Origin of the sequence: Bradyrhizobium sp. ISRA436, from assembly GCF_029910015.1 — a bacterium.
GTDB lineage: Bacteria > Pseudomonadota > Alphaproteobacteria > Rhizobiales > Xanthobacteraceae > Bradyrhizobium.
This window is the reverse complement of record NZ_CP094519.1, coordinates 1,465,663-1,521,480: the sequence shown is the minus strand read 5'-3', so window position 1 is coordinate 1,521,480 and position 55,818 is coordinate 1,465,663. Positions and strand designations below refer to the sequence as shown.

At 63.7% G+C, this 55,818-nt stretch carries 53 protein-coding genes, 1 tRNA gene and 3 pseudogenes (1 of these 57 only partly in view); 28 read left to right on the top strand and 29 right to left on the bottom strand.

Features of this window, described 5'->3' with window-relative positions; translation table 11 throughout:
- Window positions 1-94 precede the first annotated feature (94 nt).
- Window positions 95-817 carry a hypothetical protein gene (locus MTX23_RS07310; protein WP_280975943.1) on the bottom strand — a complete coding sequence of 241 codons (723 nt, stop codon included), beginning with the start codon at window positions 815-817 and terminating at the stop codon, window positions 95-97.
- A gap of 296 nt (window positions 818-1,113) precedes the next feature.
- On the opposite strand from MTX23_RS07310, the gene MTX23_RS07305 reads away from it, so the two are divergent.
- Window positions 1,114-1,317 (top strand): hypothetical protein, encoded by a 204-nt coding sequence (locus MTX23_RS07305; RefSeq protein WP_280975942.1) that lies wholly within the window; start codon window positions 1,114-1,116, stop codon window positions 1,315-1,317.
- Window positions 1,318-1,497: 180 nt separating this feature from the next.
- On the opposite strand, the gene MTX23_RS07300 is transcribed toward MTX23_RS07305, so the two are convergent.
- On the bottom strand, window positions 1,498-2,094 hold the full coding sequence (locus MTX23_RS07300; protein ID WP_280975941.1) for a TetR/AcrR family transcriptional regulator: 597 nt from the start codon (window positions 2,092-2,094) through the stop codon (window positions 1,498-1,500).
- 89 nt (window positions 2,095-2,183) lie between these two features.
- Between MTX23_RS07300 and MTX23_RS07295 the strand changes: the two genes are divergently transcribed.
- A complete protein-coding gene (locus MTX23_RS07295) occupies window positions 2,184-3,494 on the top strand; it encodes an MFS transporter (protein WP_280975940.1) in 1,311 nt (436 codons plus the stop codon).
- Between the two features lie 45 nt (window positions 3,495-3,539).
- Here the strand turns inward: MTX23_RS07295 and MTX23_RS07290 are convergent.
- Window positions 3,540-3,614: transfer RNA gene (locus tag MTX23_RS07290), tRNA-Glu, on the bottom strand.
- A gap of 490 nt (window positions 3,615-4,104) precedes the next feature.
- Between MTX23_RS07290 and MTX23_RS07285 the strand changes: the two genes are divergently transcribed.
- Both MTX23_RS07285 and MTX23_RS07280 read left to right on the top strand, forming a co-directional pair.
- Window positions 4,105-4,557: a (2Fe-2S)-binding protein gene (locus MTX23_RS07285; protein ID WP_280975939.1), complete on the top strand. Its 453-nt coding sequence runs from the start codon at window positions 4,105-4,107 to the stop codon at window positions 4,555-4,557.
- A 1-nt stretch (window position 4,558) separates the two neighbouring features.
- Window positions 4,559-6,874, top strand: coding sequence for a molybdopterin cofactor-binding domain-containing protein (locus MTX23_RS07280; RefSeq protein WP_280975938.1), 2,316 nt, complete (start codon window positions 4,559-4,561; stop codon window positions 6,872-6,874).
- A 309-nt stretch (window positions 6,875-7,183) separates the two neighbouring features.
- Here MTX23_RS07280 and MTX23_RS07275 read toward each other — a convergent pair whose 3' ends face one another.
- From MTX23_RS07275 to MTX23_RS07265, 3 genes are all read right to left on the bottom strand, one after another.
- Window positions 7,184-8,914, bottom strand: a complete 1,731-nt coding sequence (locus tag MTX23_RS07275) for a methanol/ethanol family PQQ-dependent dehydrogenase (protein WP_280975937.1) — start codon at window positions 8,912-8,914, stop codon at window positions 7,184-7,186.
- Between the two features lie 67 nt (window positions 8,915-8,981).
- On the bottom strand, window positions 8,982-9,629 hold the full coding sequence (locus MTX23_RS07270) for a Rieske 2Fe-2S domain-containing protein (RefSeq protein ID WP_280975936.1): 648 nt from the start codon (window positions 9,627-9,629) through the stop codon (window positions 8,982-8,984).
- Window positions 9,630-9,755: 126 nt separating this feature from the next.
- Window positions 9,756-10,091 (bottom strand): hypothetical protein, encoded by a 336-nt coding sequence (locus MTX23_RS07265; protein ID WP_280975935.1) that lies wholly within the window; start codon window positions 10,089-10,091, stop codon window positions 9,756-9,758.
- Between the two features lie 47 nt (window positions 10,092-10,138).
- On the opposite strand from MTX23_RS07265, the gene MTX23_RS07260 reads away from it, so the two are divergent.
- Together MTX23_RS07260 and rpoH are read left to right on the top strand one after the other, a co-directional pair.
- Entirely contained in the window at window positions 10,139-11,119 is a 981-nt protein-coding gene (locus MTX23_RS07260) for an RluA family pseudouridine synthase (protein WP_280977994.1), read from the top strand.
- A 217-nt stretch (window positions 11,120-11,336) separates the two neighbouring features.
- Window positions 11,337-12,233 (top strand): RNA polymerase sigma factor RpoH, encoded by an 897-nt coding sequence (rpoH, locus tag MTX23_RS07255; protein ID WP_280975934.1) that lies wholly within the window; start codon window positions 11,337-11,339, stop codon window positions 12,231-12,233.
- A gap of 415 nt (window positions 12,234-12,648) precedes the next feature.
- On the opposite strand, the gene MTX23_RS07250 is transcribed toward rpoH, so the two are convergent.
- From MTX23_RS07250 to MTX23_RS07230, 5 genes are all read right to left on the bottom strand, one after another.
- The gene (locus MTX23_RS07250) at window positions 12,649-13,509 is read right to left on the bottom strand and encodes a L,D-transpeptidase (RefSeq protein WP_280975933.1); all 861 of its coding nucleotides are present in this window, start codon (window positions 13,507-13,509) and stop codon (window positions 12,649-12,651) included.
- 786 nt (window positions 13,510-14,295) lie between these two features.
- Complete coding sequence (locus MTX23_RS07245) at window positions 14,296-14,949, bottom strand: peptidoglycan recognition family protein (protein WP_280990730.1); 654 nt, start codon at window positions 14,947-14,949, stop codon at window positions 14,296-14,298.
- 2 nt (window positions 14,950-14,951) lie between these two features.
- A complete protein-coding gene (locus MTX23_RS07240; protein ID WP_280975931.1) occupies window positions 14,952-16,172 on the bottom strand; it encodes a GGDEF domain-containing protein in 1,221 nt (406 codons plus the stop codon).
- A gap of 627 nt (window positions 16,173-16,799) precedes the next feature.
- Window positions 16,800-17,411, bottom strand: a complete 612-nt coding sequence (locus tag MTX23_RS07235) for a LysE family translocator (RefSeq protein ID WP_280977993.1) — start codon at window positions 17,409-17,411, stop codon at window positions 16,800-16,802.
- Between the two features lie 100 nt (window positions 17,412-17,511).
- Window positions 17,512-17,913 (bottom strand): response regulator, encoded by a 402-nt coding sequence (locus tag MTX23_RS07230; protein ID WP_280975930.1) that lies wholly within the window; start codon window positions 17,911-17,913, stop codon window positions 17,512-17,514.
- Between the two features lie 92 nt (window positions 17,914-18,005).
- Between MTX23_RS07230 and MTX23_RS07225 the strand changes: the two are divergent.
- Window positions 18,006-18,329: pseudogene (locus MTX23_RS07225) on the top strand (SDR family NAD(P)-dependent oxidoreductase); the annotation flags it as partial.
- 126 nt (window positions 18,330-18,455) lie between these two features.
- Here the strand turns inward: MTX23_RS07225 and MTX23_RS07220 are convergent.
- Together MTX23_RS07220 and MTX23_RS07215 are read right to left on the bottom strand one after the other, a co-directional pair.
- On the bottom strand, window positions 18,456-19,262 hold the full coding sequence (locus MTX23_RS07220) for a lytic murein transglycosylase (RefSeq protein WP_280975929.1): 807 nt from the start codon (window positions 19,260-19,262) through the stop codon (window positions 18,456-18,458).
- Between the two features lie 69 nt (window positions 19,263-19,331).
- Window positions 19,332-19,742, bottom strand: a complete 411-nt coding sequence (locus tag MTX23_RS07215) for an ester cyclase (protein ID WP_280975928.1) — start codon at window positions 19,740-19,742, stop codon at window positions 19,332-19,334.
- Window positions 19,743-20,010: 268 nt separating this feature from the next.
- Between MTX23_RS07215 and MTX23_RS07210 the strand changes: the two genes are divergently transcribed.
- The gene (locus MTX23_RS07210) at window positions 20,011-20,247 is read left to right on the top strand and encodes a hypothetical protein (protein WP_280975927.1); all 237 of its coding nucleotides are present in this window, start codon (window positions 20,011-20,013) and stop codon (window positions 20,245-20,247) included.
- 62 nt (window positions 20,248-20,309) lie between these two features.
- Here MTX23_RS07210 and MTX23_RS07205 read toward each other — a convergent pair.
- The 3 genes from MTX23_RS07205 to dnaG all read right to left on the bottom strand — a co-directional run bounded on the left by MTX23_RS07205 (window position 20,310) and on the right by dnaG (window position 26,074).
- Window positions 20,310-21,376 (bottom strand): IS630 family transposase gene (locus MTX23_RS07205; RefSeq protein WP_280971795.1). Its coding sequence is split into 2 segments (ribosomal slippage): window positions 20,310-20,890 and window positions 20,890-21,376, totalling 1,068 coding nucleotides; the frame shifts between segments, so codons are not numbered across the junction.
- Between the two features lie 210 nt (window positions 21,377-21,586).
- Window positions 21,587-23,716: an RNA polymerase sigma factor RpoD gene (rpoD, locus tag MTX23_RS07200; RefSeq protein ID WP_280975926.1), complete on the bottom strand. Its 2,130-nt coding sequence runs from the start codon at window positions 23,714-23,716 to the stop codon at window positions 21,587-21,589.
- A 366-nt stretch (window positions 23,717-24,082) separates the two neighbouring features.
- On the bottom strand, window positions 24,083-26,074 hold the full coding sequence (gene dnaG / locus MTX23_RS07195) for a DNA primase (RefSeq protein WP_280975925.1): 1,992 nt from the start codon (window positions 26,072-26,074) through the stop codon (window positions 24,083-24,085).
- Between the two features lie 204 nt (window positions 26,075-26,278).
- Here dnaG and MTX23_RS07190 point away from each other — a divergent pair, with 204 nt between their 5' ends.
- Window positions 26,279-26,833, top strand: coding sequence for a chlorite dismutase family protein (locus MTX23_RS07190; protein ID WP_280975924.1), 555 nt, complete (start codon window positions 26,279-26,281; stop codon window positions 26,831-26,833).
- 108 nt (window positions 26,834-26,941) lie between these two features.
- Here MTX23_RS07190 and MTX23_RS07185 read toward each other — a convergent pair whose 3' ends face one another.
- Entirely contained in the window at window positions 26,942-27,340 is a 399-nt protein-coding gene (locus tag MTX23_RS07185; protein WP_280975923.1) for a gamma-glutamylcyclotransferase family protein, read from the bottom strand.
- On the opposite strand from MTX23_RS07185, the gene MTX23_RS07180 reads away from it, so the two are divergent.
- Entirely contained in the window at window positions 27,339-27,464 is a 126-nt protein-coding gene (locus tag MTX23_RS07180) for a hypothetical protein (protein ID WP_280975922.1), read from the top strand. The two genes, MTX23_RS07185 and MTX23_RS07180, sit on opposite strands and share 2 nt — an antisense overlap.
- 212 nt (window positions 27,465-27,676) lie before the next feature.
- Complete coding sequence (locus tag MTX23_RS07175) at window positions 27,677-28,477, top strand: N-formylglutamate amidohydrolase (protein ID WP_280975921.1); 801 nt, start codon at window positions 27,677-27,679, stop codon at window positions 28,475-28,477.
- Window positions 28,478-28,479: 2 nt separating this feature from the next.
- Here MTX23_RS07175 and MTX23_RS07170 read toward each other — a convergent pair whose 3' ends face one another.
- Complete coding sequence (locus tag MTX23_RS07170) at window positions 28,480-29,484, bottom strand: helix-turn-helix domain-containing protein (protein WP_280975920.1); 1,005 nt, start codon at window positions 29,482-29,484, stop codon at window positions 28,480-28,482.
- 258 nt (window positions 29,485-29,742) lie between these two features.
- Here MTX23_RS07170 and MTX23_RS07165 point away from each other — a divergent pair, with 258 nt between their 5' ends.
- From MTX23_RS07165 to MTX23_RS07155, 3 genes are all read left to right on the top strand, one after another.
- Window positions 29,743-29,907: a hypothetical protein gene (locus tag MTX23_RS07165; protein ID WP_280975919.1), complete on the top strand. Its 165-nt coding sequence runs from the start codon at window positions 29,743-29,745 to the stop codon at window positions 29,905-29,907.
- Between the two features lie 143 nt (window positions 29,908-30,050).
- The gene (locus tag MTX23_RS07160; protein ID WP_280975918.1) at window positions 30,051-30,248 is read left to right on the top strand and encodes a hypothetical protein; all 198 of its coding nucleotides are present in this window, start codon (window positions 30,051-30,053) and stop codon (window positions 30,246-30,248) included.
- 108 nt (window positions 30,249-30,356) lie between these two features.
- Window positions 30,357-31,520: an OpgC domain-containing protein gene (locus MTX23_RS07155; protein ID WP_280975917.1), complete on the top strand. Its 1,164-nt coding sequence runs from the start codon at window positions 30,357-30,359 to the stop codon at window positions 31,518-31,520.
- Window positions 31,521-31,607: 87 nt separating this feature from the next.
- Here MTX23_RS07155 and MTX23_RS07150 read toward each other — a convergent pair.
- From MTX23_RS07150 to MTX23_RS07135, 4 genes and pseudogenes are all read right to left on the bottom strand, one after another.
- Window positions 31,608-31,709, bottom strand: a pseudogene (locus tag MTX23_RS07150) (DUF1349 domain-containing protein); the annotation flags it as partial.
- Window positions 31,710-31,803: 94 nt separating this feature from the next.
- Window positions 31,804-32,421: a LysE family translocator gene (locus MTX23_RS07145; protein ID WP_280975916.1), complete on the bottom strand. Its 618-nt coding sequence runs from the start codon at window positions 32,419-32,421 to the stop codon at window positions 31,804-31,806.
- A gap of 206 nt (window positions 32,422-32,627) precedes the next feature.
- The gene (locus tag MTX23_RS07140) at window positions 32,628-33,140 is read right to left on the bottom strand and encodes a hypothetical protein (RefSeq protein WP_280977992.1); all 513 of its coding nucleotides are present in this window, start codon (window positions 33,138-33,140) and stop codon (window positions 32,628-32,630) included.
- A 37-nt stretch (window positions 33,141-33,177) separates the two neighbouring features.
- Window positions 33,178-34,515 (bottom strand): hypothetical protein, encoded by a 1,338-nt coding sequence (locus MTX23_RS07135; protein WP_280977991.1) that lies wholly within the window; start codon window positions 34,513-34,515, stop codon window positions 33,178-33,180.
- A gap of 242 nt (window positions 34,516-34,757) precedes the next feature.
- Between MTX23_RS07135 and MTX23_RS07130 the strand changes: the two genes are divergently transcribed.
- The 3 genes from MTX23_RS07130 to MTX23_RS07120 are packed head-to-tail and all read left to right on the top strand — an operon-like array spanning window position 34,758 to window position 36,080.
- A complete protein-coding gene (locus MTX23_RS07130; protein WP_280975915.1) occupies window positions 34,758-35,072 on the top strand; it encodes a metalloregulator ArsR/SmtB family transcription factor in 315 nt (104 codons plus the stop codon).
- Window positions 35,065-35,532 carry an SRPBCC family protein gene (locus MTX23_RS07125; protein ID WP_280975914.1) on the top strand — a complete coding sequence of 156 codons (468 nt, stop codon included), beginning with the start codon at window positions 35,065-35,067 and terminating at the stop codon, window positions 35,530-35,532. Before MTX23_RS07130 ends, MTX23_RS07125 begins: the two co-directional genes overlap by 8 nt.
- Window positions 35,533-35,564: 32 nt before the next feature.
- A complete protein-coding gene (locus tag MTX23_RS07120) occupies window positions 35,565-36,080 on the top strand; it encodes an SRPBCC family protein (RefSeq protein WP_280975913.1) in 516 nt (171 codons plus the stop codon).
- A 180-nt stretch (window positions 36,081-36,260) separates the two neighbouring features.
- Here the strand turns inward: MTX23_RS07120 and MTX23_RS07115 are convergent, their stop codons facing one another.
- From MTX23_RS07115 to MTX23_RS07105, 3 genes and pseudogenes are all read right to left on the bottom strand, one after another.
- Window positions 36,261-37,871 (bottom strand): acyl-CoA synthetase, encoded by a 1,611-nt coding sequence (locus MTX23_RS07115; RefSeq protein WP_280975912.1) that lies wholly within the window; start codon window positions 37,869-37,871, stop codon window positions 36,261-36,263.
- Between the two features lie 239 nt (window positions 37,872-38,110).
- Window positions 38,111-38,566, bottom strand: a complete 456-nt coding sequence (locus tag MTX23_RS07110) for a GatB/YqeY domain-containing protein (protein ID WP_280975911.1) — start codon at window positions 38,564-38,566, stop codon at window positions 38,111-38,113.
- Between the two features lie 134 nt (window positions 38,567-38,700).
- Window positions 38,701-39,400: pseudogene (locus MTX23_RS07105) on the bottom strand (alpha/beta hydrolase).
- Window positions 39,401-39,560: 160 nt separating this feature from the next.
- Here MTX23_RS07105 and carA point away from each other — a divergent pair.
- Window positions 39,561-40,757, top strand: coding sequence for a glutamine-hydrolyzing carbamoyl-phosphate synthase small subunit (gene carA, locus MTX23_RS07100; protein ID WP_280975910.1), 1,197 nt, complete (start codon window positions 39,561-39,563; stop codon window positions 40,755-40,757).
- A 574-nt stretch (window positions 40,758-41,331) separates the two neighbouring features.
- On the top strand, window positions 41,332-41,790 hold the full coding sequence (locus MTX23_RS07095) for a host attachment family protein (RefSeq protein WP_280975909.1): 459 nt from the start codon (window positions 41,332-41,334) through the stop codon (window positions 41,788-41,790).
- Window positions 41,791-41,967: 177 nt separating this feature from the next.
- On the opposite strand, the gene MTX23_RS07090 is transcribed toward MTX23_RS07095, so the two are convergent.
- On the bottom strand, window positions 41,968-42,387 hold the full coding sequence (locus tag MTX23_RS07090; protein WP_280975908.1) for an Hsp20/alpha crystallin family protein: 420 nt from the start codon (window positions 42,385-42,387) through the stop codon (window positions 41,968-41,970).
- Between the two features lie 442 nt (window positions 42,388-42,829).
- Here MTX23_RS07090 and MTX23_RS07085 point away from each other — a divergent pair, with 442 nt between their 5' ends.
- On the top strand, window positions 42,830-43,351 hold the full coding sequence (locus MTX23_RS07085; protein WP_280975907.1) for a hypothetical protein: 522 nt from the start codon (window positions 42,830-42,832) through the stop codon (window positions 43,349-43,351).
- 61 nt (window positions 43,352-43,412) lie between these two features.
- On the opposite strand, the gene MTX23_RS07080 is transcribed toward MTX23_RS07085, so the two are convergent.
- Complete coding sequence (locus tag MTX23_RS07080; protein WP_280975906.1) at window positions 43,413-43,952, bottom strand: DNA starvation/stationary phase protection protein; 540 nt, start codon at window positions 43,950-43,952, stop codon at window positions 43,413-43,415.
- A 125-nt stretch (window positions 43,953-44,077) separates the two neighbouring features.
- Here MTX23_RS07080 and MTX23_RS07075 point away from each other — a divergent pair, with 125 nt between their 5' ends.
- From MTX23_RS07075 to MTX23_RS07055, 5 genes are all read left to right on the top strand, one after another.
- Window positions 44,078-44,773 carry a class I SAM-dependent methyltransferase gene (locus MTX23_RS07075; protein WP_280975905.1) on the top strand — a complete coding sequence of 232 codons (696 nt, stop codon included), beginning with the start codon at window positions 44,078-44,080 and terminating at the stop codon, window positions 44,771-44,773.
- 451 nt (window positions 44,774-45,224) lie between these two features.
- Window positions 45,225-48,689 (top strand): carbamoyl-phosphate synthase large subunit, encoded by a 3,465-nt coding sequence (gene carB / locus MTX23_RS07070; RefSeq protein WP_280975904.1) that lies wholly within the window; start codon window positions 45,225-45,227, stop codon window positions 48,687-48,689.
- 201 nt (window positions 48,690-48,890) lie between these two features.
- Window positions 48,891-49,364 carry a transcription elongation factor GreA gene (gene greA, locus MTX23_RS07065; RefSeq protein WP_280975903.1) on the top strand — a complete coding sequence of 158 codons (474 nt, stop codon included), beginning with the start codon at window positions 48,891-48,893 and terminating at the stop codon, window positions 49,362-49,364.
- A 400-nt stretch (window positions 49,365-49,764) separates the two neighbouring features.
- Window positions 49,765-50,169: a DoxX family protein gene (locus MTX23_RS07060; RefSeq protein WP_280975902.1), complete on the top strand. Its 405-nt coding sequence runs from the start codon at window positions 49,765-49,767 to the stop codon at window positions 50,167-50,169.
- A gap of 282 nt (window positions 50,170-50,451) precedes the next feature.
- On the top strand, window positions 50,452-50,907 hold the full coding sequence (locus MTX23_RS07055) for a DoxX family protein (RefSeq protein ID WP_280975901.1): 456 nt from the start codon (window positions 50,452-50,454) through the stop codon (window positions 50,905-50,907).
- Window positions 50,908-50,917: 10 nt separating this feature from the next.
- Here the strand turns inward: MTX23_RS07055 and MTX23_RS07050 are convergent, their stop codons facing one another.
- A complete protein-coding gene (locus MTX23_RS07050; protein WP_280975900.1) occupies window positions 50,918-51,397 on the bottom strand; it encodes an Lrp/AsnC family transcriptional regulator in 480 nt (159 codons plus the stop codon).
- A gap of 292 nt (window positions 51,398-51,689) precedes the next feature.
- Between MTX23_RS07050 and trxB the strand changes: the two genes are divergently transcribed.
- The 3 genes from trxB (at window position 51,690) to MTX23_RS07035 (ending at window position 55,060) form a co-directional block, all read left to right on the top strand.
- Window positions 51,690-52,655, top strand: coding sequence for a thioredoxin-disulfide reductase (gene trxB / locus MTX23_RS07045; RefSeq protein ID WP_280975899.1), 966 nt, complete (start codon window positions 51,690-51,692; stop codon window positions 52,653-52,655).
- A 2-nt stretch (window positions 52,656-52,657) separates the two neighbouring features.
- The gene (locus MTX23_RS07040; protein ID WP_280975898.1) at window positions 52,658-53,581 is read left to right on the top strand and encodes a LysR family transcriptional regulator; all 924 of its coding nucleotides are present in this window, start codon (window positions 52,658-52,660) and stop codon (window positions 53,579-53,581) included.
- A gap of 561 nt (window positions 53,582-54,142) precedes the next feature.
- Window positions 54,143-55,060, top strand: a complete 918-nt coding sequence (locus MTX23_RS07035) for a 4-hydroxy-tetrahydrodipicolinate synthase (protein WP_280975897.1) — start codon at window positions 54,143-54,145, stop codon at window positions 55,058-55,060.
- Window positions 55,061-55,226: 166 nt separating this feature from the next.
- On the opposite strand, the gene MTX23_RS07030 is transcribed toward MTX23_RS07035, so the two are convergent.
- Window positions 55,227-55,818, bottom strand: the 3' portion of a protein-coding gene (locus MTX23_RS07030; protein WP_280975896.1) for a heavy metal translocating P-type ATPase. Its footprint extends 1,805 nt past the window's final position; the window shows 592 of its 2,397 coding nt (coding positions 1,806-2,397); its start codon lies off the right edge, out of view; it ends in the stop codon at window positions 55,227-55,229.

Here is a 55,818-nt window from a genome sequence, read left to right as displayed (position 1 = left end):
CGAAATGGTCCGCACGCGACGTTAAATGAGTGCACTGTCACCACAATTCTGAATCATTGTAATCATTCAGTGGCACCGTACCCTCTCGCTAAATTTAGACCGTCGGCCAAAGAGCCGCGATAAATCGACACGCGTTTTCCAGATCGTTCATTCGTCGGGTATTAGCGTCTGGCGCTTGAAATAACTCGCCATGCTGAACGTCAATCGACATGCACAGGCGGTTCATAGGCTGTCGGTCGCCGACGTTGATGTTTTGATCGACATGCAGACGGGCGAGCGTGGCAACGTATAGGCCCATTTCCCGTCGCCGGGTCCTGGCAATTTCGCTCTCTCCGTCGCTCTGCGTCATCCTGAGAACTGCAGCACCTATTTGGTTCACGCCGCGCGCGGCCCCATAAACCAATAGATCAGCGCGAACGGAGACCTCTACGCTTCCTAGTTCAAGCCTGCCCTGATCGTTGGGCGGCAGCAAAAACTCAAACGGAGCAAGCTGATTGCTCATACGCTGAAGCGCGTTCAGCACCTCAATTGACTGGCGCGCGTCATCTTGCCGGAGGGGACTTTCCGCCGGGTCAGTCATGCGCTGACGAAACATTTCCTCAGCAGAAACAAGGGGATTCACGTCGCGCCGCAAATCGGATAAATAGGAGCAAATTGGTCCGCGCGCGTCCCGGTAACGGGTTATTGGTGGAACTTGTGGATTCTTGGCTCTGCGAACAATGCCGATTCGGGCGGTGTCAGACGAGACCATGTAAAGAGCGAGGTCATTCACCGAAATCCTCGGTGTGGGCCGCGCGTTCATCGGAGGTCTTGCCATGGATGACATCCTAGCGTCTGCGAATCTTGGAAATGGTCGCAGTATCCATATAGCGACCCTTGCACGTCAAACGATAGTCGATGCCGGTGCAGACCATCTGGGGTTTAGTGGATATTTCCTGTTTGAAACTGACAACCGGCCAGAGAGGAAGGGGATATCTGTGCTCGGTAAGGCCTCGTCTCTTGAAGCTGCATTCCGGCTAATTGACTTGTGGGGGCTTCGGCCTCAGGCCGCTTAATCACGCGTGTTCACATCGCTTCTGATGTGGGCCGCAACTCCTCAACGTCCCTTCACGCTTGTCGATTCGTGTCACGATGTTGCTAATGTCCATTGGGGACGAAACGAGTCCCACCGCCATCGCGGACGTCAATGAAAACGCCGATCCGGCTGCACACGGTATCGACCTGGTTGCGAAGGTTGCGCGGCCGACGGCAATCGAACACGCGATCTCGAACGGCTTTGGATTCGGCGGCGTCAACGCCAGCGTCGTCTTTCGGTGATGGGCTTGAACCGGCCGGCCGCGCGGCAGGTGATTCACCTCTCCCCGACCGGGAGAGGTCGATTTGCGAAGCAAAATCGGGTGAGAGCCACACGTCTCACGAGGGACCGTAACCCCTCACCCGGCGCTACGCGCCGACCTCTCCCAAGGGAGAGGTGGACCCTCGGCGCCGTTGCCCACCTCACCCCTTCCCCACGCTCGCATCGATCAACAACTTCGCCACCGTGACCGCGGACTGCGCCGGCCCATCCTCCGACTGCTGGCCGGTGCTGTAGATGCCTTCGATGAGCAGCAGCAGGGCGTCGCCGAGCACGGCGGGGTGACGCGCGCCCATGGCGGCGGCGAGCTCGCGCAGGCGCTTGCGGAAGACCTTCTTGTGCGCTTCGGCGACCTGCCGCGCGGGATTGTCGCGCGCCGGATATTCGACCGTCGCGTTGCTGAGGCCGCAGCCGCGATAGCCCTTGCGCACCGCGCGCGTGGACAGCACGCGGATATAGGCGAGCACGTGCTCGCGCGCATCGCTGTATGATTTGCCGCCGGGATTTTCGAACTTCTCCCAGAAGTCCAGGTCGTAGTCGCGCATGTAGGCGGCGGCGAGATCGTCCTTGGAGGCGAAGCTGCGATAGAGGCTCGGCTTGGTGACGCCGGCCCGCTCGACCACCTCATCGACGCCGACAGCGCGGATGCCCTCGCGATAGAACAGTTCGCTCGCGGAGGCGCGGATCCGGTCGGCGGCGCGGACGGGGCGCTCCGCAGATGGTTCAGCGGTCTTGGTCATGACGGTTCTTCCGGCTCCTCCACGGCGCTTGACAATGTTACTGACCGGTACGTATACACGCCGCACTTCAATACGTACCGGTAAGTAACATGACCAGCACCCCGCTTCAACCCGCCTCGCTTCAACCCGCCCCCGTGTCGCGACGGCCGTTCGGCCAGAACTACGCGTTCGTCGTCGTCGCCGTGATCTTCCTTGCGCTGCTCGCCTCGGCGGGCCTGCGCGCGACACCGGGCGTGCTGATGCTGCCGCTGCAGCAGACGTTCGGCTGGAATGTCGGCGTGATCTCGTCGTCGGCCGCGATCGGCATCTTCCTCTACGGCCTCGCGGGCCCGTTCGCCGCCGCCGTGATGCAGCGCTTCGGCATCCGCCGCACGGTGCTGGGCGCGCTCACGCTGATGGCGGCATCGACCGGCGCCAGCTTTTTCATGACCGCGCCGTGGCAACTCTTCCTGACATGGGGGCTGCTCTCCGGCATCGGCTCCGGCGCGGTCGCCAACGTGCTCGGCGCCACCATCGTCAATCGCTGGTTCACCACCAATCGCGGCCTCGTGATGGGGCTTTTGACGGCGAACACGGCGACCGGCACGCTGATCTTCATGCCCGGCCTCGCCGCGTTGGTGGCATGGGGCGGCTGGAGGCCGGTGGTGCTGACGGTGGCCGCGTGCTGCGCCGTGCTGATTCCGCTGGTCTATTTCCTGGTGCCCGAGCGGCCCGCGTCGGTCGGCCTGCGCTCGTTCGGCAGCCCGCACGACGATCATCCCGCGCCGAAGGCGCAAGGCAATCCGTTCACCGCCGCATTCTTGAACCTCGCACGCGCCGCGACGACGCGGGCGTTCTGGTTCCTGTTCGCCACCTTCTTCATCTGCGGCTTCACCACCAACGGTCTCGTCGGCACCCACCTGATCGCGTTCTGCGGCGACCATGGCATTGTCGAAGTGCAGGCGGCGAGCCTGCTCGCGCTGATGGGGTTCTTCGACCTGTTCGGCACCACGCTCTCCGGCTGGCTCACCGACCGTTTCGATCCGCGCAAGCTGCTGTTCTTCTATTACGGACTGCGCGGCCTGTCGCTGATCTACCTGCCCTACTCGGATTTCTCGCTTCTCAGCCTGTCGGTGTTCGCGGTGTTCTATGGTCTCGACTGGATCGCGACCGTGCCGCCCACGGTGCGCATCGCCAACGAAGCGTTCGGCGACAAGAACGCGCCGCTGGTGTTCGGCTGGGTGGTCGCCGGCCATCAGCTCGGCGCCGCCTGCGCGGCGTTCTTCGCCGGCTTCATGCGCTCGGCCCAGGGCAACTATCTCGAAGCCTTCATGATCGCCGGGCTGACCGGCATCATCGCGGCCGTGCTGTCGCTGCTGATCGCGCGGCGGCCGGCGCAAGGCGTGCTCGCCGCGGCGTGAGGACGCGCCGGCGGCGGTGCGGGACAGCAGCATTTTGGGGTGAAGTGGCGCTCCCTAGGGGAATCGAACCCCTGTTTCAGCCTTGAGAGGGCCGCGTCCTAACCGCTAGACGAAGGGAGCGTTGAGAGGCAAGGCAATAGCCTTGAAATCGGCCTGCCGCAAGATGCCTTGTGCATTGCGGCGGGGTTTTGTCACCATGCTTTACGGCCCGCTGGGGCCATTTCGGCGCCGAAGGCCCCTTCCCGGCCTCCATCCCCTCGCCTCTCCCCGGATACCGCCGGAATACCGCCCGGTCGATCCGAGCGTGGTTGTATCGATGAAACAACACACGTCATCTGGCGCGGCCCCGCTTTTGACAAACGGCCAATGCAAAATACCCGTCTGTGAAGTCACGCAACGTCTGATAGCATTGCCGCCTTCACCATGCTGCGCCGGGCAAGGCGCCGATCAGCAAAAGGAGTGCTTGGGACACAGCGCAGACCTTGGCGCATCACAGTTTGGCTCACCAACATCTTGGCACAACAAACATCAGCGCGGCCGCGGGCGAATGGAAGACGTTCGGCGCCTCAGGCCGCTTCGGTCAATAGCTTAAGCAGAGCGAGGACAGACCATGATCAAACTAAAAATCAATGGCCAGGAACAGAACTGGGACGGCGACCCCGATCTCCCGCTACTCTGGTATCTCCGTGACGAAGCCGGCCTGACGGGCACCAAATTCGGTTGTGGCCAGGCACTGTGCGGCGCCTGTACCGTGATCGTCGACAAGCAGGCGGTGCGCTCCTGCATCACGTCGGTCTCCGACGTGGTCGGCCGCGAGGTCACCACCATCGAAGGCCTGCATCCCACCGGCGATCATCCGGTGCAGAAGGCCTGGCGCCAGGTCAACGTCCCGCAGTGCGGCTATTGCCAGGCCGGCCAGATCATGCAGGCCGCGGCGCTGCTGAACGACAACCCGAAACCCTCGCACGACCAGATCCGCGAAGCCATGTCGGGCAACATCTGCCGCTGTGGCTGCTATCAGCGCATCGAGAATGCCGTGCACCTCGCTTCGACGGGGGTGTGACATGAATATCTTCACCAATCCCGGCAAGCTTCGTGGCTTCGAGAAGCACGTCAGGGTCGAGAACGTCTCGCGCCGCAGCATGCTGAAGGGCCTCGGCATCGCCGGCAGCTTCGTGCTCGCCGCCCCCGTGATGTCGCGCCAGGCCTTCGCCTATGAGACCGGCGCCGGCAAGATGCCGCACGGCGTCGTGGTCGACCCGCGCGTGTTCGTCGCGATCGCGCCGGACGGCGTCGTCACCATCGTGGCGCACCGCTCCGAGATGGGCACCGGCATCCGCACCAGCCTGCCCCTGATCGTCGCCGAGGAGATGGAGGCCGACTGGTCGCGCGTCCGCGTCCAGCAGGCGCATGGCGACGAGGTCAAGTTCGGCAACCAGGACACCGACGGCTCGCGCAGCACGCGGCATTATCTGATGCCGATGCGCCAGATCGGCGCCTCGGCACGCGCGATGCTGGAGGCCGCCGCCGCCAAGAAATGGGGCGTGCCGGCGAGCGAGGTGAAGGCGCAGAACCACGAGGTCGTCCACAGCGCGAGCGGGCGCAAGATCAGCTTCGGCGATCTCGCCGCCGCTGCCGCCAAGGAGCCGGTGCCTGATATCAACAGCCTCAAGCTGAAGGACCCGAAGGACTTCCGTTACCTCGGCAAGGGCAAGGTCTCGATCGTCGACCTTCACGACATCACCACCGGCAAGGCGCATTACGGCGCCGACATCCGCCTGCCCGGGATGAAATACGCCGTGATCGCGCGCCCGCCGGTGACCGGCGGCAAGGTGAAGTCGTTCGACGACAGCGCGGCGACGAAGGTGCCCGGCGTCGAGAAGGTGATGGAGGTGAAGGGCTGGCCGTGGCCGTCCAAGTTCCAGCCGCTCGGCGGCGTGGCCGTGATCGCGCGCAACACCGGTGCGGCGATCAAGGGGCGCGACGCGCTGAAGGTGGTCTGGGACGACGGCGCCAACGCCAAGTATGACTCGGTCGCCTACCGCGCCACGCTCGAGGAAGCGGCGCGCAAGCCGGGCCTCGTCGTGCGCAAGGAAGGCGATGTCGATGCGGCCCTGAAGAGCGCCGACAAGGTCGTCGTCGGCGAGTACTACCTGCCGCATCTCGCGCATGTCAGCATGGAGCCGCCGGTCGCGGTCGCCGACGTCAAGGGCGACAGGGCCGAGATCTGGGCGCCGGTGCAGAGCCCGGGCGGCACGCGCGAGGACGTCGCCAAGTCGCTCGGCATCCCCGAGGACAATGTCACCGTCAACGTGACGCTGCTCGGTGGCGGCTTCGGACGCAAATCGAAATGCGATTACGCGATCGAGGCGGCGCTGCTCTCGAAGGAGCTCGGCGCGCCCGTCAAGGTGCAGTGGACCCGTGAGGACGATGTTCATCACGACTTCCTGCACACCGTCTCGGTCGAGCGTATCGAGGCGGGTCTCGACAAGAACGGCAAGGTGATCGCGTGGCGGCACCGCAGCGTGGCGCCGACCATCGCCTCGACCTTCGCCGCCGGCGCCAATCACGAGGCACCATTCGAGCTCGGCATGGGCCTGATCGACAATCCGTTCGAGATCGCCAACCTGCAGTGCGAGAATCCGGAAGCTGCGGCGTACACCCGCATCGGCTGGTTCCGCTCGGTGTCCAACATCCCGCGGGCGTTCGCGGTGCAATCCATGGTCGGGGAGATCGCGCATGCGACGGGTCGCGACCAGAAGGACATGCTCCTGGAGCTGATCGGAAGCCCGCGGATCGTCAACCTGTCCTCGGTGAAGGATCCCTGGAACTACGGCGAGCCCTATGACAGCTACCCGATCGACACCGCGCGGCTGCGCAAGGTGGTCGAGCTGGTCGCCGAAAAGGGCGAGTGGGGGCGCAAGGTGCCGAAGGGCCACGGCCTCGGCATCGCCGCGCACCGCTCTTTCGTCAGCTACATCGCGACCATCGTCGAGGTGGCCGTGGACGAGAAGGGCAAGCTCACCGTGCCTCGGGTCGACACCGCGATCGATTGCGGCACCTACGTCAATCCGGAGCGGATCCAGTCGCAGATCGAGGGCGCCGCGATCATGGGGCTGAGCCTCGCCAAATATGGCGAGATCAGCTTCAAGGACGGCAAGGTGCAGCAGAGCAATTTCGACGATTTTCCGGTGATCCGGATCGACGAATCGCCTGTGATCACCAACGTCCACATCGTGCCGCCGGCACCGGGCACACCGCCGAGCGGCGTCGGCGAGCCCGGCGTGCCGCCGTTCGCACCGGCGCTGATCAACGCGATCTTTGCCGCCACCGGCAAGCGCATCCGCAACTTGCCGATCGGCAAGCAGCTCGAGACGTGAGGGTGGTAGCGCTGATGATGAGATGGGGTCAGTAGCGGCATCGGAGCTGCGGATCGCATCTCGCGATGCGATCCGACCTCCCCCGCAAGCGGGAGAGGTGCAGGGCGTCTGTGGCTATCGCTGGATCGACTGACCGAACATCATCGTGCAAGCAGACGCCCGCGACAGCTTCGTCGCGGGCGTCTTTCTTTGACACCAGCACACAAGCCAAATCCATCATGCTGTTGCGCACAAGCGGACCGGGAAGCGGCGGTCTCCCCATCCGCCGCTTCCCGATCGCATCGCCCCCTGTCTGTAACGCCCGCGCCTTTACTTCTTGTCGAGGGCAAAGACCCAGACCACGCCGCCTTGCGGCACGTTGTTCTCGAAGCCTGCAACCTTGCCGGCCAGTGCATCCTGGATGCGCTGTGCGTCGACGCCCCAGCCCGACTGGACCGCGATGTATTGCGTGCCGTCCACTTCATAGGAAATCGGCATGGCCATGATGCCGGAGTTGGTCTTCTGCTCCCACAACAGCTCGCCGGTCTTGGCATTGAAGATGCGGAAGAAGCGGTCGTTGGTGCCGCCGGCGAGAACGAGGTCACCGGCGGTCGCGGTCACCGCGCCGAACAGCTGCGAGGTCTTGAAGTCGTGCTGCCAGACCTTCTTGCCGGTGGCCGGATCCCACGCCTGCAGCTCGCCGAAATGATCGGCGTTGGGGGCCGGCGTCAGCCCGATGTCCTCCGGCTTGGTGCCGAGCCAGAGCTGCCCGGCAACCAGCGGCGTCTTTTCGCCGGTGAAGCCGCCGCAGAAATTCTCGTTGGCGGGAACGTAGACGAGCTTGGTGTTCTGGCTGTAGGCCGCCGACGGCCAGTCCTTCCCGCCCCACAGTGACGGACAGAACTCGACCCGCTTGCCAAGCACGGGCTTATGGTCGGGATCGAGGATCGGGCGGCCGGTCTCGGCCTCGATCCCTTTCCAGACATTGGTCTTCACGAACGGCCAGCCGGCGACATAGTTGATCTTGTCCGGCTTGCGCTCGAGCACCCAGAAGATCGCATCGCGTCCAGGATGGACCAGGCTCTTGAACGAGCGCCCGTCGCGCTGCAGGTCGATCAGCATCGGCGCGTCGACCTCGTCCCAGTCCCAGGAATCATTCTGGTGATACTGGAAGTGGGTCTTGATCTTGCCGGTCTCGGGATCAAGCCCGAGCACCGAGCTGGTGTAGAGATTGTCGCCGGGATGCATGCTGCCCGGCCAAGGCGCTGCGTTGCCGACGCCCCAGTAGATCGTCTTGTTGTCCTTGTCGTAGGTGCCGGTCATCCAGGCCGATCCGCCGCCCGACTTCCAGTCGTCGCCGCTCCAGGTGTCGTGGCCCGGCTCGCCCTCGCCGGGAATGGTGAAGGTGCGCCAGAGCTCCTTGCCGCTGTTGGCATCGTAGGCGGCGACATAGCCGCGCACGCCGAACTCGCCGCCAGAGCCGCCGACGATCACCTTGCCGTCGACCACGAGCGGCATCAGCGTCATGTACTGACCCTTCCTGTAGTCCTGCACCTTGGTGTCCCAGACCGCCTTGCCGGTCTTGGCGTCGAGCGCGACGACGTGATCGTCCGTCGTGGCGAGATAGAGCTTGTCTTGCCACAGGCCGACGCCGCGGCTGGTCGGATGCAGCTGGAACAGGTCGTCGGGAAGCTGACGCTTGTAGCGCCAGTATTCCTCTCCGGTCTTGGCGTTGAGCGCGATCACCTGCCCCATCGGGGTCGCGACGAACATCACGCCGTTGTTGACGATCGGCGGAGCCTCGTGGCCTTCGAGAACGCCGGTGGAGAAGGTCCAGACCGGCTTGAGGTTCTTGACGTTGGAGGTGTTGATCTGGTCGAGCGGACTGTAACCCTGTCCGTCATAGGTCCGGCGATAGAGCATCCAGTTGCCGGGTTCGGGATTTTCGAGACGCGCTGACGTCACCGGACTGTAGTTTTCGATCGGCCCCGCGACGGCGTAAGACGAGATGAGGCACGTGAACGCGACACAGCCCGACAGTAACCACTGCTTCCTTGTCATGAGATGCTACCTCCCTGCTCTGTTTTATTTTTTCAGCTTAGGTCGTGCAGAAATCCCGGATTCGGCCTCATCCTCCCTGTTGGACACCCACCTTTCCAATGAACGGTGCCGCGACCGTGATGGCGCCGTCGGCGACCGTCACCGGCAACGCCGCAAGGCGCCGCGGCGCCGGCCCGAACACCACCTGTGCATTCTGCCGCGGATCATATTCGGAGTTGTGACAGAGACATTTGAGGACGTTCTTGTCGCCCTGCTCTTGCTTCACCCAGGCGGTGATCGGACATCCGGCATGCGAGCAGATGATGGAGTAGCAGACGATGCCGTCGGAAGCGCGGGCGCGCGTGGCGTCGTCCAGTTCATTCGGGTCGAGCTTGACGAGCACGACCTCATTCAGCCGCGAACCGTTGCGGACGACTGAGCTTTTTGGATCCTTCGGCCAGGCGCGGACCGGCGGTCCGCCGAGCGTCAAATCATCCGCCCTGATGACTTCACCCGCCTTGTCGCCTTCGGCGCGCACCAGCACGTCGGCCTTTTGCGGTCGTTCATTGGCGCCGGGCTGCTCATCGTCGGCCGCGGCAGGTTCGATCGCCGCAAGACAGGTGCAACTCGCCAGTGCCGTCAGAAGCAGCGAGCGACGTGTCCGGTCCACGCAACAAGCGGCCGGTTCGGAAGCACCGATTTGCTCGACGGAAGCGTTGGGATTGGACTCCGACATGACACAAGCTGAACGTGCAACTCGGCCGAAAAGATGGCGACACACGTTCTAGATGTGACAACGCAGGTGCAAAAATTCTATGCAGCTTCTGGTTGATCGATTGCCGGCCGCTCGCGAACGCCTCGCTCAGGGTTCGGCGACGAAGGTCAGCCTGCCGACAGGTTTCAGCGTCTTTGCATCAAATGTGCGGATCTCGGTGGTGCCGCCTATATCAAGCGTCACGACCAACCGTTCGCCGGCGACGCCGGTGGAGACGATCCGGGCGCCTTTCGGCAGCGCAGCGGTGACATCGGATACGGATACGGGGCTTCCCTCGCCGCGATAAAGGCGGTAGCCGATGGCAGTCAACACGACGGCCACGGCCAGCGCCGAGGTCAGGCCCGCGATCAGCATCATCCGCCGCACCCGCGCGATCAGTGCGGCCTGCTCGGGGGTCGGTTCAGTCACGGCGGTGTCGGTCATCACAAGGCTCTTCTTTGCAACAGGTCTCTTCGAATAGCGGTCGGAAGCTGGAGGTCATCGTCGCGGGCGACGAGGGCTCGGCGCGGCTCGACCGCGTGCTGGCGCAGCGTACTCCCGAGCTGTCGCGGTCCCGGCTGAAGGCGCTGATCCTCGCCGGTTCTGTGACCGTCAAGGACGCCGCCGTCCGCGACCCTGCTTATCATGTCGCCAAGGGCGATACGATCATAATCGACGTGCCGGAGGCGGTCCCGGCCGAGCCTCAGGCCGAGGACATCGCGCTCGACATCGTGTTCGAGGACGACGACATCATCGTCATCGACAAGCCGAAGGGCCTCGTCGTGCACCCCGCAGCCGGCCACGCCACGGGAACGCTGGTCAATGCGCTGATCGCCCACTGCGGCACCAGCCTGTCCGGCATCGGCGGCGTCAAGCGACCGGGCATCGTGCACCGCCTCGACAAGGACACGACGGGATTGATGGTCGTCGCCAAGAACGACCAGGCGCATCAATCGCTGACCGCGCAGTTCGCCGACCACGGTCGCACCGGGCCGATGCGGCGCGGCTACATGGCGTTCGCCTGGGGCGTGCCGAGCCGGCCTCACGGCACCATCGACGCTCCGATCGACCGTCACCCGCATGCCCGCGAGAAAATGGCAGTGCGCCAAGGCGGCCGCGAGGCGATTACCCATTTCGAGCTGCAGCAGAGCTTCGCGGGGCGCGACGGCAAGCCGGTCGCTTCGCTGCTGGCCTGCCAGCTCGAGACCGGACGAACCCATCAGATCCGGGTACACCTCGCCCATATCGGGCACCCCCTGCTGGGGGACGCAGTTTACGGCCCCCATTTCAAGACGAAGGCCGGGCACCTCGGTCCCGAGGCGCGGGCGGCGCTGACCGCCCTGGACCGGCAGGCGCTGCATGCCTATCTCTTGGCTTTGGAACACCCACGAACCGGGGAATTTTTGCATTGGGAGACGCCTCTGCCGGAGGACATGCTTCTCCTGCGGCGGGCGCTGGAAGCGGCGGTATGACGCACCCTCTGCTAAAAAGTCCAGTTATGACAGCAGGTTATAGCTGGCACACGGGGACGTGACGTCAGCAATCCTTCCCTATCACGGGCAATTTGGTGTATGTTGCACCTGCGTTGAATATCCAACGCGGAACATCGCAGCATGGCCGGCTTTAACCCAGCGGCCACCTGCCGGGCTCGCCGCTATCGGGGGCCTGAACCACTGGAGGGCGCAAGTAATGGCCCGTACAGCTACGTTACCGGTTCTCAACGGAGAATCCGGTCTTTCTCGATACCTCGCCGAGATCCGCAAGTTCCCCATGCTGGAACCCCAGCAGGAGTACATGCTCGCCAAGCGTTGGCGCGAGCATGACGATCGCGACGCGGCGCATAAGCTTGTCACCAGCCACCTCAGGCTCGTGGCCAAGATCGCCATGGGCTATCGCGGCTACGGTCTGCCGATCTCCGAGGTCGTCTCGGAGGGCAATGTCGGCCTGATGCAGGCGGTGAAGCGATTCGAGCCCGAGAAGGGCTTCCGTCTCGCCACCTACGCCATGTGGTGGATCAAGGCGTCGATACAAGAGTACATCCTGCGATCCTGGTCGCTCGTGAAGATGGGCACCACCGCAAACCAGAAGAAGCTGTTCTTCAACCTGCGCAAGGCGAAGAGCAAGATCTCCGCCCTGGAAGAGGGTGACCTCCACCCCGACCAGGTGAAGCTGATCGCCAAGCGCCTCGGCGTGACTGATCAGGACGTGGTCGAGATGAACCGCCGCCTCGGCGGTGACGCCTCGCTCAACGCCCCGATCCGCGACGACGGCGAAGCCGGCGAATGGCAGGATTGGCTGGTCGACAACTCACCCAACGCCGAGGCCATGATGGCCGAGAGCGAGGAGTTCGATCATCGCCGGCAAGCCCTGAACGGTGCGATCGGCGTGCTCAACCCGCGCGAACGCCGCATCTTCGAGGCGCGGCGCCTGGCGGATGAGCCGATGACGCTGGAAGACCTTGCCGCCGAGTTCGGCGTGTCGCGCGAGCGCGTGCGGCAGATCGAGGTCCGCGCCTTTGAGAAGGTGCAGTCGGCCGTCAAGGGCACGATCGCCAAGCAGGAAGCAGCTCTGGAGGCCGCGCACTAAGCGCGTCCAACACAGCCAACAGTTTCGAAAGCCGGCGGAGACGCCGGCTTTTTTGTTTTCGGGGTAGCCTTCTCGCCAACTCCGCTGTCATCCTCCGCGAAAGCGGGGGACCCAGTACGCTGCGGCGGTCGAGAGAGGGCGCGCAATAACTGCTGCCTCTGGAATACTGGATCGCCCGGTCCCGGCTACGCTAAGGCTTCGCCGAGGCTTTCGCTGTTGGCTCGCCGTAGCTTTAGCGGAGGCGGCAAGCCGGGCGACGACGGCTGTTTGCTGGGCCGAGCGTCCTCATCCAAGCATGACGACTGCCCGTCCCTACTCGCCCCGCTGCCGCGCCTTGGTCGCGAGCGCGCAGCCTTCGCAGTAGCAGGCATCCTTGAGGTCGATCCCGTCGTCGGCGTGTAGCTGAGGAACCGATCTACTCGGCCTCGGCCATCTTCGGTGCAGATGATGGCATCTGCACGTTGGCGGCCGAGGGCCGGCTCGACGGCGATGCCGGGTCTGGCGATCGGAAGGCGGCGTCGGGTGGTGCTCCCTGGGACGGTCGATGAGCCGCGGCCGCCGGAAGCACGATCACCTTCGCTCCGACTTTCACCCGCTCATAAAGATCCAAAACGTCTTCATTGGTTAGCCGGATGCATCCGGACGAAACCCGCTTCCCGATTGTATCGGGCTTGTTGGTGCCATGAATTCTATATTCGGTCTCGCCCAGATACATCGCCCGAGCGCCAAGCGGATTGCCGGGGCCGCCTGCCATAAACCGCGGCAGATAAGGCTGACGCGAAAGCATCTCTGCAGGCGGACGCCAATCCGGCCATTCTGTTTTGCGAGCCACGGTCTGTTCACCGGACCATGTGAAGCCTTCGCGGCCAACACCGATGCCGTAGCGCATCGCTTGCCGGTCGTTCAGAACGAGATAAAGGAATGTGTTTTCAGTATCGATGACGACGGTGCCTGGCGCCTGGCGGCTGACGTAGTCAACCACCTGCCGAACGAGTCTTCCGGGAGCGTCAGCGGCTTTTGGTGTTTCGACCCGGGGCGCCGGGACCGAGATTGGAGCCGGAGCTAATGCTGATACGCGAACTGGAGTTGAGACGTGAGAGGGAATCGACGGTGCCAGGACTTGGTGCGCGGATGGCCTCCGTACCGGTTGAATGCTCGCCGAGCGAGACAGCAAACTGTACCCCAATGCGGCAGCGGCCACGGCGCCAATAGCAACTCTTCCGATCACCGGTAGTGCGAGCGTCTCTTTCTTTCCGCGTTTGGCCCGCTTACTCATTTCTTTCTCCAGATTCTTATGCCTGGAGGGGGTAACCACCAGATTTTAATAAACGTCGAAGCTATTTCACTCAGGCTGGAAATCGTTAGGCATCGTTAACGCCAACGAGCACGACCTCGCGGCAGCGCGAAGTGATCTGGCGAGACGCGCACCAGATCGTGACGAAGCCGTCGCCCGATCTTACCAAGGCATTTCGCTGAAGGGGAACGTGCGGGCCAACAGACACGAAAGCCGGCGGCAACGCCGGCTTTTTTGTTTTTGGAGTAGCCTTCTCACCAAAGCACGATGAATTTAGATCGAATCGGTTTTAGCCACGCGTTCGGTTCGGTTCACCTCTCCCCAACGGGGAGAGGTCGATTTGCGCAGCAAATCGGGTGAGGGGCCGCGGCGCTAACGAGAGACCGTAATCCCTCACCCGATGCTGCGCCATAGCCGAAGCAGCGCTTCGGCGTTCTCTTAAGGACGGCCGCCGAAGGCGGCCTATGCCTCTCCCAAGGAGAGGTGAAGCACCGCCGCCGCTCCGGCTCAACCTAATCTCATCACGCTTTAACTCCACTGTCGTCCTCAGCGAAAGCGGGGGACCCAGTACGCCGCGGCGGTCGAGAGAGGGCGCGCAATAACTGCGCCTCTGGAATACTGGATCGCCCGGTCCCGGCTACGTACGCCAAGGCTTCGCCGAGGCTTTCGCTCTTGGCTCGCCGCGGCTTTAGTGGAGGCGGCAAGCCGGGCGACGACGGCTGTTTGCTTGGCCGAGCGTCATCGTCCAAGCATGACGAGTGCCCGTCCCTACTCGCCCCACTGCCGCGCCATCGTCGCGAGCGCGCAGCCCTCGCAGTAGCGGTCATCCTTGAAGTCGATCCAGTTGTGCGCATAGACGTGGTCGAGCGCGATGCCGTAACGCGCGCGCAGCACCTTCACCAGCACCCGCCACGCCGCGATCTGCGCATCGGTCGCGCCCTTCCTGACATCGGGGTAATTGCCGGCGAACTCGACGCCGATCGAATTGCTGCCGATGACCTGATGATAGGTCGGGCCGTTGTCGATGTACTTGCTGTCGTTGCGATTGCCGCCGTCGCCGTGCGTCGGCACGAGGCTGTCCGCGACCGCCCAATAGACCGTGCCGTCGGTTTCGACCCAGACCATGACGCCGCGCCGGGTCGGATTCTTGTGCTGCTCGAGCGCGCCGAAGCGCGCCGAGCCGGCCGGGCCCTCGGTCTGGTGCACGATGATGTTGAGCCAGGGCCGGGATTTGGCGACGTCGCCCCACGGCGACAGCCAGACTATCTTGAGACCGGGAATCTCGGGCGTGCCCGCGGATCGCGCGATCGTCGCCAGGCCGGGCGTTTCGGCAAGGGCAACGGGAGGGAGCGCGAGCGCAACCAATGCGGCGAGCCAGCGAAACATCGTGCGGAGCGGTCCGGTGTCGCTGCTCGATAGCATGCTCAAGCGGACTTACGGAGGGCCGCCTCCAGCAACTCGACCTGCTCGGGCGCCGGGGCCGGCCTGGGCTCGTAGCTCGCGTAGCCGTTCTTGCCGCCATTCTTGGCATCGTAGAGCGCGTGGTCGGCGGCAGCGATCAGCCGGTCGGAATGCATGCCGATCTCGCGGGTCCATTGCGCAACCCCGATCGAGACCGCGATCGGGATCTCCTTGCCGGTGCACTGTTCGGCATCGGCGCGGCACACCTCCAGCACGCGACGCGCGATCATTTCGCCTTCGCGGAGCGTCGAGGACGGCAGCACGATGCAGAACTCGTCGCCGCCGGTACGTGCCAGCATGTCGCCCGGCCGGAGCCGGGTCTGCGCCATCAGCGTGAAGTGCTGCAGGCAGGCGTCGCCAGCCGCGTGGCCGAAAGTATCGTTGATGGCCTTGAAGCCGTCGAGGTCGATCACCAGCAGCGCGAACGGTTCGCCGCTGCGGTCGGACCGCGCGCATTCCTCGGTCAGCCGTCGCACCAGGTGACGCCGGTTGCCGACGCCGGTGAGATCGTCGAGCAGCGCGAGATCGGCGACCTCGTTGCGCAGCCGATCCATTGCCATCAGCAGGAAGCCGAAATTGAGCGCCATCGACAGGAAGACCAGCACGAGGACCAGGAGTGACTGGGGCGCGCTGAAACTGACAAAGGCAAATTCGTCAGGTTGCATCAGGGCGCGGACCAGGCGCAGCGCATAGATGGCGATGATCACGGCGGCGACAATGCCGGCGAGCCTGGCGCCAGGGCTGACGCGACCGCTCTCGGGCGACAGCAGCAGTCTCAGCGTCAGCGCGATCGGCGCGGCCTGCGCGATCGTATAGATGACGGTGCGCATCGGCATGCTGTCATGGACGAAGATGAAGACGCCGAGGCCCGCGAAGACGAGCGAAGTGGTCAACGCGGTGATACGCCAGCTCACCGGCTTGCCGTAGAACCGCTCGACACCCATTGCGGCAAGACACGCGGCGAAAACCATCACCGTGCCGGCCGCAAGCAGCGGCAGCAGCGAATCCGTCATCACCACGCGGAGCATTGCGCAGCTGGCGCCGAAGGCCGCGACGAACGAGGAGGCGGTCCAGAACCGGGCCGCGCCGAATGCCGGATAGCTGTGCGTCACATAGGCCCAGATCAGGCCGAGCGCGAGAAAATTGATGACGAACACCGTCCAAAGCGTCGGGATGCTCAGCATCACCTTGTCCGAGACCACATAAGGTCCCGCCTCCCCTCTGATCAAACCGCCCGCCCTTGAGGCGCTCCCCCGAACGACAATCCCCGTTGCCTTACGGGGAGGATGCAGCGGCGCCGCTTAACGGACTCTCACTCGCAAGCCGGCAACCGATGCTGTGGTTTTGAATTGATGAAGGCGTAGGCGGCCGGCATTTGCGCAACGTTAAGCATGATGCGGACGACGACCCCGTTGCGGGTGGCGCGAACAATGCAGTGAAAAGTTGCCGAAAACACATAACAACTGTGGATAACGTGATGACAGCGCCGTGACAGCACGCGGCAGTCGGCTGCGAATCTGCTGAGTTTGTGGCCGAGGATGTTGCGAGGCTGGCCCTCCGCCAAGCATGCCTCGGAGTCGCGTTCAATCCATGAAACCCTGAGAGGATACTATGGCTAAGAAAGCGAAGAAGGCGAAGAAGGCGAAAAAGGCCACCAAGAAGAAGGCCAAGGCCAAGAAGTAAACCGTTTCTCGCCCGGGTAGCGGCTCCTGCCCTGCCCGGGCTCCCAGAGCGGGAAACCGGTTTGAAAAACAGCGGGCGCAAGGCCCGCTTTTTTGTTTTGATACATCCGCGCTCAGATAGATGCGCGGTCAGCGATCCGCAAATGCGAGCTTCGCGCCGAGCAGGGCAAAGCCCGCGGCAAAGCTCCGCCTGAGCCAGGCCATCACCTTCGGACGGGTGACGACGCGATCGCGCACCGAGGCCGCGAACAGCCCATAGAGCGCGAACACCGCAAAGGTCATCGCCATGAACACACCGGAAAGCTCGACCATCCGCGCCAGCGGATGCGGCTCGTCGATCGCGATGAATTGCGGCAGGAAGGCGAGGAAGAAGATCGACAGCTTCGGATTGAGGATGTTGATCAGGATGGCGGTCACGATCACCCGCCCGCGCGAGCGCGGCTTGAGCTCAGTGTCGACGGAAAGCGCACTATGCTCGCGCAGCGCCTGCCAAGCCATGTAGAGCAGGTAGACGACGCCGCACCATTTCAGCACCGCGAACGCCGCCGCGCTGGCGTGCAGGATCGCGGCCAGCCCGAGCATCGCCGCGAGCATCTGCGGCACGATCCCGAGCGTACAGCCGAAGGCGGCGGCGACGCTCGCGCGCGCCCCCCGCGTCAGCGCCACGGCCAGCGTGTAGAGCACACCGGTGCCGGGCGACGCCACCACGATCAGCGAGGTCAACAGGAAGGACAGCGTCATTTGGTCGGCCACGGGCTGGACATGCGCTGCATGTTAGCATGCGGTCCGCGCCGGCGGAAGCGGCGTACCGGCTCCTGCTGTCTGCCCGCTGACAACTTCGTTATGAGGATCTGCGTGGCCCACCCTCGCCGGCGAGCTCCGACGCTTTCATTTCGGCGACGCGGATCACGTCCAGCGGCGCCCAAGGCTTGGCCCAGAACTTCGCGCCGTCGGGCAGGGATTGCCGCAGCGGCTTGCCCGACGTCACGATGACGTCGAGATCGGGATTGTATTTCTTCGCGGCATGCGCGAGCTCGACGCCGGTCATGTGGCCGGCTAGCTCGACATCCGTCATCATCAGCACGACATCGTCCCCGCTTCCCTGCAGCACCAGCTCGGCGGCCTCCGCGCTCTCGCAGGCAATGACGTCGAAATCACTTTCTTCCAGCAGCAGACCAATCATCGCGCGCTGCATCGGATCATCCTCGACCACCAATGCACGATAGGGTTTCGACTGTCCCATGGATGTGCCTTCCTTGAGTGATCGGGTTGAACACGCTCACAAAATAAATGCCTCAACTCCCTTTATGGTTCAGTTCCAATCTGAGAAAAGCGATGGGAACTTGCGCCCTGCCCCCCGATTTGAGCCGCGCGCTCGCTCATGAACTCGCGCTGCGCGGCTGCGACCTGGCGCTCGCAGACCGCGACCAGGCCGGCCTGCATGCGGTCGCCGCCGAGATTGCGAAAGCCAGACAGCGCAGGGTCACCGTGCACCGCCTCGACGTCAGCGAGCCCGGCCAGATCGCGGCATTCGCGCAAGCCGCCGGCGCCGCGCACCCCGCGCTCAACATCGTCGTCAACAATGTCGGCGTCGCCCTGCTCGGCCAGTTCGGCGAGATCGAGCAGGCGCAGATGGAATGGCTGTTCAACATCAATTTCTGAAGGTGACGAAGCAATCCATCGTTCCGCATATGCCGAAATATGGATTGCTTCGCGGAGCCTGTCATCGGGCGCCCATTCGCACGACCCGTTGGCTCGCAATGACGATCGGGGCGAGGCTGGGTGTCACCGTCCCATCAGCCGGTCCGCAAAATACCCGATGGTCTTGCGATAGATCACCGCCCTGTTCCACTCGCGCATCGCCTCGAAATTCGCGCTGCCCTCGTCATAGGGCGCGCCCATCTTGAAGCCGCTGCTGTGCAAGAGGTTCGCGGTCGAGGCCAGCACATCCGCCACCGAGTGGCGCAGGTCGACCCGGCCATCGCCGTCAAAATCGACGCCATACTTGATGTAGGACGACGGCAGGAACTGGGTCTGGCCGATCTCGCCGGCATAGGCGCCGATCAGGTCATTGAGACGAAGGTCGCCGCGCTGCACGATCTTGAGCGCCGCCAGCAATTCGCCCTGGAACAGATCGGAGCGGCGGCAATCATGCGCCAAGGTCGCGAGCGTGCGGATCACCGGCAGCTTGCCCATGTCGCCCTTGCCGAAATCGCTCTCCAGCCCCCAGATCGCGACCAGGATCTGGCGCGGCACGCCATACTGCTGCTCGATTCGCGACAGCAGCGCCGCGTGACGCTGCAACAGCGCGCGGCCGCCATTGATGCGCCCGGGACCGACGCGGGTCGCGACATACTGCTCGAACGTCTTGTTGAAGGTGTAGCGCTGCCGCCGGTCGAAGGCGAGCACGCCGCCATCCTGCCGCACAGTGCCGAGCGCCGCCGAGATCACATCCCGCGAGATGCCGGCGCCGGCGGCGTCCTGCGAGAACGACTGGACGAAGGTGTTGAAATTGCCGCCACAGCGGGCGGCGTAGGAAGGAGCGGCCAATACAAGCGCGCAAAAGAAAACGACCAAACGAAGTCTGAGCATGTTGATGTCCTGGAAAAGCCGCCCGCCGCAGATGATGCCATGCGTTTGACGTTGTGGTCAAAACGGACCTCACCCCCTGAGCTGCCGCTCCAGCCCCGCGAAATCGATCTCCGCCCAGCGCTCGGAAATCTTGCCGTCCTGAATCCGCCAGAACGTCATGCCGCGGAATTCGACGCGGTGGCCGGTCGGGGCGATGCCGCGCCATGGGCCGCGATGCCGGCCGCGCCAGACGAAGCGGCCGGCGACGATATCGCGCTCGGCCACCAGGCATTCGGCCACCGCCGACAGGTGGGCGAAGGTCGCGTGCATGGCCGCCGAGTATGCGATCACCTCGTCGGCGCTCATCCGCTTGCCCGCCGCGTGGTCGAAAAAATCGGGCGCGAGCTGCGCGCGAATCGCATCGGGATCGTGGCCATTGGTCACGGCATCATAGTGCGCGAGCACGAGCGCCTTGTTGGCGTCGAGGGTGGCGTTGGACATCGGCGCATCCGAAGAGACTGGTTGCAAAAACGGCAGAGTGCGCCTCATACGCGAATCGCCCACAAGGGCGCAAGTGACGAAGGTCAAAAAAATCATCGGCTTGCGTCGCGACAAAGTGAAGGCGCGAAATTTTCGCGGGCGGGTTCGTTTCGCTCCGATATGAAAGCCGCTCGGGTAGGCAATGTTCGCGGCTCGCGCAGGGCAGCCCAGCGTGAGCACACGCGGGATTTGCTTTGACAGCACTGCGGCGATCGGGGACAAGCCGCGCATGCCGAAGAAACCCGGGACCAATCCCAAAGGCGAATTCGCCTTCTTCAACGTCTTCTATGAGGACGGCTCGCAGCGCTCCAACCGCCGCGTGCCCTCGGAGCTGCTTGGCGGCCTCGACGGCGACGAACCGGCGCGCGCCTTCCTCCGCGACCAGGATCGCGAGATCGCCGAAAAGAGTGGCCGCCCGCCGCTCGAGATCAAGAGCATCGAGCGGGTCGGGGTGAAGAAGAAGTAGACGCGCGGACGGGTTGCGACATCGGGCAAGCTTGTTCGCTGGAGCTTGTTATACCAATGGCCCTAAGGATTGACTGTTGCCCAAGTGCGGCTTGTGATTGAGGCGATGCGACCTGGATCATTTGCGAAGAAGTTCCAGGCTTCGCAGGTCTTGGCGACGATATCGTCGTAGTCGTCGAAGACGGTGATGGCGAGCTTGTTGGCGCGCAGGTACTGCCAGACGTTTTCAATCGGATTGAGCTCGGGCGCATAAGGCGGCAGCTGTAACAGAGTGATATTTTCCGGAGCTCGGACGGTGCCGGCACTGTGATAGCCGGCGCCGTCGAAGACGAGAACGGCATGTGCGTCGGGTGCAACTTTGCGGCTGATTGCCTCCAAATGCAGTGACGTCGCCTCTGCATTTGCCGTCGGCATGACAAGACCCGCGGCGACGCCCCGTTGAGGACAGGCGGCACCGAAGAGATAAGCCCAATCGTAACGTCGATCGCGCGGCGCGCGAGGCCGTGAGCCACGCTTGGCCCACACGCGTGTCAGCGTGCCCTGCTGGCCGATCCGCGCCTCGTCCTGGAACCAGATTTCGATCGGCTTGCCTTGGGCGTGAGCGGGGAGCGTTGTCGTGAGGGTCGTAGCAAAGTTTTTTTGAACGCTTCCTGAGCCGCTTCATCGGCTTGCGGATGGCGCGGCCGCACCGAGAGCCGGCGGTACCCGAGCTTGGCCAGAACCTTGCCGACCGAACGTTCGTGCAGTTTGACGCCAAACCGCCGCTCAAGCTCGTCGCGCAAATCCACCCGCCGCCAACGTACGACCCCATGCTGCTCAGGATCGGGACCGGCCTCGACCAACGCGGCCAATTCGGCCTGCTGCTCTGTCGTCAGCCGCGACCGCGGTCCCGTCGGTTTGCGCGACCGCAGTCCCGCCAAGCCTTCGGCGTTATAACGATGCACCCAGTCCCGCAGGGTCTGACGATCCATCCCGCAACTTTCGGCTGCCTTCTTGCGGTCCGCGCCCTCCAGCACAAGCGCAAGCGCCAATATCCGCCGCGCTACCGTACTATTCTTCTCTCTGCGCGCCGCCTTCCGAAGCTCGCCCGCGGTCAAATCAAGCCGCGTAATCGCTACCGCTGCCCCCATCGATATTGCTCCTGTCTACGCAGCAACATCGATTCAGAAACTCACTGATTTGGAAATCCCAAATGTGAGTCAAATCCGGGGGCCGTTGGTATTATCTCTGCACTCTCTGGCGCGCGAAATTGGCACGATCCATCTACAAACAAAAACGGCGGGCCTTGCCCGCCGTTGTTGTTTCGATGGGTTGCCGGGTCAAGCCCGGCAACGAGAGCATCAGTTGTCGAGGAACGACCGCAGCTTCCGGCTGCGCGACGGGTGCTTCAGCTTGCGCAGCGCCTTGGCTTCGATCTGGCGGATGCGTTCGCGGGTGACCGAGAACTGCTGGCCGACCTCTTCCAGCGTGTGGTCGGTGTTCATGCCGATACCGAAGCGCATGCGCAGCACGCGCTCCTCGCGCGGGGTGAGCGAGGCCAAGACGCGCGTGGTGGTCTCGCGCAGGTTGGACTGGATCGCCGCGTCGATCGGCAGGATCGCGTTTTTGTCCTCGATGAAATCGCCGAGGTGCGAATCCTCTTCGTCACCCACCGGCGTCTCCAGCGACAGCGGCTCCTTGGCGATCTTGAGGACCTTGCGGACCTTCTCCAGGGGCATGCCGAGCTTCTCGGCGAGCTCTTCCGGGGTCGGCTCGCGGCCGATTTCGTTCAGCATCTGGCGCGAGGTGCGGACGATCTTGTTGATCGTCTCGATCATGTGCACCGGGATGCGGATGGTGCGGGCCTGGTCGGCGATCGAACGGGTGATCGCCTGCCGGATCCACCAGGTGGCGTAGGTCGAGAACTTGTAGCCGCGGCGGTACTCGAACTTATCGACCGCCTTCATCAGGCCGATATTGCCTTCCTGGATCAGGTCGAGGAACTGCAGGCCACGGTTGGTGTACTTCTTGGCGATCGAGATCACGAGGCGGAGGTTGGCTTCCACCATCTCCTTCTTGGCCTGACGGGCCTCGCGCTCGCCCTTCTGCACGCCGTGCACGATCTTGCGGAATTCGCCGATCTCGAGCCCGGTCAGCGCGGCCAGCGACTGGATCTCGTGGCGCAGGTCCTTGATGCGGTCCTTCTCGTGATGGACGAAGTTCTTCCAGCCCTTGGCCGAGAGCTTCGAGACGCGGTTGAGCCAGCGCGGGTCGAGCTCCGAGCCCTGGTAGTTGCGCAGGAAGTCGTCGCGCGCGACGCCGTGGCTGTCGCCGAGGCGCAGCAAGCGGCCTTCGAAGGAGACCAGCTTCTTGTTGATGTCGTAGAGCTGCTCGACGAGCGAATCGATGCGGGCCTGGTTGAGGCGCAGCGACTTCACCTCGACGATGATCTCGTCCTTCAGCTTCTTGTACTTGCGCTCCTGCGAGGGCGACAGCGACTCGCTCTGCAGCTGGTTGGCGATATCCTGCTCCTGCAGGCGGCGCAGCTTCTTGTACTCGGACGCGATCTTGTCGAAGGTCTCCACCACCTTCGGCTTCAGCTCGGCCTCGATGGCGGCGAGCGACATCTGGTTCTCGAACTCGTCGTCGTCCATGTCGGCTTCGGCGGCGGCCTCGCCCGGATCCTTCTCCTCGCCCTCGGCTTCGCCGGCAGGCGCGGCACGGAATGGGGTCGGCGACGGCGGCGCTGCCGGCGATGCGACATGTGCGGGCGCGCCCGCTTCGCCGCCGCTGCCATTGGCCTCGGCGCCAGCGCCGTCACCGCTGTTGTTGGCGATCAGGTTCGGGTTGATGCCGCCCTTGGATTCCGGACCGGCATAGGTGGCTTCGAGATCGATGATGTCGCGAAGGAAGATCTTTCCTTCGTTCAGCTCGTCGCGCCAGATGATGATGGCCTGGAAGGTCAGCGGGCTTTCGCAGAGGCCCGCGATCATCGCCTCGCGGCCGGCCTCGATGCGCTTGGCGATCGCGATTTCGCCCTCGCGCGACAAAAGCTCGACGGTGCCCATCTCGCGCAGATACATCCGCACCGGATCGTCGGTGCGCTCGCCGGGCTCGCTCTTCTTGACCTCGGTGACGGCCTTCTGCGTGACCTCGACAAGCTCGTTGTCGGTGTCGTCGTCGCCGTCGTCCTTCTCGTCCTCGCCTTCGGAGTCCTCGGCCTCGGTGACGTTGATGCCCATGTCCGAGAGCATCGACATGATGTCTTCGATCTGTTCGGGCGAGGTGGTGTCGGAGGGAAGCACTTCGTTGAGCTGATCAAAGGTCACGAAGCCGCGCTTCTTGGCCTGCTTGATCATCTTCTTCACCGCGGCATCCGACAGGTCGAGCAACGGCGACGGCGCGTCGGCGGAATCCTTCTCGGGAGCATCCGCCGCCTTGTCGTCTTTTTCCTTGTCCTTAACCTGCAGCGTCTTTGCCTTGGTGGCCATTCACTAAGCTCCCGAAAACGCGGTCATGCAAAATGGCGCCACGCACGCACATCCGCACGATATCTAGAATTGCTCTCGACGCACAAAGGGCGGCGCACATGATCGCCACCCCTGCCATCCGTTTCGACGGTTTCCATCTGCAATAGCCCGGCGCGTCTTCCGCAAAAAGTGACTACCGGTTTTACGATCAGAAGACGCGCCAAACGTTAATCCGGCGGATTTTCTTCACGACGAACCGGCGGCACCACTTCGCCCGAAAATGCTACGGTGCTATTAAAGTTTCGCTTAACCCTGTTTTTGCAGCCAAACCATGGATTTGGCGAGTCTTTTTGCGAGTTCGGCCAACGCCGTCCGCATCATTTTTCGTCACACGTTACGCTGGAACCGGCCCGATAATTCGCCGAACCCCTCGATCAGAGCCTCGGTCCCGTCGGCTTCCGCCATCCGGGCCTGGATATCCCGCAGCCATGCCAGATTGGCTTCGCTGCCGTCTTCAGCCAAAGCCGCCTCAGCGTCCTTTCGTTCCCTAAGTAAGGCGTGGGTTTTCTGATGCAAGGCAACGAGTTGCCGCCACGTCGATAAAACATCCTCCCGCGCCGCGCCGACCTTGGCGCCCCACACCGCCTGGGTCGTCAGCGCGTGCTCAACCCTTTGAAGTGCTTGCGAAAATCCGCCAGCTTCAAGATCGGCCCGCATTTTCTCGGCCTGCTCCTCCGCGTCCGGGGAATGGTGGTGGTCGTTGGCGAAAGCCGCAATGATGCCGGCGCGGAGCTTGTGGGCCTCGGGGTGGGCGAGCTCAAGCGCCGCGACCTCCTCCAGATGGTCGTGCAGCAGCCAGGGGTGATTGATGAGGCACTCAAGGATCAGAGCCTCGCGCCGGGAGATCGCGCTGCGCTGGCCGCGCATGATCGAGCTGTTGGCAAGCTGCGGACTCGCTGCCTGGTAGGGACCGCGGCCAAGGCCGGGAACCAGGCCCTTGGGGGCGAATCGGCCGCCCGGCGCCGGGCCGCCGGGGAAAAATTGGCGGGGTGATTCGCTGCTGCGCCCGCCCCGGAAATTGCCGCGGCCGTAGCCGCCGCGCCCGCCCTCGGGCGCAAAGCTGCGCTGCAGGCGCTCTTGCAGATGCTGCCGATAGTAGCGGCGCACCACCTCGTCGCGGATGCCATTGGTGAGTTCGCCGATGCGCGCTTCCAGCGCGGCGCGGCGTTCCGGCGTGCCGAAGCTGCCGCCCTCGATCTCGCGCGACCAGATCATGTCGGCGAGCGGGCGTGCGGCGGAGATCACGTCCTCGATCGCGCCGCGGCCGCCGGAACGAGCGAGATCGTCGGGGTCCTGCCCTTCCGGTAACAGCGCGATGCGCAGGCTCTTGCCGGGCTTCAGATTCGGCAGCGCGATATCCGCGGCGCGATAGGCCGCCTTCTGTCCGGCACGGTCGCCGTCGAAGCAGAGGATCGGCTCGTCCGCCATCTTCCAGAGCAGCGCGAGCTGGTTCTCGGTGAGCGCAGTGCCGAGCGGCGCCACGGCGCCAGGAAAGCCCGCGGTCACCATCGCGATGACGTCGACATAGCCCTCGACCACGATGAGTGGGCTGCCGTCATGCGCGGCCTGGCGCGCGGTGAACAGGTTGTAGAGATTGTCGCCCTTGTGAAACAGCGTGGTTTCCGGCGAGTTCAGGTATTTGGCCGGAACGTCCTTCTCCAGCGCGCGACCGCCGAACGCGATGACGCGGCCGCGGGCATCCGTGATCGGAAACATCACGCGGTCGCGGAAGCGATCGAACGGCACCGGCTTGTCCTCGCCGGCCACCAAAAGCCCCGCCTCCACCATGTCCTCGGTGGCGACGCCCTGCGCGCCCAGATGCTCCTTCAGCGCGAAACGGTCCGGCGGCGCATAGCCCATGCGAAACTGGAGCTGGGTCGCCGGCGAGATGCCGCGATCGGCGAGATAGCCGCGCGCCTTCGCGCCGTTGCGCGAGGCCAGCGTGTCGGCGAAGAACTTGGTGGCGAGTTCCATCACGTCGTGCAGCGTGCGGCGGCGCTGCTCGTGGCGCGCGGCATCCGGCGTCGCCGCCGGGATCGCCATGCCCGCCATTGCCGCCAGCCGCTCGACCGCCTCCGGGAAGGTGACGCCCTCGGTCTCCATCACGAAGTCGAAGATGTTGCCGTGCCGCCCCGAGGAGAAGTCGTGGTAAAAGCCCTTCTGGTCGTTGACGGTGAAGGACGGCGTCTTCTCCTGCTGGAACGGCGACAGCCCCTTCCATTCGCGCCCCGCCCTCTTGAGCTTGACGCGCTTGCCCACGACTTCCGAGACCGGAAGCCGGGCGCGCAGCTCGTCGAGAAATTGGGGCGTGAAGCGCATTGATGAGGTCGGGTTGGCGGGAATGCGTGGATAACCGATTAGCCATATAGCGGCGGCGGCCGAAATACTAAGACTGTGCCGGCTTTTCCGGACTATTCACAGGCCGTGATCCCGTCGCTTGTCCCGTCGGACTACCCCGGAATCTGCGGTGGAGAGAGGTTGCGGCCTGCTTGAACCTGCTCCGGTTCCGCGCTTGGATAGGGCATGTTCACGACATTCCGAGGCGGACAGAGCGGCGGCTGGAAGGTGACTTCCATCGCGCGGGTGAAGGGCGAAACGCTGCCGAAGGTCGCGGCGCTGTCGGTGATTTCGAGCGAGGCGATCGCGCTGCCGCTACTGCCGTCACCGACCGCGTGGCGGCTCGCCGGCGTCGCGAGCAATCTGCGCTACACCGAGCGGGCGGAGAAGGACAAGCTCGCCGCCGTCGAGGCCAAGCTCGGCCGGAACGAGGCGACGCACGCGGCGCTGATCCCGATCCGGAAATCCGCCGCATGGTGGGAGCTGACACAGGAAGAGCGGCGCAAGATCCTCGAGGACAAGTCGCACCATATCTCCGGCACGCTGAAATACCTGCCGGCGATCGCCCGCCAGCTGTTTCATTCGCGCGATCTCGGCGTCCCCTTCGACTTCCTGACCTGGTTCGAATTCGCACCCGAACATGCCGACCTATTCGACGAACTGGTCGGCATGCTGCGCGCGACCGAAGAGTGGACCTATGTCGAGCGCGAGGTCGACATACGCGTCGTGCGCGAGAACTGAGGCCTCTCTTCGTTATGGCCGGGCTTGTCCCGGCCATCTACGTCTTGTTGCAAGGCAGCCGGAAAAGACGTGGATGCCCGGGACGAGCCCGGGCATGGCGGAGTAACTCTAATGTCCGAGAAATCTGCCTGACGCGATCCGCGGCAGCTTCGTCACCGGCCAGTTGTAGAGATAGGTCCACGCCTCGCTCATACGTCCATCGGCGAGCGTGACCGGCAGCATCTTGCGGACATATTCGGTCGGCGGCGGAAAACCCTCGCCGCAGGCTTCATACATGTCGAACTCGCGCAGCATCGCGTCGCGCTCGCGCAGACCGAACAATTCGCCATGCACGATGTCGGCGGGATCGTCCGACGTGACTAGGCCCGGATAATGCTTCACGAGATAGAGCCGGCCGCGGCAGTGCGCCTCGCCGAGGAAGTCGGCATTGGCCGACAACAGCTTCGCCATCGGATGGTCGAAGCCGCGCATCAGCGTGCCATAGACGAAGAGAAGGTCGGAGGTCATGGCCTTCTATGTCATTGCGAGCGTAGCGAAGCAATCCATGCCGCCGCAAGGATGGATTGCGTCCGCCTTCGCCGAAGGCTTCGGCCGACAGTTCGTCGCTATCGCCCCTTGCGATGGCGCGTGACCACGTCAAGCCACTGCCGACGAATTCTCGTCGGCATGATGCGGTGCTCGGTGAACGCCACCGGGCGCGTAGCGATCAACGGTCTTGTGATGGATGGTTACCAGCGGCGGCGTCGAACAATCATCGTGATTTTGGGCGGCTTGATCTATAGAGAATACTGCTCGTTTCCAGATCGGCTTGCTCCCCGAATAGGCAAAATTGAGGAAAACACCTTGAATCGCGTCGGTGGCCCGTCATTTCTGCTCGCTAACACCGACGTTTCGCCAATTCTGGAGCGCAACGCGGACAGCCGCTCTCCATTCCTGTTCACCTGCGATCACTATGGCCGGCTGATTCCCAAGCCGCTCGGCGATCTCGGCCTGCCGGAAAGCGAGCTTGTGCGGCACATCGCCTGGGACATCGGCATCGCCGGCGTCGCCGAACAGCTCTCCGACCAGCTCAACGTGCACCTGATCGCGCAACGCTATTCGCGGCTTGTGATCGACTGCAATCGTCCGCCGCATGTCGCAAGCTCGATTCCGCTGATCAGCGAAGCGACCACCGTCCCGGGCAATGAAGGCCTGTCGCGCAACGATGCCGAGATGCGCCGCGCGCAGATCTTCGATCCCTATCACAGGCGGATCGACGAGATCATCGACGAACGGAGCCGGCGCGGCATGCCGACGGTGCTGGTGTCGCTGCACAGCTTCACACCTGTCTACGCCGGCATCGCGCGACCCTGGCACATCGGCACGCTCTATCACCGCGACAAGGTGCTGCCGCCGCTGCTCCTGAAACATCTGCGCAGGGAGGGCGACCTCGTGGTCGGCGACAATGAGCCTTATGCGGTCAGCGACGAGACCGATTACACGATCCCCGTGCATGGCGAGATGCGCGGGCTAATGAATTCGGGTATCGAGATCCGTCAGGACCTGATCGCCGACCAGGCCGGCGAGACAGCCTGGGCCGATCGCCTGGCACGCATCCTCAGCGAGATCGAGGCGATGCTGTGGGCGGAGGCGCTGATCGCGTGAAGTCACGCAGCACGGCTGCCGGCGCTGCGCACGCCGCGAGGCGAATCGCCGAAGCGGGCCCGGAACAGCCGGTTGAAGTGCGATATGTCCGAAAAGCCGGCCTCCAGCGCAATGTCGGAAATTCGCTGCGCGCCCTCGTGCGGCGCGGTTAACAGTGTGAACGCCTTTTGCAACCGCAATTCGTTGACGCGCTCCGTGAAAGACGCACCCGACGACGCCATCAGGCGCTGCAGGTAGCGCGGAGAGATGCCCTGGCGACGGGCCACGATCTCCAGGCTGAGATCCGGATCCTGAAAGTGCGCCGCGATGTGGTCGAGGGCGGCGCTGTGCCGCGCCGCGATCACCGCGCTCGCGCTGCTCTCGCCCAACGGAGCGCATTCATCGATTGTGAGTGCCACGAGGTCGTGGATATGGGTCACGATGGTATCGCGCAGCTTGGGCGCAGCCAGCGCGCCCTGCCCCAATGCCGACTTCAGGTAAGTCATGAGAAGCCGGAGCGCCTCGGTTCGGCGGGAAATCCGCCGCATCACAAGGCTGTCGACATCGCTCACGCGCGGCACCAGTGCGTCGCGCGGCACCGCCAGACCAAGTTGAAGTCCTTCGACATAGCTGACAATAGCCGGCTCCGAGTGCAGAAGCGCGATGGCATCGCCGGCGCGGAATTCGATCTCCCGGCCGCGCTGCGATAGCAGGCTCGTACTCGGAGAGCTGACGATGAAGCCGATCGAGTCATCGCCATCGACGATATTCGCTCGCGAACGCTTGAAGCGCATGGCCGATCCCGTCCATGCGAGCACGCGCAGTCCCTGAAGCGCCTGCAGCGTTGCTTCGGCGTGAAACGGAGCGTCGGACACAGTCTCGATATCGGCGTGGACGATGCGCCGTCCGAACTCTTCGCGCCACATCGGGATGCGCATCCGCTCCGGGAGCTCGCGGGTGGAAAATCGAATCGACTTGAAATCGGCAGTGTCCGCGGACATGCGGAATCTCCAAGCCTCACGCAACAACCGGAGTGATTCCGACAATCGACTGCCGATATCCGCAATTTGCTATCTGCAAAATTTGCTGTCTGCAATTTGCGCTTCGCGCACCCGACCGTCCAATCCGAGGTGCGCAGAAGTCCAAGACACGGCGCTATCTGCTTGCTAGTGTCACTCATCGCAATCGACACTGCAAGTGAGCTAGTTCACGTCGAAGCGAGGAACTCTGGACTAAAGTAATTGCGAAAGTCGTGGTGAAAATATCTCTCTAAAGAGGAGAGAGCCATGATGAGGCTATTTCAGGTTGCCGCCATCACGTCCGTTTTGGACATCGTCGGTGCAGCGGCCGCAAGCATTGCTCGAATTTGCAACATTATTCGCAATCAATTGCATTCAGTGATCTGGGCCGCGATCCGCCTGCTACATCCCGGACATCCGCTTCCCCGATGATGACGTCGTGCCGCGCGCTCGGCGCGAGATGGCAATCTTCGTCAGAAACATTACCCGCCGGCTCTGCTCGTCCTCAGCCGGGTGAAACGACCGAAAATAATTGCATGGGGCGTCAACAGTGCTGATCAAGTGAGGATTTGACCATGTCCATACTCGACCTGCTCTATCGGGAATATTGCCGTGCCCGCCTCGCTGAGATGCGCAAGCAGTTCCTGGTCCCCACCGTCGGCGATGACGCCCTGGACATGAATTGGGATGCCACCAATCCTGCCAACCCGGGAGATCGCGGCAATGGCCTGGAGAGCATCCTCACGACAAGCCAACCCTCAACTGTCCGATAGCGCGTAACCGCATCCGCTCGGTCGGCCCGCACACGCCGGAACATCGCGCGCAACGCATCGATCCAGGCCCGACCGAGAGTGCTGTGGCACGCCGGTCGGGGCAACCAAATGCACAATCGCATGCACATCTCGAAGCCAGTGGTCGGCGAACCTCCGCCGGAGCTCGAGGGATCCGGCCGCGACCTGCGCATCGACGCCTGCCGCGGCATCGCGCTGTGGTGCATCTTCCTTGACCATGTCCCCAACAACATCGGAAGTTGGCTGACGCTCAAGAACTACGGCTTCAGCGATGCCGCGGAAGTCTTCATGTTCATGTCCGGCGTCACTTGCGCGCTGGCCTACGGCAGGGCGCGCCGCCGTGAGGGCTGGAACGGCGTGATCAGCCGCTCGCTGCGGCGAGGATGGGATATCTATGCGGCGTTTCTGCTGCTCATGCTTGCTTACGCCATCATGACCTACCTCGCAGGCGGGGACGACCTTGCCGACGAGAGCAATACGCGCGTTCTGCTGGAGGACCCGGGCGCGACGCTTGCGCACGCAGTGATCCTGCAATACCGCCCGGTCAATGCCGACGTGTTGCCCATCTTCGTGCTGCTTCACCTCCTGTTCGCGCCGCTGTTGTGGCTGTTGCTGCGCTGGCCGAACGCGACGCTGGGCGCCTCCTTCGCACTTTATGCGCTGGTGCACGTGTTCGGCTGGATGGTGCCGGCATGGCCGAGCAGTCATTGGGCCTTCAATCCGATGGCCTGGCAGCTCCTGGTCGTGCTCGGCGCGTGGTGGATGATCGCGGGCAACCCCATCCGGCCCTGGATAACGTCACGTGTAGTGCTGGTCGTTGCCGTGCTGTATCTGCTCGTCAGCCTCTTCATTGCCCTGAGCTGGCACATCGAGCTGCTGGGAACCTTGGTCCCGGAGGCGCTGGCGAAGCTGCTTCACCCGGTGGACAAATCGAATCTCGATCCCGTGCGCCTGCTGCATTTTCTGGCGATCGCGGTCGTGGCGGTGCGGCTGGTGCCGCATGATTGGCCGGCGCTGCGGACGCCGGCGCTGCGCAGCATGATCTGCTGTGGCCAGAACTCGCTGCCGATCTATTGCCTCGGCGTGCTGCTGGCCTGTGGCAGCCACCTGGCGCTGCTCGAGATCTCGAATGGAATAGCCATGCAGATCGCGCTCAGCGTCGGCGGCATTCTGGTGATGATCGCCGCTGCGACGCTGCTCAACTCGATCTCGATCCAGCCCGCTCGGCCGCCGCGCCTGATGCAGCCGACCTAGCCCGCAACCGCGACAGTCCCGGCCAGCTTTCCCGCTTCGCGTCAATAAGTCCGGACCGCCGGCAACGGACCTCGGGGATGGCCACCCTCAGCCGAGATCGCGCAGATCCTTGCCAAGCGGCGGCGTCAGGCAAAACGCTGAGAAGACGACCTTGAGGCCGGCCCGCTCGGGCGTGCAGGCCATCGGCCCACAAAAGCAATCCCGTCCTCAAGCGTTCTGCCGCTGCGGGCTCAATCTCGGAAACGTGCAGACTGCGCTGTACCCGGTTTGACCAACGATCAAGTTACCGTGCCCGGGTCAGCGCCAGCCAGATGCCGCCGCCGATCATGAAGCCGCCGGAGATGCGCGACATCAGCCGCGTCCGCTCCTTGGAGAAGAATTTGCGGGCGCGGCCGGCGAGCAGCGCATAGGCGCCGTCGGTCATCACCGCCGTCACCATGAAGGTGACGCCGAGCAAGGCCACCTGCGGGATGTGAGGTTTGCTCATGTCCATGAACTGCGGAATGAAGGCACCGAAGAACACCAGCACCTTCGGGTTCGACAGCAGCACCAGGAAGCCTTGCAGGAAGAAGCCGCCGCGCGGCGGCGGCGGTGTCTCATCGGTGCTGATGCCCTCGACCGGCGCGCGGATCAGCTTGATGCCGAGCCAGACCAGATAGGCGGCGCCGGCGAAGCGCACCCAGTCGAACCAGTAGCCCATGGTCGCCATCAGCGAGGTCAGGCCAACCGCGACGGTGCCGATCACGATCGCGAGCCCCACCTGTGCGCCCAGCACATTGGTGAGCGCCGCGCGGGTGCCGTATCGCAAGCCATTGGCGATGACCATCGTGACGATCGGGCCGGGCAACAGCGCCAGCGCAATGCAGGCGGCGACGAAGGCGAGATAGGCTTGCAAGGACATGAGAGGCTCACTGGAGGTGAGGTGACGCCGGAATTTATGCACGTACTGTGAGGAAGAGGAAGCGGTTCCTGCTCATGTCTGTCATACCCCGCGAAGGCGGGTATCCAATACGCCGCAGCTTCTCGGCGAGGCATCAATGCCTCTGGAATACTGGGTCACCCGCTTTCGCGGGTGACGACCCCATCTTCGCGCGAGAGAGAGGAGGCTCAACGGCCCTCCATCGTCGCGGCCATCCACATCTTGATCTTTGGCGCTGCCAGGAACGTCAGCACCGCACGCTGCACCCGCGCCGGATCGCCCCTGCCCTGTGCGGCCGCCACCAGCAAATCGCAGCGCTGTGACACGGCGATGCCGATCGCGCTGCGCTTGCCGCCTGGCATGTCGATGTCGTATGCCCTGATCCGTCCACGCATGTCGGCGACGTACACGACGTCGCCCGCCTTCAGCGGCGTGAAGCGTGGGCTGATCATGTCGACATCGGCGACACGGTCGACCTCGCCGTCATCGGCGACGCCGCTGTCACAGTTGCAAAAGCCGAGCTTGGGCCGCACATAGACCTCGACATCGGCGCCGCAATCCGCCGCGCGACAACGGAAGGCGCGGCCGGCGGGCCAGCCGTCGCGCGGGAACGGCCAGGCGATCTCATGCCAGTCGCCGCCACGGGACGGCGCCATCTCGTAGCCCGCGACGGCCGAGACGCCACCGAGCGCGAGGAACATCGCCACAATTACAAGCCGCGGACGCGTCAGGATGCGCTCATGGCAGGCCGGCGACGGCGCGTGCCGGGCCGGTCAATTCGAGAATGTGCAGACCGGTGTTGGCGCGGTCGACCGCATAAATGTAGCCGCGGTCGTCGGTCTCGACATTGTTGGTCTGGATCGCGACCTTGCAGCGCTGCTGGCCGTCGATGGTGACGCAGCGCTTGTCGGTCGCGGACGTGATCGAGGGAATGAAGTAGCCGACCTCCTTCGGGTGATAGGGATCGCGGATGTCGAGCGCGCGGACGCCGGCATTGAAGAAGGCGATGAACGCCATCTTCCTGTAGTAGACCGGCGCCATGCTCTCGTTCGACGAATGCGAACCGAACCGGCCGCCGCGCTCGCAGAACGACCCGCTTTGCTCCGGCACGGTGTAGCTCGAGATCACCATCGGCCGCGCCTCCGTGGTGACGTCGGCGAACCACACCATCTGCCGCGCCTCGCCGCATTCGTTCTGGATCGCCTCGTCGACGATCATCACGATGTCGCGGGTCTGGCCGTCCTTGTCATGCGCGAACTCCGCGATTGGCATGCCCGGCATCGGAAACGTCGTATGCGCGCCGTTCAGCGCCGACAGCGGCATCCGCGCGATCTCCGGGAATTTCAGATTCTCCGGCGTCGGCGCCTTCGGCCCGTTCAACAGCTTGTCGCGATCGACGATCTGCAGGAAGCCGTTCTTGTTGGTGCCGTAGCCGAAATAGACGCGGTTGCCCTTTGGACCGGTCGAGATCGGCCCGTGCAGTTCGGTCGGCACCGCGCCGGTCGCCCCCGGCTCCTGCCCGGGCAGGCCGAAATCCCTGATCTTCACGGGATGCGCGGGATCGGAGAGGTCATAGACCTGTGTCATGCGCCGCGTGCGCCAGCCCGGCGCGCCCGAGACAAGGAACGCGATGCCGGTGTCGCATTCCCACCAGCTCTTGTGCGTGTCCTTCAGCCCTTCGCCGATCCGCGTGACCAGCACGGGATTGGCGGGATCGGCGACGTTCCAGATCTCATGTGCTTCGCTGCCGAAGGTGCGCAGCATGTAAACCGCGTTGCGATCGCCCTTCGGCAGATCCTTGCCGTCGCAGACGCGCACCATCTGTGCGCCGCCGGATTCATATTTGCCTTCCTGCCCCGGAATGTGCCGCAGATATTTCGGGTGCGCGGGATCGGTGACGTCGACGATCGAGGTGCCGTTCGGCTCGGCCTTGCCGGTTATCGGATTGACGGGATCGGGGATGTCGTCGGTGCCGCCGTGATGGCCGATATAGGCAATCCAACGATCGCCTTGATGATGGATGGTCGGCTGATAGGCGCTGCGCGCCTGCAGGTCGTTATATCCGACCAGCTTCATGTTGGAGGCTTCAGGCGGCGCGCCGATCTTCTGCTGCTGGGCGCCGGCGCCGCACGTCAACAAAATCCACAAGACCGTGCAGCAAGCCGCAGTAACGCGACCACCCATGCGCACCACCCTTGTTTCAAACCAATCTGCTTCCAAACCAATCTGCGTTGGCTGACGGCACGATAACACGAGGAATCAAGGGTCCAAACACACGCTCTTGACATGCAATCGTTTGGTTGCCTATTATCCAACCCATGGATGAAGTCTTCAAAGCTCTGGCGGATGCCTCTCGGCGTACGCTGCTGGACCGGCTTCACGCCCGAAACGGACAAACCCTCAATGAACTCTGCGACGGCCTCGACATGACGCGTCAGGCCGTGACGAAGCACCTTGTGATTCTCGAAGACGCCAACCTCGTCACGTCAGTCAGGCATGGCCGCGAGAAGCTGCACTACCTCAACCCGGTTCCGATCCATCAGATCGGCGAGCGGTGGATCAGCAAGTTCGAGCGCGGGAAGCTCACAGCGCTCAGCGAATTGAAACGGCAATTGGAGAAGCGTGATGAGTAAGCCGGAATTTGTCTATGTCACCTACATCGAGACCACGCCGGAGAAGCTGTGGGACGCGCTGACCAAGAGCGAGTTCACGCGGCAATACTGGTTCGACACAGAGCTCAAGTCCGACTGGAAGGTCGGTTCGCCGCTTGCGCTGGTGATGGGCGGCAAGACAACCGACACCGGCGAGATCCTGGTGGCCGACCGGCCGCGGCGGCTCGCCTACACGTTCAAGCACGAGCTCGACGAGGAGATGCAGAAGGAGCCTGCGAGCAAGGTCGTCTTCACGCTCGAACCGTTCGACAATGTCGTCAAGCTGACCGTGACGCATGAGGGCTTCGGCGCCGGCAGCAAGCTCTTCGACGGCATTTCCAAGGGCTGGCCCGCGATCCTGTCCGGGCTCAAGAGCCTGCTCGAAACCGGCAAGGTGTCGCCGATTCCGCCGCGGGCGCTCGGGATCGAAGGCTTCGAATGACAATGAAGATCTATCGAAGGGTGCGCACAGACATGAACATCGAATCGTTCAAACCGGCGATCGTCTACACGATCTACATCGCGTCCACGCCGGAGAAGGTGTGGCAGGCGCTGACCCAGGCCGAGTTCAGCCGAAAGTACTTTTCCGGCAACGCTGTCGAAGTCGACCTGAAAGTCGGCGGCGCCTACATCGTCCGCACGCCGGACGGCGCGCTGCACATCTCCGGCGAGGTGATCGAATGCGATCCGTTGAGGCGGCTGACCGTCACCTTCAACGTCAACTGGCCGCAGCTGATCGAGAAGCTCGGGCCGACGCTCGTCACCTACGAGATCGAGCCCGCAGGCGACGGCGTGAAGCTGACGCTGCTGCAGTCGCATGACCGCCCGATCAGCGACGACATTCTCTCCGGCGGCCGCGCCGGCTGGCCGGCGATCCTCTCCAGCCTGAAGAGCCTGCTGGAAACGGGACAAGCCATGATGATCCCGATGCAGCCGCCAGAGCGCATGCTGGCCGCGCTCAAGGAATTGGGAATCCCGATGCCGACGTAAGTTTGCGACACAGTCGTCCTGTATTCCGCGGTCGTCCCTGCGAAAGCAGCGACCCAACCACCGCTTTGCGTGTGGAGTTCAGTGGGCTCACAGGATCGCGCAACAACCGCCCCCCGTGGTGATGGGGTCCCGGGTCGCGCTGCGCTTGCCCGGGACGACGATGGAGGACGATGGAGAGAGTCAGCCCAGCGCCCTCAGTTCACGCCGCAGCACCTTGCCCGTTGCCGTCATCGGCAGGCTCTCCGCAAACTGCACGAAGCGCGGATACTCATGGGCGGCGAGTTGCATCTTGACGAATTCCTGGATCTCCCGCGCCAGCGCGTCGCTCGGCGCATGGCCGGGGCGCAGCACGATCCAGGCCTTGATCGACTCCGTCCTGATCGGATCGGGAATGCCGACCACGGCGGACATCGCGACCGCCGGGTGCTTCATCAGCGTGTGCTCGATCTCGGACGGACCGACCCGATAGCCGGCGGTGGTGATGACGTCGTCCTCGCGGCTGACGTACCAGAAATAGCCGTCCTCATCCTGCACGCCGAGATCACCGGTGAGCAGATATTCGCCGGCATATTTTTTCGCGGTCGCTTCCGGATTGCGCCAGTACTCGATCATGGTGCAGGGGCATGGCTGGCGCACGCCGATGATGCCGCGCGTGCCCCGCGGCAGTTCCTCGCCCTTGTCGTTGACAATGCGGACGTCGAAGCCCGGCGTGGCGCGGCCCATCGAGCCTGGGCGGATCGGAAACAAATTGGAATTGCTGCCGATCACGAGATTGCATTCGGTCTGGCCGAACACCTCGTGGGCATCGATGCCGAAGGTGTCGCGCACCCAGCCCAGCAGCTCGCCGCCGAGCGATTCCCCTCCGGTGAAGATGCTGCGCAGCTTCACGCCCGGATTTTTCACATTGGCCTGCCGCATCAGCTTCAGCGCGGTCGGCGGCAGGAACACGTTGCGGATGCCGAGCTCTGCCATCATCTGCATGGCCGCCTGCGGCTCGAACTTGCGCGCGCGGTGACCGACCAGCGGGATGCCGTGATACCAGAACGCGAACAGCCCGTTGACCAACCCGCCGATCCAGGCCCAGTCGGCCGGCGTCCACATCAGGTCGCCCGTCCTCGGCAGGAAGTTGTGGCACATCTCGACATTGGGCAAATGGCCGAGCACGACGCGATGCGCATGCAGCGCGCCCTTGGAATTTCCTGTCGTGCCCGAGGTGTAGATGATCAGGCCGGGATCGTCGGGCGAGGTATCGACGGTGGTGAATGCAGGCGAGGCCGATTGGATTGCGCTCCAGAACGATGTCGTGCCCGCCGGCACGCGGTCGCCGACAATATAGATGGCCTTCAGGTCGGGCAGGCGGTCGCGGATCCTGGTGATCTTCTCCCAGCCGGCCTCGTCGGTGATGATGGCCTTGGCAGCCGAATTCGACAGGCGGAATTCGAGCGCGTCCTCGCCGAACAGCGCAAATAGCGGGATCGAGATCATCGCTGAGCGGAACGCCGCGAGGTGCGCGACTGGCAGTTCGAGGGATTGCGACAGGAACACCGCGACGCGGTCGCCGCGGACGAGGCCGTCGGCATCAAGCACATTGGCGAAGCGGCGCGAGGCCTCCGCGATCTCGTCGAACGAGGTGCGCGTGGTGCCGCCATCCTCATCGACATAGACCAGCGCGAGCCGCCCGGTGCCGTCGGCATAACGGTCGCAGCAGGCGGTCGCGATGTTGAAGCGCTCGGGGACCTCCCAACGGAAGTTGCGGTAGAGCTCGTCGTAGGTGGCGGCTTCCTTGAGCATGGCGTGTGTCGTTCCCGTCCCTCGTCATGGCCGGACTTGACCCGGCCATCGATGTTCTTGCTTGCGCCGGATTGTGGATTGTAAAGACGTGGATGCCCGGGACAAGCCCGGGCACGACGAAGGAAGAATGTGAGCCTGGATGAAGCATGCGTAGCCGGATGGGGCGAAGCGCAATCCGGGGACTTTCCAAGCGGATGACGTCGACCCGGATTTCGCTTCGGTCCATCCGGGCTTCGACATCAGGACGAGAGCGCGGCCTTCACGAGGCCGCTGGCCTTGGCGAAATCCATCTGGCCGGCGTATTTCGCCTTCAGCGCGCCGATCACCTTGCCCATGTCCTTGACACCGGCTGCGCCGGTCTCGGCGATGATGGCCGATATCGCGGCCTTCACCTCGTCGTCGGACATCTGCTTCGGCAGATAGGCGGAGATCACGGCGATCTCCGCGCGCTCCTGGGCGGCGAGTTCGGCGCGGCCGCCCTTGTCGTAGAGCTCGACCGATTCCTGGCGCTGCTTGATCATCTTCTGCAACAGGCTGAGCAGCTCGGTGTCGGACAGTGGCGGCTTGCCCTGCCCGCGCGCGTCGATGTCGGCGTTCTTGATGGTCGAATTGACCATACGCAGCGTGGAGAGCTTGCGCTCGTCCTTCGCCTTCATCGCCTCCTTGACCGCATTGTTGATGTCGTCACGCAGCATCTTGGTGTCCTTGAACTAGCAATCCCTTCATGTAGGCAGTTTGCAACGACAGAACAACTCTCGCTTGACGCGTTTCTTCACGCGAACCGGCGTCCACCCCGCATCGAGTGCGGGGCAAGCTTCGCTTGAAAACGTTAGTTCCGCAGCCATTCGACCAGCGCGTTCGCGCAAGCCTGCGGCTGCTCCGGCTGCGGCAGGTGCCCGCAATTTTCCAGGATCACGAGCTTCGCGCCGGGGATGCCGGCTGCCATTTCCGACGACAGCGCATTCGGGATGGTATTGTCCTCATCGCCCGAAAGCACCAGAGTCGGGCACTTGATCCAGGCGAGCGTCGGCCGCGAGTCCGGCCGGTTGATCACCGCCGTCTGCTGGCGAAGGAAGGCGTCGGCGCCGACATCCTCGCCCATATCGTAAACGAGCCGGCGCAGGCTCGCATCGTCGCGCCGCGACGGGTGCACGAAGCCGGGAAACAGCTCGTCCAGCACCGCGCGATAGTGCCCGCTCCTGGCGCGCTCCATCATGCCGCGGCGGCGCGCTCGCCTCCGGCGTATCAGGCCGCGCCTGGGTGTTGATCAGCGCCAGCCTTGCCACGCGCTCCGGTGCCTGGCGCATGATCTCGAAGGCGATGTAGCCGCCCATCGAGTGCCCGGCGAGGGCAAAGCGCGGCGGCGCCTCGGCGAGGATCCGGCGGGCGATCGCGCCCATATTGTCGTCGCGGATGTGGTTGGCGACCGTGACCGCCCCGAACCGCCACAGCGCCGGGATCACGGGGGCGAAGATCCGGGGCGACGAGACGAGCCCTGGGACGAGCAGGATCGGCATCGTGTTGTCCATGCGGGGCTCCGAACCGGGTTATTTTCGGCAAGCAAACGGCCTGCTTTGGGAACTTTAGATTAAAAGGCCGTTCTGGCCTGTCAATTCGACCGGCAACGCGGTGTGAATCCGCGTCCTTTCGCTTTGACGCCGCAGGGTGCGGCGTCTATTTAAAGGGCTCATGACAACATCCGAAAATGCTCCCGCCTGGCCGGACCACAAACCGACCGCGCTCCTTGTGCTTGCCGATGGCACCGTGCTGGAAGGCTTTGGCCTCGGCGCGGAGGGCCACGCCGTCGGCGAGGTCTGCTTCAACACCGCGATGACCGGCTATGAGGAGATCCTGACCGATCCGTCCTATGCCGGGCAGATCATCACCTTCACCTTCCCGCATATCGGGAATGTCGGCACCAACGAGGACGACATCGAGACGGTGAACATGGCCGCGACGCCCGGCGCGCGCGGCGTGATCCTGCGCTCGGCGATCACCGACGCCTCGAACTACCGCGCCACCCGTCACCTCGACCAGTGGTTGAAGGCGCGCGGCGTCATCGGCCTGTCCGGCATCGACACCCGCGCGCTGACCGCGCTGATCCGCTCCAAGGGCATGCCGAACGCCGTGATCGCGCATTCGAAGACCAGCGAGTTCGACCTGCACGGGCTAAGGGAAGAGGCCCGCGAATGGCCCGGCCTCGAGGGCATGGACCTGGTGCCGATGGTCACCTCCGGCCAGCGCTTCACCTGGGATGAAACACCCTGGGCGTGGGGCAAGGGCTTCGGCCGGCAGACCGCGCCCGAATTCAACGTGGTCGCGATCGACTACGGCATCAAGCGCAACATCCTGCGCCTGCTCGCCGGCGTCGGCTGCAAGGTGACCGTGGTGCCGGCGACGACCCCGGCCGAGGATATTCTGGCGATGCAGCCGGACGGCGTGTTCCTGTCGAACGGCCCCGGCGATCCGGCCGCGACCGGCAAATACGCTGTGCCCGTAATCCAGAAGGTGATCGAGTCGGGCACGCCGACCTTCGGCATCTGCCTCGGCCACCAGATGCTGGGCCTGGCCGTCGGCGCCAAGACCATGAAGATGCACCAGGGCCATCATGGCGCCAATCATCCGGTCAAGGACGAGACCACCGGCAAGGTCGAGATCACCTCGATGAACCACGGGTTTGCGGTGGACGAGGCGACGCTGCCTGATGGCGCGACGCAGACCCATGTCTCGCTGTTCGACGGCTCCAATTGCGGCATCGCGCTCGAGGGCAAGCCGGTGTTCTCGGTGCAATACCACCCCGAGGCCTCACCCGGTCCGCGCGACTCGCACTATCTGTTCCAGCGCTTCGCCGACCTGATGCGGCAGAAGAAGGCACGCGCCGCGTAAAGCGCGCCCGGCCCCGACCTCATCGGGGACGACCCGACGATTCATCCAAAAGCGAGGCATGCCCGGACCTGGTCCAGGCATGACTTTTTGTCGCGGCTTTCATGCGCCGGCGGCGCCGCGCTAGCCAAGCATGATGCGGTGACGCAGCATCGCATCATGCTCTCAGCACCAGGTCTCACATTTCGGCGCGCACAATCTTAGCGCGCAGAAGCGATCACCACACGCATGCTTGGCGGCAGCGATGCTGTACCGAACCCAACACGACGCACGGCCGCCTTATCCTGCTGAGGAACCGAGGCTCCGGCAGTGAGTTCTATCTCCGCAGCATTAGCACGCGCGGCTCAACCGTCACCAATAGCTGTCAACGACTGAGACGATCATGGTGCCACAGGTTGGGCCGGAGCTGGGATCAGGCAGGGGTGCAGCGTTGACCGAATCAAAAGCCGTCGGGAACAGCAGGCAAATAAAGAAGGTGTTCGGCATGCCAGCGCCGGTCGAGCACGCACCAACCGAAAGCGTCGTCCGCGATCGCGCCTATAGGGCGCGATAAACAACTCAAGCTCGCGAATGGTTCATGCCCGACAGAAAGCATTACATCAGGTTGCCGCATCGCGCAGTTGTCTTTGTCGGAGACGGCCGCAAGGCACTTTTTCTCCTCAATGAAGGTACCGGCCTGGAGCCGCGCCTGAAAGTCCAGCGGGTTCTTGAAGATGAGAACCCACCGACCCATGAGCAAGGGGCGGACAGGCCGGGGCGAGCGCTGTCCTCCATCGAGCCGAACCGCAGCGCGATGGAGCAGACCGACTGGCACGACATCGAGAAACGTCGGTTTGCCCGGACGATCGCCAGCGCCCTGGATCGCCTTCTGCAAGAATCGCATGCGGAGCGCGTTGTCATCGTGGCGCCGCCGCGGACGCTCGCGGACCTGCGCCGATCATTTTCCCCCGCAGTCGAGAAGCTGATTGTCGCGGAAATCGCAAAGGACTTAACCGGCCTGACCGTCGGCGACATCTCGAAATATCTGACCGCCTGATCATACCGGCCTCAGTTGCAACAGACCGCTCGCAAAATACAGACCTCCCGGCGCCGAGCGCGGGAAGGCGTCGTCAGGGCTGGCGCGGCAGCCTGAGTTTACGCACCACCGCGCCGGTCACGGTGGAAAAACCGGTTTCCCTTTTCCGGATCATGCTCTCGTCATCGTTGCGCAGGATCACGTCGCCTTCACTTCGATCTTCTTCTGCTGCTGCGCTTGCGAGGTCTTCGGCAGCGTGATGGAGAGCACTCCCTTCGAGAAAGTCGCCGCGATCTTGTCGCGATCGACACCTTCGGGCAGGGCGAAGCTGCGCTGGAACGCACCATAGCTGCGCTCAGACAAATAGTGGTTCTTCCTCTTCTCTTCGTGCTCCTGGCGGCGCTCCCCCTTGAGCACCAGCGTATCACCGCTGAGCGAGACATCCACGTCCTTCTCGCTAAGACCCGGAAGCTCAGCGTCGATCCTGTAGGCCTTGTCGTCTTCGACGATGTCCACGGCGGGCGCCGCAAAGCTGAAAGAGCGCTCCCAGTCCGGCTCCATGTCCAGCGCCCGCCATAGCGACGGGAACCCAAAGCCTCCGGCGAAGCGGTCGAACATGCGATCCATCTCGGCACGCAGCGCGTGAAACGGATCCCGGCCGAGCGGTGCGGGTGTTGTCTTGCGAACGACAGCAGGGGTCTGAGCCATGTCTGTTCCTCCTTGCGTTTGAACTGGTTCGGCGGAATCAACTCCCGGAAAATCTGTTGGCTCCGCGCGATGATCAGCGGGACCATTGGAGAATGGTCGAGTGCGGCCCCATTCCCGTGGGTCGAGACAGTTCACAGCCCATGATGCGATGACGAGCCGACCAGCAGCCGGACCGATTGGAGCGCGGCATGCTTTGCAGCAAGCCGCGGTCGTGGCGCTCTCGATTGCCTAGGGGGCGCGGTCAGCTCATACGGTCGGGTCGCGACCGCTCCACGGCCTGACGTCAGGGAACGCGGGCGCTGACAACCGGTTGATCCGCGCGTAGTCTCTTGCTCGCGCGCGGGAGGAGCCCATGTCCGCAGTCAAAGCCGGGATCGAGCCGCAGGCCATCGTCTTCGAGGATGACGGGCTCGTGCCTAACAACCGAATCCCGTTCCTGGTCTACAAGGGCGTGGTTGATCTCGGGAGCGATCCCGAAGCCACGATCGAGCGCCTGTTCGGTGATAATGGCTGGGGCGCGATGTGGCGGAATGGCGTCTACGACTATACACATTACCACGCCACCGTACATGAGGTGCTGGGCGTCGCCCGCGGCAGCGCGCGTGTGCAGTTCGGTGGCGAGCGCGGGCATGCGATGGAGATCGCCGCTGGCGACGTTGCGATCCTGCCCGCCGGCACCGGACACCAATGCCTGTCGGCGAGCGGCGATTTCTGCGTAATCGGCGCCTACCCACCGGGCCCGCCGATGGATCTGCAGCGGCCGACGCCGGAGAACCACGCCAAGGCGCTGAAGATGATCCCGCTGGTCGCGGTGCCCGCGACCGATCCGGTGATGGGCAAGGATGGGCCGCTGGTGCGGCTGTGGAAGCGGTAGCGTCCCAACAAGCGCTGCACACCCCTTCCCTTCTCCCCTTGTTAAGAGGCGAGGGTGAATTCTAGGCCGCGTTGCTGCCTTCCTGGCGGCTCGCCTCGAACAGGAACCAGGTGCGGCGCTCGGTCTCGTCGATGAAGGTCTCGAGCAGGCCCGAGGTGCCGGAATCCTCGTGGTCGTCGGCAAGCTTGTGCGCCTTGCGCATCGCAGCCACGATATGCTTGTTGTCTTCCATCAGTTCGCGCAGCATTTCGCGCGGTGGGACATAGTCCTCGTCGTTGTCCTTGATGGTCTGATGCTTGGCGACATCGCCGATCGACTTCAGCGTCGTCCCGCCGAGCTTGCGCACCCGTTCGGCGAGTTGATCGGTGGTCGCGAAGATCGCGTCCGACTGCTCGTCCAGCAGCAGATGGTAATCATGGAAATGCCGGCCACTGACGTGCCAGTGGAAATTCTTCGTCTTCAGGTAGAGCGCAAAGGTGTCCGCCAGAAGCGTGTTGAGCGAGGCCGAAATCTTGTCCACCGCAGCCTGCGGAAGATCGCTCGGCGTGACGAGATCGGAGGAGATTCTATCGGACTTATTGTCGTTCCTGGCTTTGCTCACGCTGGACCTTCCTGTTAGGAACCCGTATTTCGGCGCATTGATCATTGGCCGCCGGACCGCTAACGCATCATCTAACCACCCGTTCCTGAACGCCGGGAACCCGCTTCCACCGGATACCAAACGCGATGGATGAATGGATCGATTATTACGATTCCACGCATACGATCTATGCAAGCAGGCTGCACCGCGACCTGCATTTTGAGGCCATAGCGCGCGACATCATCGGCTATATCACCTCATCAGACGCGGTGGTGCTGGACTATGCCTGCGGCGAGGCGCTGTCGGCGGCCAAGGTCGCGGACGCCTGCGCCAGGCTGTATCTGGCCGAGCCGGCGCCCGGCGTCCGTGGCAGGCTGGCCGCGCGTTTCGCGCCCAATGCCAAGATCTCCGTGCGCTCGCTCGACGATCTCAGCCAGATGGACGAAAGCTCGCTCGACCTCGTCGTGATGAATTCGGTGGCGCAATACATGACGCCGCAGGAACTCGATTCCGCGTTCGCGGTGATCCATCGCCTGCTGAAACCGTCGGGCCGCCTCGTGCTCGGCGATATCCTGCGGCCCGATGTCGGCATGATCAGGGACGTGCTGGCGCTGCTGCACTTCGGCGCAACCCATGGCTTCCTGCGCGACGCGCTGATCGGGCTGGTCAGCACCGCGCTCTCCGACTACCGGCAATTGCGCAACAGGATCGGGCTGCAGCGCTATGGCGAGGCCGAGATGACTGCAAAGCTCGCCAGGGCCGGCTTCAGCGCGACGCGCGCGCCGCGCAACATCGGGCACAATCCGTGGCGAATGACGTTCGTGGCGCACCACCAATCATAGGTTGCGCCGGACGTTAGGGTTAACCAGAATCCCTCATAGCCAGCACAGAAACAATCAGCAATAGTTGGCTCGGCCCGGTGGCGGAAGCGTCGACGCGGCAGTGGTGCATCACTGTTTATCCTGGTTCAACTCCAGGCCGGGCCTCCAACCTTCGCTCGCTTGGCGAGTTTGGTCAGGCAAGCCCCGCCTCAGGGGCGACGCCGCAGGGTAACCCGATACGCCCAACTGCCCACCCAGGTCCCTTTGGCCCCTCCGACGCGCCCGGCCCAGCGCGCCCCCGAAATGCAGAATTTCCCCCAGAATCGCGGTTGATTGGGCCCTCTTGGGGGTTTCGCGGGTGCGGAAACTGGTCTAAAGACCACCCGCGCGCGAGGGATCGCGCTTCTAGGCTCGAGGGACGCGCGGAACGCGCGCCCTTTTTTTGTGCCCAAATTCCAGTCCGCGAGACCTGATGCCCAAAAGAACCGACATCTCCACCATCCTGATCATCGGCGCCGGTCCCATCGTGATCGGCCAGGCCTGCGAATTCGACTATTCCGGCACGCAGGCCTGCAAGACGCTGAGGGAAGAGGGCTATCGGATCGTCCTGGTCAATTCCAACCCGGCGACGATCATGACCGACCCGGAGCTCGCGGACGCAACCTATATCGAGCCGATCACGCCCGAAATCGTCGCCAAGATCATCGAGAAGGAGCGCCATGTCATCCCCGGCGGCTTCGCGCTGCTGCCGACCATGGGCGGGCAGACCGCGCTGAACTGCGCGCTGTCCCTGCGCAAGCACGGCACGCTGGAGAAGTTCGACGTCGAGATGATCGGCGCTACGGCGGACGCCATCGACAAGGCCGAGGACCGGCAGCTGTTCCGCAACGCCATGGAGAAGATCGGGCTGCAGACGCCGAAGTCGCGGCTCGCCAACGCCTCGGCGCTCAAGAAATCCGACCGCGACCAATACCTTGCCGACCGCGCCAGGCTGACCGGCGCCGAACTCGAAGAGTTCGAGCGGCAATGGGATGCCGGCGAGAACGAGCGGCGCAAGCGCTACCAGCAGCAGGCACTTGCCGAAGCGCTGATGGCATTGTCGGACATCGGTCTGCCCGCGATCATCCGCCCCTCCTTCACGCTCGGCGGCACCGGCGGCGGCATCGCCTACAACAAGGAAGAGTATCTCGACATCATCGAGCGCGGCCTCGACGCCTCGCCGACCAACGAGGTGCTGATCGAGGAATCCGTTCTCGGCTGGAAAGAGTTCGAGATGGAGGTGGTGCGCGACAAGAAGGACAATTGCATCATCATCTGCTCGATCGAGAACGTCGACCCGATGGGCGTGCACACCGGCGATTCCATCACGGTGGCGCCGGCGCTGACGCTCACCGACAAGGAATACCAGATCATGCGCGACGCATCGATCGCGGTGCTGCGCGAGATCGGCGTCGAGACCGGCGGCTCCAACGTGCAGTTCGGTATCAATCCGGACGACGGCCGCATGGTCGTGATCGAGATGAATCCGCGCGTGTCGCGCTCCTCGGCGCTGGCCTCCAAGGCCACCGGCTTCCCGATCGCCAAGGTCGCCGCAAAGCTCGCGATCGGCTACACGCTGGACGAGATCGCCAACGACATCACCGGCGGCGCCACGCCCGCCTCGTTCGAGCCGACCATCGACTACGTCGTCACCAAGATCCCGCGCTTCGCATTCGAGAAATTCCCCGGCGCCTCCTCCACGCTGACGACCTCGATGAAGTCGGTCGGCGAGGTGATGGCGATCGGCCGCACCTTCCAGGAGAGCCTGCAGAAGGCCCTGCGCGGGCTCGAGACCGGGCTGACCGGCCTCGACGAGATCGAGATCGAGGGCCTCGGCCGCAGCGATGACAAGAACGCGATCCGCGCCGCGCTCGGCACGCCGACGCCGAACCGCCTGCTGCAGGTCGCGCAGGCGATGCGGCTTGGCTGGTCGAACGAGGAGATCTTCAATTCCTGCAAGATCGATCCCTGGTTCCTCGCCGAGATGCGCGGCATTGTCGAGATCGAGGAAAAGGTCCGCAAGAACGGCCTGCCGCCGAACGGCTACGGCATGCGCATGCTGAAGGCGATGGGCTTCTCGGATGCGCGGCTTGCGGTTCTGACCGAAACCACCGAGGCCGAGGTGACCGCGAGGCGCCACGCGCTCGGCATCCGTCCCGTGTACAAGCGGATCGACACCTGCGCCGCCGAGTTCGCCTCGCCCACGGCCTATATGTACTCGACCTATGAAGCGCCATTCGCGGGTGCGGCGGCCGACGAAAGCGCTCCGTCCGACAGGAAGAAGGTGATCATCCTCGGCGGCGGACCGAACCGCATCGGCCAGGGCATCGAGTTCGACTATTGCTGCTGCCACGCCTGCTTTGCGCTCGCTGATGCCGGCTACGAGACCATCATGGTCAACTGCAATCCGGAGACGGTATCGACCGACTACGACACCGCCGATCGCCTCTACTTTGAGCCGCTGACCGCCGAAGACGTGCTGGAGATCATCGCGACCGAACGCAAGAACGGCACGCTGCACGGCGTGATCGTGCAGTTCGGCGGCCAGACCCCGCTGAAGCTGGCGCGCGCGCTGGAAGCCGCCGAAGTGCCGATCCTCGGCACCTCGCCCGACGCGATCGACCTCGCGGAGGACCGCGACCGCTTCAAGCGCATCCTCGACAAGCTCCGCCTCAAGCAGCCGAAGAACGGTATCGCCTATTCGGTCGAGCAGGCCCGTCTGGTGGCGGCCGATCTCGGGCTGCCGCTGGTGGTGCGTCCGTCCTACGTGCTGGGCGGCCGCGCGATGCAGATCATCCGCGAGGAGAACCAGCTCAACGATTATCTGCTCGGGACGCTGCCCGAGCTCGTGCCGGCCGACGTGAAGGCGCGCTACCCGAACGACAAGACCGGGCAGATCAACACCGTGCTCGGCAAGAACCCGCTGTTGTTCGACCGCTATCTGTCCGACGCGACCGAGGTCGACGTCGATTGTCTCTGCGACGGCAACGACGTCTTCGTCGTCGGCATCATGGAGCACATCGAGGAAGCCGGCATCCACTCCGGCGACTCCGCCTGCTCGCTGCCGCCGCACTCGCTCGATGCGAAAATGATCGAGGAGCTGGAGCGGCAGACTCGCGAGCTCGCGCTCGGCCTCGACGTGGTCGGCCTGATGAACGTGCAATACGCCATCAAGGACGGCGCGATCTACGTGCTCGAGGTCAACCCGCGCGCATCGCGCACGGTGCCGTTCGTCGCCAAGGTGATCGGCACGCCGGTCGCCAAGATCGCCGCGCGGATCATGGCCGGCGAGAAGCTCGCCGACTTCAAGCTGAAGAAGAAGAAGCTCGACCACGTCGGCGTCAAGGAATCGGTGTTCCCATTCGCGCGCTTCCCGGGCGTCGACACCGTGCTCGGACCGGAGATGCGTTCGACCGGCGAGGTGATGGGCATCGATCGTTCGTTCGAGGTCGCGTTCGCGAAGAGCCAGCTCGGCGGCGGCACGCGTGTGCCGCGACGAGGCACGGTGTTTGTCTCGGTGCGCGGCGACGACAAGACGCGCATCGCAGATGCGGTGCGGCTCTTGCACTCGCTCGGCTTCAAAGTGATGGCGACCTCGGGGACGCAGCGCTATCTCAGCGACAACGGCGTACCGACGGAAAAAGTGAACAAGGTGCTCGAGGGACGCCCCCACATCGTCGACGCCATCACCAACGGCGACGTCCAGCTGGTCTTCAATACCACCGAGGGTCCGCAGGCGCTGGCCGACAGCCGCTCGCTGCGGCGCGCTGCCCTCTTGCATAAAGTGCCGTATTACACCACTCTTTCCGGCGCGGTGGCGGCAGCGCGGGGGATCCGGGCCTATCGGGACGGAGACCTTGAGGTCCGCACGCTTCAGAGTTACTTTTCCGAAAGCTGACCGCTGCCCGGGCCGAAGGTCCGAAACGGTCAGCAATTAGCCGAACGGCTGGAACTCACCGCGCGATTGGATGTTGTCACGGCCCTTAGCGGGGCCGAAAATCACTGGGCTTCCGGGCATTCCTTACGCCCAGATTCCTGCGTTAGCTGAACTCGATATCTCGTGCGCGTTGGATGCGTGCACGGGAAAAGGACGAAGATGATGGAAAAGGTTCCGATGACAGCGGGTGGGTACGCCGCACTGACGGACGAATTGAAGCATCGCCAATCGGTAGATCGTCCGCGCATCATCGAACACATCGCGGAGGCGCGCTCGCACGGCGATCTCTCTGAAAACGCCGAGTATCACGCCGCCAAGGAAGAGCAGTCGCACAACGAAGGCCGCATCGCCGAGCTCGAAGACAAGCTCGCGCGCGCCGACGTCATCGACATCTCGAAGCTCTCCGGCGATACCATCAAGTTCGGCGCCACCGTGACGCTGGTCGACGAGGACACCGAAAAGAAAGCGGTGTGGCAGATCGTCGGCGAGGTCGAGGCCGACGCCAAGAAGGGCCGCATCTCTATCACCTCGCCGCTCGCGCGCGCGCTGATCGGCAAGAAGAAGGGCACCACCGTGGAAGTGATGGCACCCGGCGGCGCCAAGGCGTACGAGATCACCAAGGTCGAGTGGCGATAGATTTATTCTATGCAGAGCCAGCGAAAGAGCCGCGTTTTCCAGCGCGGCTTTTTTCGTCGCTCGCGGGCGGGCTTCATCCACAGGCGCTGACACAATTGTGAGTTGCCATAACTGATTAACTTGTTAATGGATGATCCCGGGATTGATTATAAATCATAACTAAATGGCCGTCCGCTGACAGAACCGCGCTTCGCGCAGTGCTCGAAGCGAGGCGCATGCGCGACGTGCGTGCGGCTTGCAGACAGCGGCACACCGCCGGCGTTCTGCTGCGCTGCCAAGGCGCGAACCCGACGCCTGGAATGATCTTGTCGCGGGGGCATCACATGCTGGAGACGAACTCCACGTATAATGCAATCCTGCGAAACTTCGAACTTCAGCGTGTCCAACAGGGGAAAATGACATGGACCAAGCTCTCGCCAGATGGCAGCCGACGGCGCTCAGCCTGTTTCGATTCATTACGGGGCTATTGCTGCTTCAGTATGGCGTCGCCAAGGTGTTGAAGTTTCCGGCGCTCGCCTATTTCGCCAACCCGCCGCCGCTGATCATGACCGCCGGCTGGCTCGAGCTCGTGCTGGGTGCGCTGTTGATCATCGGCCTGTTCACGCGACCGGCCGCGTTCATCCTGTCGGGCGAAATGGCTTTCGCTTATTTCATCGGGCACGTGTTCAAGAATCCCGCCGAGCCGGTGCTTCATCCGCTCAACAATGGCGGCACTGCTGCAATCCTGTTCTGCTTCGCCTGCCTTTACATCGCGACCTCGGGCGGCGGGCCGATCAGTGTCGACGAGATGCGGAAGAAGAAGTAGCTAAAGCAATCTCGCTTTCACCAACATCCTCATTCCGGGCTGGTCCGCAGGACCAGATCGCGGCAGCGCACTGGAAATTTCGAGATTCCGGGGGCGCATTTTCGATGCGCCCCCGGAATGACATGAACCGCCTTCGATCGGCACAGGGAAACACCATCGCGCGGGTTCCAGCATCGACTCGCACACGGCGGTGAGCGCGCATCGTTGCCGATTTCCGATCGCCGCCGCTTGAACCAACCGCCTCGGCTGTCGTTGACGCTGGGACGAGTGGTGGAGAGCACGATGAACTTCGATCGTCTTGGCGCAGCCTATCGGCCATATGTCTTGAGCTTGTTCCGTTTCATCACTGGCCTGCTTCTATTCCAGTACGGCGTCGCGAAAATCTTCAAGTTCCCAGCACTCGCGTATTTCGCCAATCCGCCTCCACTGATCGTGACCGCAGGTGCGCTTGAACTCGTGTTCGGTGCGCTGTTGATGGTCGGCCTGCTCACGCGGATCACGGCCTTCATTCTGTCGGGCGAGATGGCCTTCGCCTACTTCCTTGGCCATATGTTGAAAACCGGCGAGCCGGTGCTGCTGCCGCTCAACAATGGCGGAACCGCTGCGATCCTGTTCTGCTTCGCCTGTCTCTACCTGTCGGCCGCCGGCAGCGGACCTGTGAGCGTCGATGCCGCGATCAGCAAGCGGCGCAAGTCGCGCGATGAGGAACGGCCGCCCTTCAGGCAAGCTGCCGAATAGCGCAGGCCTCTCAGCCCGCCGCCTTGAGATCCAGCGGCACGGCGGCCTCGTATTTCGAATTGTGCAGCACCAGTGACGTCCTGACATTGCGCACATGTGGCGCGGCCGTCAGGTGCGTGACGAAGTCCTGGAACGTCGCCATGTCGGGGGCGACGCATTTGAGGATGAAATCGACTTCGCCCGACAGCATCCAGCATTCCCGGACCAGCGGCTCGGCGCGGACGAAGTCCTCGAAGGCGCGCAGATCGGCGTCGGCCTGACTCGATAGATGCACGGATGCGAACACGGTAACGTCGAACCCGAGCCGACGGGGATCGAGCAGACCGCGGTATCCCAGGATGTAACCCTCCTCTTCCAGCGCCCGGACCCTGCGCAGGCAGGGCGGCGGCGAGATGCCGACACGTTTGGCCAGTTCCACATTGGTGATTCGGCCATCGGCCTGGATCTCGGCGAGGATTTTGAGGTCGATCTCATCAAGGTTCTTCGACACGCGACTACAGTTCCCTTGAGTTCCCTTGGGGTCTGGAAAGCTCGGCAAATTTGCCGGCAACTCTCATAGCGCAGGCGGCGCACGATGCGCAATTTTATTGCGCGTGCAGCGCACGATTTCGCGATTTTGATTTCAGTTCCGGGGAAAATTCGCCGCTATGGATTGCAAATCTTGCATAGCTAACCAGATATCCTAGACTTGGATTTGACACTTTTGGTGCCGCCGCGACGTCTTTCCGGGGCGCTTCCCACACAAGTCCTGACCAAAGTCCCCAGAAGAGAGGGATCTGCTAATGCCCGCGCCTGTTCACGCCAAGATCGTCATCATCGGGTCCGGCCCCGCCGCGTACACCGCAGCGATCTACGCAGCACGCGCAATGCTTGAGCCGGTGCTGATCCAGGGCATCCAGCCGGGCGGGCAGCTCACCATTACCACCGACGTGGAGAACTATCCGGGCTTCGCTGACGTCATCCAGGGCCCCTGGCTGATGGAGCAGATGGAGAAGCAGGCAGCCCATGTCGGCACCAAGATCGTCACCGACCACGTCAACAGGCTGGAACTCGGCCAACGGCCGTTCCGCCTGACGTGCGACTCCGGCGACGTCTATCTCGCCGAAACCGTGGTGCTCGCCACCGGCGCCCAGGCCCGCTGGCTCGGGCTTCCGTCGGAAGAGAAGTTCAAGGGGTTTGGCGTCTCGGCCTGCGCGACCTGCGACGGCTTCTTCTATCGGGGCAAGGAAGTCGTGGTGGTCGGCGGCGGCAACACCGCGGTCGAGGAAGCTCTGTTCCTGACCAATCACGCCTCCCAGGTCACCATCGTGCATCGCCGCGATCATTTCCGCGCCGAGCGCATCCTGCAGGAACGGCTGTTCAAGCACCCCAAGATCAAGGTGGTGTGGGACTCCACCATCGACGAGATCTGCGGGTCCGAGAACCCGAGCAAGGTCACCCATGTGCGGCTGAAGAACGTCAAGACACGTGCGCTGACGGAGCTGCGCACCGACGGAGTCTTCATCGCGATCGGTCACGCGCCGGCGACCGAATTGGTCAAAGGCCAGATCAAGCTGAAACCGTCAGGCTATGTCGAAGTGGCGCCGAACTCGACGGCGACCTCCGTCCCCGGCCTGTTCGCCGCCGGCGACGTGGCGGATGAAACCTATCGGCAGGCGGTCACCGCCGCCGGCCTCGGCTGCATGGCGGCGCTCGAGGCGGAACGCTTCCTGGCACTTCGCGCGAGCGATCGCGCTGCGGCGGAATAATCATGGCACGATCTCGCGACGGATTTACGGATATGGACTGGGACAAGCTGAAGGTCTTTCACGCTGCGGCGGAAGCGGGCAGCTTCACGCATGCCGGTGAGCAGCTTGGGCTTTCGCAATCGGCGGTCTCCCGCCAGGTCAGCGCGCTCGAGCAGGAGCTGGCGGTCTCGCTGTTTCACCGCCACGCCCGCGGCCTGATCCTCACCGAGCAGGGCGACCTGCTCTTCCGCACCGCGCATGACGTCTTCATGCAGCTGCAGGCGGCGCGCGCAAAACTCACCGACAGCCGCGAGCGGCCGAGTGGCGACCTCAAGATCACGACGCCACAAGGGCTCGGCATCAACTGGCTGATCCCGCGGCTTGACGAGTTCACCGCGCTCTATCCGGATATCCGGGTCTCGTTGATCGTCACCGACGAGGATCTCGATCTGTCGATGCGCGAAGCCGACGTCGCGATCCGCACCCGCAAGCCGACGCAGCCGGACCTGATCCAGCGCAAGCTGTTCTCGATCGGCTTCCACGCCTATTGCTCGCCGGAATACATCAAGCGCTTCGGCACGCCGCGAACGCTCGATGATCTCGACCAGCACCGCATCATCATGCTCGGCGACGCCCAGGTGCTGCCGCACTTGCAGAACCGCAGCTGGCTGATCGATGCCGGGCGCAACGGCTCCGGACCGCGCGAGCCCTTCTTCAAGGTCAACAATATCCTGGGCTTGGTGCGCGCCTGCCAGCAGGGGCTCGGCATCGCCGCGCTGCCGGACTATCTGGTCGAGGAGGACAGCCGTCTCGTGCAACTGTTCGGCGAGTCCGACTCGATCGCGCTCGACACCTACTTCGTCTATCCGGAAGAGTTGAAGACGGTGGCGCGGGTGCAGGTGTTCCGCGACTTCGTGGTCAGCAAGGCGCAGCGCTGGCCGTCCTGATTAAGCGGCCCTTATACGCTTTAGTTATAGGGCTTCGCGCTGCCTGAGACGCCCCCTAAGTCTCCGCATGTCTGACATGCGACCTCGACGGTTGCTGCATGGTGCCGATGAGGATCATAGTGTTTGCACGCTGAGCGTTCGCGTTGCGCATATGTCCCCCTCCTCCAGTGGCGCGGAAGTTCAGTAATCCCTCTTGGAAGGTGATTGTGTCGGCCTCACGTGGCCAATACCTCAAGCCGGGCTCTATCGAGCCCGGCTTTTTTTCTTTTCATCGATGCGTGATGTCGGTGCTGTGCGTCGCGCTCATGCGCTTTACGTCCTTTCCGTGCGCCGCACGTCACAGTCAACACGCGCATTGACAACAAGCACGCGGCGCAGCATCATTGTTCGATGATTACGACTTCGTGCGCTGTTCTGTCGTCGAAAAAAGATCCCCTCCCGGGGACACGAGATCGCGCGCGATAAGATCATCTCGCATTTGAACGATCCCGAAACCCCGCCGCCTGGACGGGGTTTCTTGTTGGTCCCGTCTCCGGCTTTGCCCTCTCAAGGAGATGGACCATGACCGATCTACAACAGCAATTGCAGGGCCTCTGGCTGCCGCTGATCACGCCATTTCGCGACGGCGAACTCGACGTCATATCGTTGCGCCGCCTCGTGCGGCACTACGCCAGCGGCCCCGTCGACGGCCTCATCCTCGGTGCAACCTCCGGTGAAGGCATGTCGCTCAGCACGGACGAGCTGGAGAGCCTGGTCAGCGTGGTGCTCGACGAGCTCAGTGCCAGCTCCCGCCATTTGCCGGTCTGCCTTGGACTGTCCGGCGCCAGCACCGCCAGGATGAAGGATGCGCTCGACGACACCGCCGACTGGCCAATCGGCGGCTATCTGATCGCGAGTCCGTACTACACGCGCCCATCGCAGCGCGGGCTGTTGCAGCACTTCACCGCGCTCGCCGACCACACCGCCTCGCCGATCGTGCTCTACAACATCCCCTACCGCACGGCGGTGAACCTGACCAACGAGACGCTGCTGACGCTCGCCCAGCATCCCAACATCGTCGGCATGAAGGATTGCTGCGCCGACCGCGCGCAGACGATCGACTTCCTCAACCGGCGGCCGGCGGACTTCCGCGTGCTGACCGGAGAGGACCCGCAGACATTCGACGCGCTCTCCGATGGCGCCGATGGCGCGATTTTACTATCGGCGCATCTTCAGACCGCAACCTTCGCCTCAATCAGAACGCTGCTGAAGCTGGGCAACCGCGATGCGGCGCTGGCCGCCTGGCAGAGCGTCGCCGGCCTGACCAAGCTGTTATTCGCCGAGCCGAGCCCGGCGCCGGCCAAGCACTGGCTGTGGCGGACGGGATTGATCGACAGCCCCGAGGTGCGGCTGCCGATGGTCGAGGTGAGCGTGGACCTCGCGACCTTGCTCGACGCCGAGATCGAATGCCGCGCGCCACGCGTGCTGCAGAGCGCGTAGCTGCCAGTTCTCCCTCTCCCCGCTCTTGCGGGGAGAGGGTTGGGGTGAGGGCTGACTTCGCAACAATGGCGGGAGATGGACTCGCGGAGGCTCCCACTCGCCCGGATCGCATCTCACGATGTGCGCCGACCTCTCCCCGCGCACGCGGGGCGAGGTAAAGGGCAGCTCAATCGAGCTTCGTTCTCGCCAGGCGCAGCGCGTTGCCGATGACACTGACCGAGGACAGCGCCATCGCCGCGGCGCCAACCATCGGCGACAGCAGGATGCCGAACAGCGGGTAGAGCACGCCGGCCGCGATCGGCACGCCCGCTGAGTTGTACACGAAGGCGAACGCCAGGTTCTGGCGGATGTTGCGCATGGTCGCGACGGACAGCCGCCGCGCGCGAACGAGGCCCATCAGGTCGCCGGTCAACAGCGTGATGCCGGCGCTCTCGATCGCGACGTCGGTGCCGCCGCCCATGGCGATGCCGACGTCGGCCGCCGCCAGTGCCGGTGCGTCATTGATGCCGTCGCCCGCCATCGCGACCGTGCGGCCCTCGCCGCGCAGCCGCTGCACGACCTCGCTCTTGCGCTCCGGCAGAACGCCGGCCTCGACCTCGTCGATGCCCAGCGTGCGCGCGACCGCGCGCGCCGTGGTCTCGTTGTCGCCAGTCAGCATCACGATGCGCAGGCCGTCGGAGCGCAGCGCCTGCAGCGCGCTCGTCGCCGACGCCTTGACCGGATCGGCGATTGCGATCACGCCGGCGGCGCGGCCATCG

Excerpts from the sequence above, each read along its gene's own strand:
- MTX23_RS07300 (WP_280975941.1), bottom strand. The coding sequence starts at position 2,094 with ATGACCAAGACCGCTGAACCATCTGCGGAGCGCCCCGTCCGCGCCGCC.
- MTX23_RS07035 (WP_280975897.1), top strand. The coding sequence starts at position 54,143 with ATGACCGATCTACAACAGCAATTGCAGGGCCTCTGGCTGCCGCTGATC.
- MTX23_RS07285 (WP_280975939.1), top strand. The coding sequence starts at position 4,105 with ATGATCAAACTAAAAATCAATGGCCAGGAACAGAACTGGGACGGCGAC.
- MTX23_RS07210 (WP_280975927.1), top strand. The coding sequence starts at position 20,011 with ATGCCGAAGAAACCCGGGACCAATCCCAAAGGCGAATTCGCCTTCTTC.
- MTX23_RS07190 (WP_280975924.1), top strand. The coding sequence starts at position 26,279 with ATGTTCACGACATTCCGAGGCGGACAGAGCGGCGGCTGGAAGGTGACT.
- MTX23_RS07250 (WP_280975933.1), bottom strand. The coding sequence starts at position 13,509 with ATGAGTAAGCGGGCCAAACGCGGAAAGAAAGAGACGCTCGCACTACCG.
- MTX23_RS07245 (WP_280990730.1), bottom strand. The coding sequence starts at position 14,949 with ATGCTATCGAGCAGCGACACCGGACCGCTCCGCACGATGTTTCGCTGG.
- dnaG (WP_280975925.1), bottom strand. The coding sequence starts at position 26,074 with ATGCGCTTCACGCCCCAATTTCTCGACGAGCTGCGCGCCCGGCTTCCG.
- MTX23_RS07145 (WP_280975916.1), bottom strand. The coding sequence starts at position 32,421 with ATGTCCTTGCAAGCCTATCTCGCCTTCGTCGCCGCCTGCATTGCGCTG.
- MTX23_RS07090 (WP_280975908.1), bottom strand. The coding sequence starts at position 42,387 with ATGTTCGACCGCTTCGCCGGAGGCTTTGGGTTCCCGTCGCTATGGCGG.
- MTX23_RS07085 (WP_280975907.1), top strand. The coding sequence starts at position 42,830 with ATGTCCGCAGTCAAAGCCGGGATCGAGCCGCAGGCCATCGTCTTCGAG.
- MTX23_RS07155 (WP_280975917.1), top strand. The coding sequence starts at position 30,357 with ATGCACAATCGCATGCACATCTCGAAGCCAGTGGTCGGCGAACCTCCG.
- MTX23_RS07220 (WP_280975929.1), bottom strand. The coding sequence starts at position 19,262 with ATGCTCAGACTTCGTTTGGTCGTTTTCTTTTGCGCGCTTGTATTGGCC.
- MTX23_RS07060 (WP_280975902.1), top strand. The coding sequence starts at position 49,765 with ATGGACCAAGCTCTCGCCAGATGGCAGCCGACGGCGCTCAGCCTGTTT.
- MTX23_RS07215 (WP_280975928.1), bottom strand. The coding sequence starts at position 19,742 with ATGTCCAACGCCACCCTCGACGCCAACAAGGCGCTCGTGCTCGCGCAC.
- MTX23_RS07310 (WP_280975943.1), bottom strand. The coding sequence starts at position 817 with ATGGCAAGACCTCCGATGAACGCGCGGCCCACACCGAGGATTTCGGTG.
- MTX23_RS07140 (WP_280977992.1), bottom strand. The coding sequence starts at position 33,140 with ATGTTCCTCGCGCTCGGTGGCGTCTCGGCCGTCGCGGGCTACGAGATG.
- rpoD (WP_280975926.1), bottom strand. The coding sequence starts at position 23,716 with ATGGCCACCAAGGCAAAGACGCTGCAGGTTAAGGACAAGGAAAAAGAC.
- MTX23_RS07130 (WP_280975915.1), top strand. The coding sequence starts at position 34,758 with ATGGATGAAGTCTTCAAAGCTCTGGCGGATGCCTCTCGGCGTACGCTG.
- MTX23_RS07165 (WP_280975919.1), top strand. The coding sequence starts at position 29,743 with ATGATGAGGCTATTTCAGGTTGCCGCCATCACGTCCGTTTTGGACATC.
- MTX23_RS07185 (WP_280975923.1), bottom strand. The coding sequence starts at position 27,340 with ATGACCTCCGACCTTCTCTTCGTCTATGGCACGCTGATGCGCGGCTTC.
- MTX23_RS07075 (WP_280975905.1), top strand. The coding sequence starts at position 44,078 with ATGGATGAATGGATCGATTATTACGATTCCACGCATACGATCTATGCA.
- MTX23_RS07095 (WP_280975909.1), top strand. The coding sequence starts at position 41,332 with ATGCCCGACAGAAAGCATTACATCAGGTTGCCGCATCGCGCAGTTGTC.
- carB (WP_280975904.1), top strand. The coding sequence starts at position 45,225 with ATGCCCAAAAGAACCGACATCTCCACCATCCTGATCATCGGCGCCGGT.
- rpoH (WP_280975934.1), top strand. The coding sequence starts at position 11,337 with ATGGCCCGTACAGCTACGTTACCGGTTCTCAACGGAGAATCCGGTCTT.
- trxB (WP_280975899.1), top strand. The coding sequence starts at position 51,690 with ATGCCCGCGCCTGTTCACGCCAAGATCGTCATCATCGGGTCCGGCCCC.
- MTX23_RS07230 (WP_280975930.1), bottom strand. The coding sequence starts at position 17,913 with ATGGGACAGTCGAAACCCTATCGTGCATTGGTGGTCGAGGATGATCCG.
- MTX23_RS07235 (WP_280977993.1), bottom strand. The coding sequence starts at position 17,411 with ATGACGCTGTCCTTCCTGTTGACCTCGCTGATCGTGGTGGCGTCGCCC.
- MTX23_RS07110 (WP_280975911.1), bottom strand. The coding sequence starts at position 38,566 with ATGCTGCGTGACGACATCAACAATGCGGTCAAGGAGGCGATGAAGGCG.
- MTX23_RS07265 (WP_280975935.1), bottom strand. The coding sequence starts at position 10,091 with ATGACCGACACCGCCGTGACTGAACCGACCCCCGAGCAGGCCGCACTG.
- MTX23_RS07115 (WP_280975912.1), bottom strand. The coding sequence starts at position 37,871 with ATGCTCAAGGAAGCCGCCACCTACGACGAGCTCTACCGCAACTTCCGT.
- MTX23_RS07180 (WP_280975922.1), top strand. The coding sequence starts at position 27,339 with ATGGCCTTCTATGTCATTGCGAGCGTAGCGAAGCAATCCATGCCGCCG.
- MTX23_RS07160 (WP_280975918.1), top strand. The coding sequence starts at position 30,051 with ATGTCCATACTCGACCTGCTCTATCGGGAATATTGCCGTGCCCGCCTC.
- MTX23_RS07275 (WP_280975937.1), bottom strand. The coding sequence starts at position 8,914 with ATGACAAGGAAGCAGTGGTTACTGTCGGGCTGTGTCGCGTTCACGTGC.
- MTX23_RS07125 (WP_280975914.1), top strand. The coding sequence starts at position 35,065 with ATGAGTAAGCCGGAATTTGTCTATGTCACCTACATCGAGACCACGCCG.
- MTX23_RS07055 (WP_280975901.1), top strand. The coding sequence starts at position 50,452 with ATGAACTTCGATCGTCTTGGCGCAGCCTATCGGCCATATGTCTTGAGC.
- MTX23_RS07135 (WP_280977991.1), bottom strand. The coding sequence starts at position 34,515 with ATGAAGCTGGTCGGATATAACGACCTGCAGGCGCGCAGCGCCTATCAG.
- carA (WP_280975910.1), top strand. The coding sequence starts at position 39,561 with ATGACAACATCCGAAAATGCTCCCGCCTGGCCGGACCACAAACCGACC.
- MTX23_RS07295 (WP_280975940.1), top strand. The coding sequence starts at position 2,184 with ATGACCAGCACCCCGCTTCAACCCGCCTCGCTTCAACCCGCCCCCGTG.
- MTX23_RS07040 (WP_280975898.1), top strand. The coding sequence starts at position 52,658 with ATGGCACGATCTCGCGACGGATTTACGGATATGGACTGGGACAAGCTG.
- MTX23_RS07270 (WP_280975936.1), bottom strand. The coding sequence starts at position 9,629 with ATGTCGGAGTCCAATCCCAACGCTTCCGTCGAGCAAATCGGTGCTTCC.
- greA (WP_280975903.1), top strand. The coding sequence starts at position 48,891 with ATGGAAAAGGTTCCGATGACAGCGGGTGGGTACGCCGCACTGACGGAC.
- MTX23_RS07280 (WP_280975938.1), top strand. The coding sequence starts at position 4,559 with ATGAATATCTTCACCAATCCCGGCAAGCTTCGTGGCTTCGAGAAGCAC.
- MTX23_RS07120 (WP_280975913.1), top strand. The coding sequence starts at position 35,565 with ATGAACATCGAATCGTTCAAACCGGCGATCGTCTACACGATCTACATC.
- MTX23_RS07240 (WP_280975931.1), bottom strand. The coding sequence starts at position 16,172 with ATGCTGAGCATCCCGACGCTTTGGACGGTGTTCGTCATCAATTTTCTC.